70 protein-coding genes (2 of these 70 only partly in view) are annotated in these 53,354 nt (G+C 69.7%); 39 read left to right on the top strand and 31 right to left on the bottom strand.

What is annotated here, in order from left to right:
• From ACIPXC_RS07335 to ACIPXC_RS07285, 11 genes are all read left to right on the top strand, one after another.
• Window positions 1-850: the 3' portion of a CpaE family protein gene (locus tag ACIPXC_RS07335; RefSeq protein WP_401614423.1), read on the top strand. It extends 419 nt beyond the left edge of the window; only the last 850 of its 1,269 coding nucleotides appear in the window; its start codon lies off the left edge, out of view; it ends in the stop codon at window positions 848-850.
• Window positions 851-1,021: 171 nt separating this feature from the next.
• A complete protein-coding gene (locus ACIPXC_RS07330; RefSeq protein ID WP_401614421.1) occupies window positions 1,022-1,351 on the top strand; it encodes a TadE/TadG family type IV pilus assembly protein in 330 nt (109 codons plus the stop codon).
• Window position 1,352: 1 nt separating this feature from the next.
• Window positions 1,353-1,721 (top strand): TadE/TadG family type IV pilus assembly protein, encoded by a 369-nt coding sequence (locus ACIPXC_RS07325; protein ID WP_401614419.1) that lies wholly within the window; start codon window positions 1,353-1,355, stop codon window positions 1,719-1,721.
• Window positions 1,718-3,067, top strand: coding sequence for a CpaF family protein (locus ACIPXC_RS07320; RefSeq protein ID WP_401614417.1), 1,350 nt, complete (start codon window positions 1,718-1,720; stop codon window positions 3,065-3,067). The genes ACIPXC_RS07325 and ACIPXC_RS07320 overlap by 4 nt, the downstream gene beginning before the upstream one ends.
• Window positions 3,064-4,002 (top strand): type II secretion system F family protein, encoded by a 939-nt coding sequence (locus tag ACIPXC_RS07315; RefSeq protein ID WP_401614415.1) that lies wholly within the window; start codon window positions 3,064-3,066, stop codon window positions 4,000-4,002. The genes ACIPXC_RS07320 and ACIPXC_RS07315 overlap by 4 nt, the downstream gene beginning before the upstream one ends.
• A gap of 16 nt (window positions 4,003-4,018) precedes the next feature.
• Complete coding sequence (locus ACIPXC_RS07310; protein WP_386455854.1) at window positions 4,019-4,912, top strand: DUF5936 domain-containing protein; 894 nt, start codon at window positions 4,019-4,021, stop codon at window positions 4,910-4,912.
• 3 nt (window positions 4,913-4,915) lie between these two features.
• Window positions 4,916-5,602, top strand: a complete 687-nt coding sequence (locus ACIPXC_RS07305; protein WP_401614413.1) for a LuxR C-terminal-related transcriptional regulator — start codon at window positions 4,916-4,918, stop codon at window positions 5,600-5,602.
• 110 nt (window positions 5,603-5,712) lie between these two features.
• Complete coding sequence (locus tag ACIPXC_RS07300) at window positions 5,713-5,961, top strand: hypothetical protein (RefSeq protein ID WP_401614411.1); 249 nt, start codon at window positions 5,713-5,715, stop codon at window positions 5,959-5,961.
• On the top strand, window positions 5,958-6,587 hold the full coding sequence (locus tag ACIPXC_RS07295) for a pilus assembly protein TadG-related protein (RefSeq protein ID WP_401614409.1): 630 nt from the start codon (window positions 5,958-5,960) through the stop codon (window positions 6,585-6,587). Before ACIPXC_RS07300 ends, ACIPXC_RS07295 begins: the two co-directional genes overlap by 4 nt.
• A gap of 31 nt (window positions 6,588-6,618) precedes the next feature.
• Entirely contained in the window at window positions 6,619-7,209 is a 591-nt protein-coding gene (locus ACIPXC_RS07290; protein WP_401614407.1) for a hypothetical protein, read from the top strand.
• A gap of 4 nt (window positions 7,210-7,213) precedes the next feature.
• Window positions 7,214-7,849, top strand: coding sequence for an OmpA family protein (locus ACIPXC_RS07285; protein ID WP_401614405.1), 636 nt, complete (start codon window positions 7,214-7,216; stop codon window positions 7,847-7,849).
• Here the strand turns inward: ACIPXC_RS07285 and ACIPXC_RS07280 are convergent.
• Window positions 7,846-8,040, bottom strand: coding sequence for a hypothetical protein (locus tag ACIPXC_RS07280; protein WP_319820379.1), 195 nt, complete (start codon window positions 8,038-8,040; stop codon window positions 7,846-7,848). The genes ACIPXC_RS07285 and ACIPXC_RS07280 overlap by 4 nt on opposite strands.
• A gap of 10 nt (window positions 8,041-8,050) precedes the next feature.
• Window positions 8,051-8,902: a helix-turn-helix domain-containing protein gene (locus ACIPXC_RS07275; protein WP_401614403.1), complete on the bottom strand. Its 852-nt coding sequence runs from the start codon at window positions 8,900-8,902 to the stop codon at window positions 8,051-8,053.
• A gap of 371 nt (window positions 8,903-9,273) precedes the next feature.
• On the opposite strand from ACIPXC_RS07275, the gene ACIPXC_RS07270 reads away from it, so the two are divergent.
• Together ACIPXC_RS07270 and ACIPXC_RS07265 are read left to right on the top strand one after the other, a co-directional pair.
• On the top strand, window positions 9,274-9,669 hold the full coding sequence (locus tag ACIPXC_RS07270; protein ID WP_401614401.1) for an ATP-binding protein: 396 nt from the start codon (window positions 9,274-9,276) through the stop codon (window positions 9,667-9,669).
• A 52-nt stretch (window positions 9,670-9,721) separates the two neighbouring features.
• On the top strand, window positions 9,722-10,033 hold the full coding sequence (locus ACIPXC_RS07265; protein ID WP_401614399.1) for a hypothetical protein: 312 nt from the start codon (window positions 9,722-9,724) through the stop codon (window positions 10,031-10,033).
• A gap of 280 nt (window positions 10,034-10,313) precedes the next feature.
• On the opposite strand, the gene ACIPXC_RS07260 is transcribed toward ACIPXC_RS07265, so the two are convergent.
• The 3 genes from ACIPXC_RS07260 to ACIPXC_RS07250 all read right to left on the bottom strand — a co-directional run bounded on the left by ACIPXC_RS07260 (window position 10,314) and on the right by ACIPXC_RS07250 (window position 12,576).
• The gene (locus ACIPXC_RS07260) at window positions 10,314-10,847 is read right to left on the bottom strand and encodes a hypothetical protein (protein ID WP_401614397.1); all 534 of its coding nucleotides are present in this window, start codon (window positions 10,845-10,847) and stop codon (window positions 10,314-10,316) included.
• A 610-nt stretch (window positions 10,848-11,457) separates the two neighbouring features.
• Entirely contained in the window at window positions 11,458-11,931 is a 474-nt protein-coding gene (locus ACIPXC_RS07255; RefSeq protein WP_401614395.1) for a carboxymuconolactone decarboxylase family protein, read from the bottom strand.
• 117 nt (window positions 11,932-12,048) lie between these two features.
• Entirely contained in the window at window positions 12,049-12,576 is a 528-nt protein-coding gene (locus ACIPXC_RS07250; RefSeq protein WP_401614393.1) for a TetR/AcrR family transcriptional regulator, read from the bottom strand.
• Between the two features lie 145 nt (window positions 12,577-12,721).
• Here ACIPXC_RS07250 and ACIPXC_RS07245 point away from each other — a divergent pair, with 145 nt between their 5' ends.
• From ACIPXC_RS07245 to ACIPXC_RS07205, 9 genes are all read left to right on the top strand, one after another.
• Entirely contained in the window at window positions 12,722-13,132 is a 411-nt protein-coding gene (locus ACIPXC_RS07245) for a nuclear transport factor 2 family protein (protein WP_401614391.1), read from the top strand.
• A 200-nt stretch (window positions 13,133-13,332) separates the two neighbouring features.
• Complete coding sequence (locus ACIPXC_RS07240; RefSeq protein WP_401614389.1) at window positions 13,333-13,761, top strand: hypothetical protein; 429 nt, start codon at window positions 13,333-13,335, stop codon at window positions 13,759-13,761.
• A gap of 116 nt (window positions 13,762-13,877) precedes the next feature.
• The gene (locus ACIPXC_RS07235) at window positions 13,878-15,653 is read left to right on the top strand and encodes an alpha/beta hydrolase (RefSeq protein WP_401614387.1); all 1,776 of its coding nucleotides are present in this window, start codon (window positions 13,878-13,880) and stop codon (window positions 15,651-15,653) included.
• Window positions 15,653-16,270, top strand: coding sequence for a hypothetical protein (locus ACIPXC_RS07230; RefSeq protein ID WP_401614385.1), 618 nt, complete (start codon window positions 15,653-15,655; stop codon window positions 16,268-16,270). The genes ACIPXC_RS07235 and ACIPXC_RS07230 overlap by 1 nt, the downstream gene beginning before the upstream one ends.
• Before the next feature lie 73 nt (window positions 16,271-16,343).
• The gene (locus tag ACIPXC_RS07225; RefSeq protein ID WP_401614383.1) at window positions 16,344-17,171 is read left to right on the top strand and encodes an alpha/beta fold hydrolase; all 828 of its coding nucleotides are present in this window, start codon (window positions 16,344-16,346) and stop codon (window positions 17,169-17,171) included.
• Between the two features lie 173 nt (window positions 17,172-17,344).
• Window positions 17,345-17,677, top strand: coding sequence for a hypothetical protein (locus ACIPXC_RS07220; protein WP_401614381.1), 333 nt, complete (start codon window positions 17,345-17,347; stop codon window positions 17,675-17,677).
• Window positions 17,678-17,749: 72 nt separating this feature from the next.
• A complete protein-coding gene (locus ACIPXC_RS07215; RefSeq protein WP_401614379.1) occupies window positions 17,750-18,328 on the top strand; it encodes a hypothetical protein in 579 nt (192 codons plus the stop codon).
• 86 nt (window positions 18,329-18,414) lie between these two features.
• Window positions 18,415-19,200 (top strand): immunity 49 family protein, encoded by a 786-nt coding sequence (locus ACIPXC_RS07210; RefSeq protein ID WP_401614377.1) that lies wholly within the window; start codon window positions 18,415-18,417, stop codon window positions 19,198-19,200.
• Window positions 19,201-19,562: 362 nt separating this feature from the next.
• Window positions 19,563-20,477: a hypothetical protein gene (locus tag ACIPXC_RS07205; RefSeq protein WP_401614375.1), complete on the top strand. Its 915-nt coding sequence runs from the start codon at window positions 19,563-19,565 to the stop codon at window positions 20,475-20,477.
• A gap of 61 nt (window positions 20,478-20,538) precedes the next feature.
• On the opposite strand, the gene ACIPXC_RS07200 is transcribed toward ACIPXC_RS07205, so the two are convergent.
• Entirely contained in the window at window positions 20,539-21,120 is a 582-nt protein-coding gene (locus tag ACIPXC_RS07200) for a TetR/AcrR family transcriptional regulator (protein WP_401614373.1), read from the bottom strand.
• 125 nt (window positions 21,121-21,245) lie between these two features.
• On the opposite strand from ACIPXC_RS07200, the gene ACIPXC_RS07195 reads away from it, so the two are divergent.
• The 3 genes from ACIPXC_RS07195 to ACIPXC_RS07185 all read left to right on the top strand — a co-directional run bounded on the left by ACIPXC_RS07195 (window position 21,246) and on the right by ACIPXC_RS07185 (window position 24,437).
• Window positions 21,246-22,847, top strand: a complete 1,602-nt coding sequence (locus tag ACIPXC_RS07195) for an MDR family MFS transporter (RefSeq protein ID WP_401614371.1) — start codon at window positions 21,246-21,248, stop codon at window positions 22,845-22,847.
• 249 nt (window positions 22,848-23,096) lie between these two features.
• Window positions 23,097-23,945, top strand: a complete 849-nt coding sequence (locus tag ACIPXC_RS07190; RefSeq protein ID WP_401614369.1) for a polysaccharide deacetylase family protein — start codon at window positions 23,097-23,099, stop codon at window positions 23,943-23,945.
• A 162-nt stretch (window positions 23,946-24,107) separates the two neighbouring features.
• The gene (locus ACIPXC_RS07185) at window positions 24,108-24,437 is read left to right on the top strand and encodes a nuclear transport factor 2 family protein (protein ID WP_401614367.1); all 330 of its coding nucleotides are present in this window, start codon (window positions 24,108-24,110) and stop codon (window positions 24,435-24,437) included.
• Window positions 24,438-24,452: 15 nt separating this feature from the next.
• Here the strand turns inward: ACIPXC_RS07185 and ACIPXC_RS07180 are convergent, their stop codons facing one another.
• Window positions 24,453-25,670: a serine hydrolase domain-containing protein gene (locus ACIPXC_RS07180; protein WP_401614365.1), complete on the bottom strand. Its 1,218-nt coding sequence runs from the start codon at window positions 25,668-25,670 to the stop codon at window positions 24,453-24,455.
• A 144-nt stretch (window positions 25,671-25,814) separates the two neighbouring features.
• Between ACIPXC_RS07180 and ACIPXC_RS07175 the strand changes: the two genes are divergently transcribed.
• Window positions 25,815-26,438, top strand: coding sequence for a hypothetical protein (locus ACIPXC_RS07175; protein WP_401614363.1), 624 nt, complete (start codon window positions 25,815-25,817; stop codon window positions 26,436-26,438).
• Between the two features lie 187 nt (window positions 26,439-26,625).
• On the opposite strand, the gene ACIPXC_RS07170 is transcribed toward ACIPXC_RS07175, so the two are convergent.
• From ACIPXC_RS07170 to ACIPXC_RS07160, 3 genes are all read right to left on the bottom strand, one after another.
• Window positions 26,626-27,912 (bottom strand): extracellular solute-binding protein, encoded by a 1,287-nt coding sequence (locus ACIPXC_RS07170; RefSeq protein ID WP_401614361.1) that lies wholly within the window; start codon window positions 27,910-27,912, stop codon window positions 26,626-26,628.
• 277 nt (window positions 27,913-28,189) lie between these two features.
• Window positions 28,190-28,807 carry an SMI1/KNR4 family protein gene (locus tag ACIPXC_RS07165; RefSeq protein ID WP_030963228.1) on the bottom strand — a complete coding sequence of 206 codons (618 nt, stop codon included), beginning with the start codon at window positions 28,805-28,807 and terminating at the stop codon, window positions 28,190-28,192.
• Between the two features lie 59 nt (window positions 28,808-28,866).
• Window positions 28,867-29,223: a DUF192 domain-containing protein gene (locus ACIPXC_RS07160; RefSeq protein WP_401614359.1), complete on the bottom strand. Its 357-nt coding sequence runs from the start codon at window positions 29,221-29,223 to the stop codon at window positions 28,867-28,869.
• A gap of 114 nt (window positions 29,224-29,337) precedes the next feature.
• Here ACIPXC_RS07160 and ACIPXC_RS07155 point away from each other — a divergent pair, with 114 nt between their 5' ends.
• The gene (locus ACIPXC_RS07155; protein ID WP_401614357.1) at window positions 29,338-30,186 is read left to right on the top strand and encodes a prepilin peptidase; all 849 of its coding nucleotides are present in this window, start codon (window positions 29,338-29,340) and stop codon (window positions 30,184-30,186) included.
• Window positions 30,187-30,328: 142 nt separating this feature from the next.
• On the opposite strand, the gene mgrA is transcribed toward ACIPXC_RS07155, so the two are convergent.
• Window positions 30,329-31,366 (bottom strand): L-glyceraldehyde 3-phosphate reductase, encoded by a 1,038-nt coding sequence (gene mgrA, locus ACIPXC_RS07150; protein ID WP_401614355.1) that lies wholly within the window; start codon window positions 31,364-31,366, stop codon window positions 30,329-30,331.
• Between the two features lie 126 nt (window positions 31,367-31,492).
• Between mgrA and ACIPXC_RS07145 the strand changes: the two genes are divergently transcribed.
• The 6 genes from ACIPXC_RS07145 to ACIPXC_RS07120 all read left to right on the top strand — a co-directional run bounded on the left by ACIPXC_RS07145 (window position 31,493) and on the right by ACIPXC_RS07120 (window position 38,122).
• A complete protein-coding gene (locus ACIPXC_RS07145; RefSeq protein WP_030850457.1) occupies window positions 31,493-32,254 on the top strand; it encodes an isoprenyl transferase in 762 nt (253 codons plus the stop codon).
• A 386-nt stretch (window positions 32,255-32,640) separates the two neighbouring features.
• Window positions 32,641-33,957, top strand: coding sequence for a PhoH family protein (locus ACIPXC_RS07140; protein WP_401614353.1), 1,317 nt, complete (start codon window positions 32,641-32,643; stop codon window positions 33,955-33,957).
• Window positions 33,958-34,403: 446 nt separating this feature from the next.
• Window positions 34,404-35,096, top strand: coding sequence for a transglycosylase SLT domain-containing protein (locus ACIPXC_RS07135; RefSeq protein ID WP_401614351.1), 693 nt, complete (start codon window positions 34,404-34,406; stop codon window positions 35,094-35,096).
• Between the two features lie 130 nt (window positions 35,097-35,226).
• A complete protein-coding gene (locus ACIPXC_RS07130) occupies window positions 35,227-36,600 on the top strand; it encodes an AI-2E family transporter (RefSeq protein ID WP_401614349.1) in 1,374 nt (457 codons plus the stop codon).
• Window positions 36,601-36,701: 101 nt separating this feature from the next.
• The gene (locus ACIPXC_RS07125) at window positions 36,702-37,394 is read left to right on the top strand and encodes a hypothetical protein (protein WP_401614347.1); all 693 of its coding nucleotides are present in this window, start codon (window positions 36,702-36,704) and stop codon (window positions 37,392-37,394) included.
• A gap of 8 nt (window positions 37,395-37,402) precedes the next feature.
• Window positions 37,403-38,122 carry a hypothetical protein gene (locus ACIPXC_RS07120; protein WP_401614345.1) on the top strand — a complete coding sequence of 240 codons (720 nt, stop codon included), beginning with the start codon at window positions 37,403-37,405 and terminating at the stop codon, window positions 38,120-38,122.
• Between the two features lie 60 nt (window positions 38,123-38,182).
• Here ACIPXC_RS07120 and ACIPXC_RS07115 read toward each other — a convergent pair whose 3' ends face one another.
• Complete coding sequence (locus ACIPXC_RS07115) at window positions 38,183-38,719, bottom strand: alkyl hydroperoxide reductase (RefSeq protein ID WP_401614343.1); 537 nt, start codon at window positions 38,717-38,719, stop codon at window positions 38,183-38,185.
• A gap of 3 nt (window positions 38,720-38,722) precedes the next feature.
• Window positions 38,723-39,277: a peroxiredoxin gene (locus tag ACIPXC_RS07110; protein WP_401614341.1), complete on the bottom strand. Its 555-nt coding sequence runs from the start codon at window positions 39,275-39,277 to the stop codon at window positions 38,723-38,725.
• 240 nt (window positions 39,278-39,517) lie between these two features.
• Here ACIPXC_RS07110 and ACIPXC_RS07105 point away from each other — a divergent pair, with 240 nt between their 5' ends.
• The 6 genes from ACIPXC_RS07105 (at window position 39,518) to tgmC (ending at window position 44,048) form a co-directional block, all read left to right on the top strand.
• A complete protein-coding gene (locus tag ACIPXC_RS07105) occupies window positions 39,518-40,759 on the top strand; it encodes a helix-turn-helix domain-containing protein (protein ID WP_401614339.1) in 1,242 nt (413 codons plus the stop codon).
• A gap of 94 nt (window positions 40,760-40,853) precedes the next feature.
• Window positions 40,854-41,084 (top strand): hypothetical protein, encoded by a 231-nt coding sequence (locus ACIPXC_RS07100; protein ID WP_401614337.1) that lies wholly within the window; start codon window positions 40,854-40,856, stop codon window positions 41,082-41,084.
• A complete protein-coding gene (locus ACIPXC_RS07095; RefSeq protein WP_401614335.1) occupies window positions 41,081-41,326 on the top strand; it encodes a hypothetical protein in 246 nt (81 codons plus the stop codon). The genes ACIPXC_RS07100 and ACIPXC_RS07095 overlap by 4 nt, the downstream gene beginning before the upstream one ends.
• A 285-nt stretch (window positions 41,327-41,611) precedes the next feature.
• On the top strand, window positions 41,612-41,875 hold the full coding sequence (tgmA, locus tag ACIPXC_RS07090) for a putative ATP-grasp-modified RiPP (protein WP_401614333.1): 264 nt from the start codon (window positions 41,612-41,614) through the stop codon (window positions 41,873-41,875).
• Window positions 41,876-41,880: 5 nt separating this feature from the next.
• A complete protein-coding gene (gene tgmB / locus ACIPXC_RS07085) occupies window positions 41,881-42,837 on the top strand; it encodes an ATP-grasp ribosomal peptide maturase (protein ID WP_401614331.1) in 957 nt (318 codons plus the stop codon).
• On the top strand, window positions 42,834-44,048 hold the full coding sequence (gene tgmC, locus ACIPXC_RS07080; protein WP_401614329.1) for an ATP-grasp peptide maturase system methyltransferase: 1,215 nt from the start codon (window positions 42,834-42,836) through the stop codon (window positions 44,046-44,048). Before tgmB ends, tgmC begins: the two co-directional genes overlap by 4 nt.
• Before the next feature lie 66 nt (window positions 44,049-44,114).
• On the opposite strand, the gene ACIPXC_RS07075 is transcribed toward tgmC, so the two are convergent.
• From ACIPXC_RS07075 to ACIPXC_RS06990, 18 genes are all read right to left on the bottom strand, one after another.
• Window positions 44,115-44,387 carry a hypothetical protein gene (locus ACIPXC_RS07075; RefSeq protein ID WP_401614327.1) on the bottom strand — a complete coding sequence of 91 codons (273 nt, stop codon included), beginning with the start codon at window positions 44,385-44,387 and terminating at the stop codon, window positions 44,115-44,117.
• A gap of 76 nt (window positions 44,388-44,463) precedes the next feature.
• Entirely contained in the window at window positions 44,464-46,656 is a 2,193-nt protein-coding gene (gene nrdJ, locus ACIPXC_RS07070) for a ribonucleoside-triphosphate reductase, adenosylcobalamin-dependent (protein WP_401614325.1), read from the bottom strand.
• Between the two features lie 2 nt (window positions 46,657-46,658).
• The gene (locus tag ACIPXC_RS07065) at window positions 46,659-47,066 is read right to left on the bottom strand and encodes a hypothetical protein (RefSeq protein ID WP_401614323.1); all 408 of its coding nucleotides are present in this window, start codon (window positions 47,064-47,066) and stop codon (window positions 46,659-46,661) included.
• Window positions 47,063-47,446: a hypothetical protein gene (locus ACIPXC_RS07060; protein WP_401614321.1), complete on the bottom strand. Its 384-nt coding sequence runs from the start codon at window positions 47,444-47,446 to the stop codon at window positions 47,063-47,065. Before ACIPXC_RS07060 ends, ACIPXC_RS07065 begins: the two co-directional genes overlap by 4 nt.
• Window positions 47,443-47,766 carry a hypothetical protein gene (locus ACIPXC_RS07055; RefSeq protein WP_401614319.1) on the bottom strand — a complete coding sequence of 108 codons (324 nt, stop codon included), beginning with the start codon at window positions 47,764-47,766 and terminating at the stop codon, window positions 47,443-47,445. Before ACIPXC_RS07055 ends, ACIPXC_RS07060 begins: the two co-directional genes overlap by 4 nt.
• Window positions 47,763-48,938: a hypothetical protein gene (locus ACIPXC_RS07050; RefSeq protein ID WP_401614317.1), complete on the bottom strand. Its 1,176-nt coding sequence runs from the start codon at window positions 48,936-48,938 to the stop codon at window positions 47,763-47,765. Before ACIPXC_RS07050 ends, ACIPXC_RS07055 begins: the two co-directional genes overlap by 4 nt.
• A gap of 21 nt (window positions 48,939-48,959) precedes the next feature.
• Window positions 48,960-49,169: a hypothetical protein gene (locus ACIPXC_RS07045; RefSeq protein WP_401614315.1), complete on the bottom strand. Its 210-nt coding sequence runs from the start codon at window positions 49,167-49,169 to the stop codon at window positions 48,960-48,962.
• The gene (locus ACIPXC_RS07040) at window positions 49,166-49,417 is read right to left on the bottom strand and encodes a hypothetical protein (RefSeq protein ID WP_401614313.1); all 252 of its coding nucleotides are present in this window, start codon (window positions 49,415-49,417) and stop codon (window positions 49,166-49,168) included. Before ACIPXC_RS07040 ends, ACIPXC_RS07045 begins: the two co-directional genes overlap by 4 nt.
• Window positions 49,414-49,779 carry a hypothetical protein gene (locus tag ACIPXC_RS07035; RefSeq protein ID WP_401614311.1) on the bottom strand — a complete coding sequence of 122 codons (366 nt, stop codon included), beginning with the start codon at window positions 49,777-49,779 and terminating at the stop codon, window positions 49,414-49,416. Before ACIPXC_RS07035 ends, ACIPXC_RS07040 begins: the two co-directional genes overlap by 4 nt.
• Complete coding sequence (locus tag ACIPXC_RS07030) at window positions 49,779-50,240, bottom strand: hypothetical protein (protein ID WP_401614309.1); 462 nt, start codon at window positions 50,238-50,240, stop codon at window positions 49,779-49,781. The genes ACIPXC_RS07035 and ACIPXC_RS07030 overlap by 1 nt, the downstream gene beginning before the upstream one ends.
• Before the next feature lie 34 nt (window positions 50,241-50,274).
• A complete protein-coding gene (locus tag ACIPXC_RS07025; protein ID WP_401614307.1) occupies window positions 50,275-50,694 on the bottom strand; it encodes a CHC2 zinc finger domain-containing protein in 420 nt (139 codons plus the stop codon).
• Window positions 50,691-50,843, bottom strand: coding sequence for a hypothetical protein (locus ACIPXC_RS07020; RefSeq protein WP_401614305.1), 153 nt, complete (start codon window positions 50,841-50,843; stop codon window positions 50,691-50,693). The genes ACIPXC_RS07025 and ACIPXC_RS07020 overlap by 4 nt, the downstream gene beginning before the upstream one ends.
• Window positions 50,840-51,217 carry a hypothetical protein gene (locus ACIPXC_RS07015; protein ID WP_401614303.1) on the bottom strand — a complete coding sequence of 126 codons (378 nt, stop codon included), beginning with the start codon at window positions 51,215-51,217 and terminating at the stop codon, window positions 50,840-50,842. The genes ACIPXC_RS07020 and ACIPXC_RS07015 overlap by 4 nt, the downstream gene beginning before the upstream one ends.
• Before the next feature lie 16 nt (window positions 51,218-51,233).
• Window positions 51,234-52,097 (bottom strand): AAA family ATPase, encoded by an 864-nt coding sequence (locus tag ACIPXC_RS07010; protein WP_401614301.1) that lies wholly within the window; start codon window positions 52,095-52,097, stop codon window positions 51,234-51,236.
• The gene (locus ACIPXC_RS07005; RefSeq protein WP_401614299.1) at window positions 52,081-52,491 is read right to left on the bottom strand and encodes a deoxycytidylate deaminase; all 411 of its coding nucleotides are present in this window, start codon (window positions 52,489-52,491) and stop codon (window positions 52,081-52,083) included. The genes ACIPXC_RS07010 and ACIPXC_RS07005 overlap by 17 nt, the downstream gene beginning before the upstream one ends.
• 63 nt (window positions 52,492-52,554) lie before the next feature.
• Window positions 52,555-52,992: a hypothetical protein gene (locus tag ACIPXC_RS07000; RefSeq protein WP_401614297.1), complete on the bottom strand. Its 438-nt coding sequence runs from the start codon at window positions 52,990-52,992 to the stop codon at window positions 52,555-52,557.
• A complete protein-coding gene (locus ACIPXC_RS06995; protein ID WP_401614295.1) occupies window positions 52,989-53,114 on the bottom strand; it encodes a hypothetical protein in 126 nt (41 codons plus the stop codon). Before ACIPXC_RS06995 ends, ACIPXC_RS07000 begins: the two co-directional genes overlap by 4 nt.
• Window positions 53,115-53,118: 4 nt before the next feature.
• Window positions 53,119-53,354, bottom strand: the final stretch of a protein-coding gene (locus ACIPXC_RS06990) for a hypothetical protein (protein WP_401614293.1). It continues 250 nt past the right edge of the window; 236 of the gene's 486 nt are visible here — the last part of the coding sequence; its start codon lies beyond the right edge, outside the window; its stop codon occupies window positions 53,119-53,121.

Here is a 53,354-nt window from a genome sequence, read left to right as displayed (position 1 = left end):
CGCGGCCGAGACCTTCACCGGGCCGGGCGGACGCGTGGTGACGGTCACCGGGGCCAAGGGCGGCGTGGGCACGACCTTCACCGCCGTCCAGTTCGCCCTGGCCGCGGCCGCCTCGGGCCGGCGCACCGCACTGGTCGACATGGACCTCCAGGCCGGCGACGTGGGCTCGTACCTCGACGTGCAGTTCCGGCGGTCCATCGCCGACCTCGCCGGGATCCAGGACATCTCGCCGCGCGTCCTCCAGGACGCCGTCTACGAGGACCGCACCGGCCTCGCGCTGCTGCTGGCCCCGGCCGACGGCGAACGCGGCGAGGAGGTCGACGACCGGGCGGCCCGCCATATCGTCGGCGCCCTGCGCAGCCGCTACGAACTCGTCGTCGTCGACTGCGGCACCCAGGTGACCGGCGCCAACGCCGCCGTGGTCGAGATGGCGGACGTCGCCGTGCTGGTCACCACCCCGGACGTGATCGCCGTACGGGCCGCCAGACGCATGGTCCGCCTGTGGGAGCGGCTCCAGGTCCGCAAGGCCGAGGACACCGCGGTGGTCGTCAACCGCTGGAGCAAGCACACCGAGATCCAGCCCGCCCTGATCGAGAAGATCACCAAGACCCGCGCCACCCGCACCCCCGTCCCGGCCGCCTTCAAGGAACTCCAGGCCGTCCTGGACGCGGGCCGCGTCCAGGACCTCGACAACCGCTCGACGGTGAAGCAGGCCCTGTGGACCCTGGCCGGCGAACTCGGCCTGCTGGCCGCCCCGGACACTCCGGCCACCCCCGCGCCCCCGGGCGGCGCCCTGACCCTGCGCGCCGCGGGCACGGTCTCCCGCCTGCGCCGCGGCCGGGAGGGCTGACGGATGCGCGAGTCCGCCCGGAGAGGGGCCGGCGGGACCCGGGGCGACCGGAACCGGGGGTGGGGTCGGGACCGGGGCCAGGGGCGGTACCGGGGCCAGGGTCGGGTCCGGGGCCTGGTCCGGGGTCAGGGTCGGTGCCAGGGTCAGGGTCAGGGTCGGGACCGGGGCCAGGTGGCGATCGAGTTCGTCGGCACGGTACCGCTGATCCTGCTCCTGGTGGCGGCCGTGTGGGAGTGCGTCCTGATCGGCTACGCCTTCTCCCTGGCGGGCAACGCGGCGGACGAGGCGGCCCGGGCGGGGGCGGTGCACGGGCCCGAGTTCTGCGAGGCCGCGGCGAAGGAACACATCGGGGAGGCGTGGGCCCCCAAGGCGCACTGCGAGCGGTCCGGCGACATCATGCGGGCCAGGGTCACCCTCGGCATCCCGGTCTTCTTTCCCGGCCTCGACTTCGGCGAGATCGACGGCACCGGCGGCGCGGCACTGGAGAAGGAGGCGGACTGACATGAGGCGGCGCATCCGCTCCGACCGGGGCCAAGTGGCCCTGGAGTACATCGGCTTCATACCGATCCTGCTGTTCGTCGCCCTGTGCGCGATCCAGCTCGGCTGGGTGGCGTACGTCCACGAACAGGCGGACACGGCCGCCCGTACGGCGGCGCGCGTGGAGGCCCAGCACCGGGGCAGGGGCGTGGCGGCCGGACACGCGGCCATCCGCGAGGGGCTCGGTGCCGTCATCGACGTGAGGAGCACGGGCGACGCCGTCACCGCCGTCGCCGTCATCCGCATCAACTCGATCATCCCCGGGCTGAACCCCGAACCGGCCCGGGCCACAGCCGTCATGCCCAACGACCAACCCGAGGAGACCGGACCATGAGCCTGCGTTCCCGGGTCAGCACCCCCGACGACCGCCACAGCCCGCGCGAGGACGGCCGGCTGGTCTCCTCCTACCGCGCCAAGCTGCTGGAGGAGATCGACCTCGCCGAGATGTCCGCGCTCGCACCCGCCGAGCGCCGGGCGCGCCTGGAACGCGTCCTCGGGCACATCATCAGCCGCGAGGGACCCGTCCTGTCCACCGCCGAGCGCGCGCAGCTCATCCGCCGTGTCGTCGACGAGGCCCTCGGACTCGGCGTGCTCGAACCGCTCCTCGAAGACGCCTCCATCTCCGAGATCATGGTCAACGGCCCCGACCAGATCTTCGTCGAGCGGGCCGGCCGGGTCGAGCAGCTCCCCCTCCGCTTCGCCTCGCACGAGCAGCTCATGCAGACCATCGAGCGCATCGTCTCGACCGTCAACCGCCGCGTCGACGAGGCCAATCCGATGGTCGACGCGCGCCTGCCCAGCGGCGAGCGCGTCAACGTCATCATCCCGCCGCTCTCCCTGACCGGCGCCACCCTCACCATCCGCCGCTTCCCGCGCGCCTTCACCCTGCACGAGATGATCGCCCTCGGCTCCCTCGACGAGCAGATGCTCCTGCTGCTGTCGGGTCTGGTCCAGGCGAAGATGAACGTGATCGTCTCCGGCGCCACCGGCACGGGCAAGACCACCCTCCTCAACGCCCTCTCCGGCCTGATCCCGGAGGGCGAGCGCATCATCACCATCGAGGACTCCGCGGAGCTCCAGCTCCAGCAGGCCCACGTGATCCGTCTGGAGTCCCGCCCGGCGAACGTGGAGGGCAAGGGCCAGATCACCATCCGGGACCTCGTACGCAACTCCCTGCGCATGCGCCCCGACCGCATCATCGTCGGCGAGGTCCGCGGCGGTGAGACCCTCGACATGCTCCAGGCCATGTCCACCGGCCACGACGGCTCACTGGCCACTGTCCACGCCAACAGCTCCTCCGACGCCCTGACCCGCCTGCAGACCCTGGCCTCCATGTCGGAGGTCGAGATCCCCTTCGAGGCCCTCCAGGACCAGATCAACAGCGCCGTCAACGTCATCGTCCAGCTGACGCGCTTCGGCGACGGCTCCCGCCGCATCACGGAGATCTCCATCCTCGAATCACACGGCCGCGAACCCTTCCGGATCACCACGGTCTGCCGGTTCGTCGCCCAGCCCATGGGGCCCGACGGCCGCGTCCACGGCTTCTTCGAGTACTACCCGCTGCCGCGCCGCATCGCCGAACGCCTCTACATGAACAACCAGCCCGTCCCGCAGGCCTTCGGCGTCGCACTGCCCGACGACCCCCTCACCACCCCGCGCATCACCCGGACCGCCCTGTGAACCCACTGATCCTCCTCACCCTCGGCATCACGCTGCTGGCCTGCGTCCTCGCGGTCGTCGGCCTCCAGACGTACGCGGCCGGGCGCGCCCAGCACGCCGCCCTCGTCGAACGCCTCTCGGCGAGCGGCGTGCCCGCGCCGCTCGGCCGGGCGCGCCGCTTCCGCACGATCGACCGCCGGCTGCGCAAGACGCGGTTCGGCCGCCGGATCGAGCAGAAGCTTGCGACCACCGGCCTGGACCTGACACCCGGCGAGTTCTTCGTCTACATGCTCGCCGCGATCGCGGGCGTCTGGCTCATCGCCTCGTCCCTCCTCGCGCCGTTCTTCGGACCGGTGGCCGGCCTCATCGGCGTCTGGGCGGCGGACGCGTTCCTGGCCTGGCAGCGGGCGCGGCGTACGGAACGCTTCATCAACCAGCTCCCCGACCTGGCCCGCATCCTCGCCAACGCCACCCAGGCCGGGCTGGCCCTGCGTACCGCCATCGGTATCGCGGCGGAGGAGCTGGAGGCACCGGCGGGCGAGGAACTCGCGCGGGTCGCCGACCGGCTCGCGGTGGGCCACTCCATCGAGGAGTCCCTGGGGGAACTCACCGAACGCCTGCCGTCGCGCGAACTCGTCGTCCTCGTCTCCACCCTCGTCCTGTCGGCCCGGGCCGGCGGCGCGATCGTGGACAGCCTGCGCAACCTGACGGTGACGCTGGAGCAGCGCAAGGAGACGCGTCGCGAGATCCGCACCCAGCTGTCCCAGGTCACGGTGACGGCCTACCTGGTCCCGGCGATCGGGCTCGGCTCGCTGCTCCTCGTCGACATGATGATGCCGGGCGCGCTGGACCGGATGACGGGCGCGTTCTTCGGGCAGACGGCGGTCCTCGTCGCGCTCGGCCTCTTCGCGCTGGGCTTCGTCCTCATCCGCCGCCTGTCGAAGATCGACGTGTGAGGGGGCGGACGGGACGATGACGGCACTTCTCCTCGCTCTCGCCGTGGCCCTGTCGGTGTTCGGCGCCTTCCACGGCATCCGCCTCTACCGGGCGGACGTGAAGCTCCCCTCCGACCTGGCCCTGGCGCTGGAGGTCGGGGCGACCCGTACGACGGCGGTCGGCTCGCTGGTCGACCGCCTCGGCATCCGCTGGGCGCCGCTGGTCCTGCGCGCGATGGGCGCGAACCGGGTGGCGCGCAAGCGCCGGCAGATCGACATGGCGGGCAATCCGGCGGGTCTGACGATCGACCGGTACGCGGCCCGGCGCGCGGTGTACGGGGCCCTGGGAGCCGCCGGCGCCTTCTCCATGCTGGTCAACGGCCAGCTCGTGGCGGCCCTGCTGATGGTGGCCTTCGGCCTGTTCTGGATCGAGGTCGGCCTGTGGTCGGCCATCCGGGTCCGCCGCGACCACATCGAGCGGACGCTGCCGGACTTCCTGGACGTCCTCGCCGTGGTGGTGAGCGCGGGGCTGGGCTTCCGGCAGGCGCTGGACCGGGTGGCGGGCAAGTACGAGGGGCCGTGGGCGGACGAGATCCGCATCACGCTCCAGCAGATGGACATGGGGGTCAGCCGCCGGCAGGCCTTCGACGAACTGCGGCGGCGCAACGACAGCGAGCAGGTCGCGCAGTTCGTGACGGCCCTCCAGCAGGGCGAGGAGCTGGGCTCCCCGATCGTCGACACGCTGATCGCGATCGCCGAGGACATGCGCCGTACGGACGCCCAGAACGCCCGGCGGCGGGCGGCCCGGGCCGTGCCGAAGGCGACGTTCGCGGTGACGATGTTCATGCTGCCGGGCACGCTCATCCTCCTGGTGTGCGGATTCGTCTACGGCGCGAACGTCGACTTCGGTGCGCTGTTCGGGGGTGGCTGAGCGATGGCGCGGCTGAGCGTGCTCATCGCCGACGGGAACCCGGTCATCAGGGCGGGCCTCGCGGCCATCCTGGGCGCGGCCGTGGACATCGAGGTGACGGCCCAGGCCGCGGACGGCCGCGAGGCGCTGAGCCTGACCCGCCGGTACGCGCCGGACGTGGTCCTGCTGGACGTCCGGATGCCGGGGGTGGACGGCATCTCGGCCCTCCCTCACCTCGTACAGCTGGCTCCGGTACTGATGCTGACGTACAGCAGGGAAGCCGGAATCGTCCGCGAGGCACTGCTGCTGGGCGCCGGGGGCTACCTGGTGCACGGCGAGTTCACGACGGACGAGCTGCTCAGGGCCGTGCGCGACGCCCCCCTGGGCCGCCCCCACTTCACGCCGACGGCGGCGAGCGCCCTGCTGACGGAACTCCGGGCCTCTTCGCATCCGCAACGAGATGTGGCACAGTCGTCCGAGCGGATGCACAACTCTGTTGTTTTCGGGCTGAGTTCCCGGGAGGTAGAGATCATGGATCTGATCGCGTCCGGAATGAGCAATCAGCAGATCGCCGCCGCCTGCTTCATCAGCGAGAAGACCGTCAAGAACCACATCAACCGCATCTTCGCGAAGCTCCGCAGCGCCACGCGCAGCGAGGCGATAGCCCGCTGGCTGGGAACCGCCCGTCCAGGAGTGACCGGTCATGGGTAGACAGAGTGCGCAGTGGGTCCGTAATTGGGCCCCGGGACCCTTGGTCACGGCTGGTGACTCGCCGTACCGTCCGCAGATCGACACCGGTACCGGCCCGGGAGGGAACCCCCATGTCACAGAACACGCTGCTGAAGGCCGCCGTGGAGACGCGGATCAGGGTGAACGGATGGGCGGACACGGCCGTGACGAGGCTCCGCAGGCGCCACGCCCAACAGGACCGCGGCCAGACGGCTTTCGAGTACCTGGGCATCATCCTGGTGGTCGTGGTGATCATCGGGGCGATCGTGGGCACGGGCATTGGGCAGGAGATCACTACCAAGATCAAGACTGCGATCACCAACATCAAAGCCGGTACGTGATCGCACAGAAGCGATCGCGTGATCGAGGGCAGGCGTTCCCCATCTACGTCTTGGTGGTGGCGGGCCTGCTCTTTGTCGCTCTCGCCTTCTTTGCCGTCGGCCAGGCCTCGGTGACCCGGAGCAACGCGCAGGGGGCGGCTGACGCGGCCGCCCTGGCAGCAGCCCGCGAGGCCAGGGACAACCTCGTACCTGGTCTGGACCTGGCCGTGTTGAAACCCGAGGACTGGGAAGACGTTCTCGACGGCGGCCGTTTGTACCTGGCTAAGGGGTGCGGGGCGGCGCCCGGCTTCGCAGCGAAGAACGACGCAACGGCGCAGTGCACGCGGGAGGCTCTCAGCTTCACTGTTGAGGTCACAACCAAAGGGACGGTGGGCGATTCGGTAATCCCCGGGACCGATTCCATGCACGGCACGGCCAACGCGACCGCAGTGATCGAACCCCGCTGCCACCTGGGCTCCCTCACACCCCTCACCCGGCCGGCCGATCCCCCCGATACCGCTTCGGAAGAACCCGCCCCGATCAAGATCCGGTGCAAGGGCGGGAAAGACATCGACTTTGACCCACTGAAGCCCAACCCATGGCGCACGTTGGCGAGGGCCCTCTTCGACGTGAGACTGGCCGACTGACGGCGACCCGTGAGACAAGGAAGCAGCACACATGAGCATTCGGCACACGGTGAAGATCCGCGGGGGAGCAGCCGTTGCGGTTGCGGCGGCGTTGGCGCTCACGTCGGCCGGATGTGGGACAAGTGACGACGGGAAGGGGAAGCAGACTCAGCAGCCCGCCAGCCAGCAGTCCCAGGGCGCCGCCTCCCAGGCCCCGGTTCCCAATCAGAGCCAGGGATCGTCGCCCACCCAGGTCATCGCCACGATGGACGGTGCGAACGGCATGGTGTTGACCGTCAATTCGGCCGCGCGTGACGCAGGCGGCTTCCTTACCGTGAACGGGCAGCTCAAGAACAACGGCAAGGAAGCCTTCGTCGGTACCGCGGCCTGGCGTGGCAACGAACTGACCCAGAGCGGTGAGTCGGTGGCTGGCGCGACCCTCGTGGACAAAGCCGGTAAGAAGCGCTACTACGTGCTGAGGGACACCGACGGCAGGTGCCTGTGCACCACCGGCATCTCCAGCGTGGCGGCAGGCCAGACCGTCCCGATCTTCGTTCAGTTTCCTGCACCCCCGGCGAACACCACCGAGGTGGAGTTCAGCCTCCCGACATTTACTACGGCCGTCGTCAAGATTTCCGGGTGACCCCATGACAAAACGCCACCGCACCATCGCCACGTCCGCCGCCGTCGGCCTTGTCGTTGCTGGAGGGCACTTCATCGGGGCCGGCTCCGCACACGCCGACGACGTGAAGCCCTCCGTGCCCCCCGGCACGGAGCCGTCCGCCGCCGCGCCCGTGGCAATCGACTCCAACGCGCCCGGGCTGAAGATCCCGCAGGGCGGGACCCTGGCCCCGGTCAAGGTGCTGGACATCGCCGAGGTCGTCGAAGACCTCGGCGGCGAGCAGCGGCGGCAGGAGACCAACGAGACCGTCATGATGGCGCTGCAGTCCGAGGTGCTGTTCCCCGAGGACAGCGCCGCCTTCAACGCGCAGGCGGCAGCCCGGATCCAGGCCATCGGGAACGAGATCAACCAGTCCAAGGCGACCCGCATCCGGGTCTTCGGTTTCACCGACGACCAGGGCAGCTACGAGCACGGCAAGGAACTGTCCAAGCAGCGGGCCGACGCCGTGCACGCCGAACTGACCAAGACGGTCACGAACCCCGGCGTCACCTTCGACGTCCGCGGGTACAGCGAGGACTACCCGATCGCCGACAACAGCACCGAAGAGGGCCGCAAGAAGAACCGCCGCGTGGAGATCACCTTCCCGCGGGGTGCGAGTTAGTCGAGCAGGTGGTCGGCCCGACCTGCCTTGATGTCCCGGATCAGGGCCTGGAGGGCCGCTCTGCTGTCGGTCAGCGGTCGGTCCTCCTGGCCGGCCACCGCTATGTAGCTGTTGCCGTCCCCGTCCACCCCTATCCGGTAGCAGCTCGCGCCTTCGCCGCAGAAGGCGTCTTCCCAGTCGATGTCAGTCATCGGGGTCCTCTCAGAGCTGGCGGGCCAGGGTGTGGATGAAGTCCCGCGACGCGGTGGGTGACAGGCTGAGACGCTCCATCCAGTCCAGCTGCGCTCGATACTTGGACAGTTGAGCCTCGGTGTGCAAGAAGTCCGGACCGTGTGTGCTGTCTACCTGCACGGTGTCGAGCCGGGGGGTGGGGCCCTCCAGGTAGTTGACCGTCTGGCCCGCGCCGGGGAATCCTCCCGCCTCGAAGGTCAGCACGCGGAGATCGATGTTGCCCCGTTCCGCCATGTGCCCCAGGTACTCCAGCTGCGCCCGCGCCACCTTGCGCCCACCGAACTGCATGCGAAGCGCCGCTTCGTGCACGACCGCGACGTATTCGGGCGTCGAATCGCCCTCCAATACCTGTTGGCGCTCCAATCGGTGTGCAAGACGCAGAGCCACCTGGTCTTCCGGGAGTGAGGGTACGACGAACCGGAAGAGGGCCAAGGCGTGCTCGCTGGTCTGCAACAGGCCCGGGATGTGGACCGAGTGCGCACATCTCATGCGCGTTGCGTGCGCCTCCAGCTCGGCGATATCGAGTACCGAGGCGGACAGGGAGCCCCTGTAGCGCTCCCACCAACCGCGTTTGCGGGTGCGGGCCATGGCGACGAGGGCGTTGATGTACTCCTCGTCCGCACAGTCGCAGTGGCAGGCCAGCGAGCGGATGCGCTCCTCGCTGATGGCGCGAAAGCCCTGCTCGATCGCAGAGACCTTGGACCGGTCGAGGCCGAGCAACCCGGCGACGGATTCGGCGGATACGCCCGCCGCCAGTCTCATCTTGCGCAGCTCGGCGCCCAGTCGCTTCTGCCGTTCTGTCGGCGAGGTACGTGGCGGCATGGGAGCAGTCTGCCGTGTCGCCCCCCATCGGTTCCACGGGCTACCCAACCCCGGCAGCGGGGTGGCCAATAGTCCACCTTCGGCGCTACATTGGGTGACGCACCGCTTACGCAAGGCGAGTTGAAGTGCATCGCCCGGCCCTGCCCGGGGGACGAGCCACGCCCGCCGCCCATGCCGCCTGTGAACGGTCCTCGTGAGCCCCTGTGCGCGTCGAGCGTCCGAAGCCGAACCGTCTGTGCCCACCGACGACTTGGGAGCCGAAGTTGCTCACCCCGTACCCCCACTCGTACACCGCCGCATCCACCTGCCCGGTCGCACCGGATCCCGGGACAGCCGGTCAGGCAGCCCTCGCGGAGAGGCTGTCGTGCAGCATGACCCTGCCCGCATCGCCCCGTTCACCCGGGATCGCCCGCCAGGCCGTACGGGCAGCCCTGCACGCCTACGCCCTCGACCCCCTCGCACCGACAGCCGTACAGGCCGCCTCGGAACTCCTCGGCTCAGCCTGGCGGATGGACCCGTACGGGGAGCTGTACCTGTCCGTCCGCTACCGCGACGACGAGCTGCGCGTCATCGTCTACGACGCGCATTCCGCCCACACCCACCCCCGGCTCGCCGCGCTCTGTGAGGCCCGCCGCCGCTCGACCCTCCGGGTGTTCTCGGCACTGGTGCGTGACCACGGGGGCGACTGGGGCCTCGGGCCGTCCCGGGAGCCCGGCGGTGGGACCCGTACCTGGGCGACGCTGCCCAACCGGCCGCCGAACGGCTGAGGGAGGTCGTTTCTCCGGCCGGCTCGGCGCAGCCGTGGGCCACGCTGGTGTGATGCGCCTTCGCCACACCATCACCGCCTCCCTCGGGGCTCTCGCGCTCGTCGGTACGCTGCCGGCCTCCGCCGGGGCCGCTGTGGGCACGTTCAGCTACGTTTCGCCGGAGTACGGCGACTTCGACATCGCCGACCCCGTCGGCTCGGAGTGCTTCCTCCTGCTCCAAGGCGCGACCAGTGCGGTCAACGGCACGAACAGCACAGCCACCCTGTACGCGGACCGCGGCTGCGAGGAGCCCCTGAGCACCCTGGACCCCGGTGCGGCCCGTGGCTTCGCCGAGCCCGTCCCACACAGCGTGAGCTTCGCGTAGCCCGGTAGCCCGGTAGCACGTCACGGGCGGCCGCGCAGGGTTCCGACGAACACTTCGAGGACGAACGAACGGATCAGCGCGTCGGTGATCATGTCGCCGACGCGCATCCACTCGGACCGACCGCTTCCCGGGACCCCACGGGACTTCCCCGGACCAGTGCACGCACAGAAGCGCCGACAGCGCGCAGATGGCGTGCCGCACCCTTGTCGGCCCGGGGAGGAACCAGGCTCGGCGTCGCCACGCCGATGAGGCTCTTCCGGGCGTTCGGTACTCCTGACGATCAGGCGGGGTCGATGTCGCGGAAGCGCTTGAAGGACTCCGAGCCGCTGGCGCCTTTCTTCCACTTGACGGTCAGGGTGTCGCCGTTCTGGCTGAGATTGCCGACCCGGTCCTTGTCCGGGACCCGGACGCCGTCCTGGCTGCACAGCAGTGCGACCTCCAGGAAGTCGCCGCTCTCGTCCTTCTGCCAACGCCCCTTGCATTCGAACCCGGAGGAGCCGCCGCCGAGGATCGCGTTGATCCGGGCAGGCTCGTCGAGGTACGCGTCGCCGAGGGCCAGCATCGTAGAGCCGGAGGTCTTCCACACGGCCTGGAGGCCGGTCCCGGTGGGCTTGGGGGCGGGCGGGTTGGCGGGGGTCTCCGACCTCTCGGGCGGTGGCTGGATGGTCGGGGCCTTCTCGCTGGGGTTCGTGCTGGGCGCCGAGGCGCTCGGGCTCGCCTTGGCCTCGGTCGACCCGGTGTCGTCGCCGCCCCGGCCGACCGCGAACCACACCCCGCCGGCCACCACGACGAGAACCACCACAGCGGCCGTCACGATGAGCCCGGTCTGCCGCTTCCCCGGCCCCGGCCCCGGCGGCTGCCCAGGCGAACCGGGAAGGGGGTGCGGTGGCGGGTAACCGCCGTACGGCGAGCCCGGCTGGACATACGGGTTCCCGGCTCCGGGCGTACCGGGCTGCGGCGCCTGCGGGGGTCCGTAACTCGGCTGCGGCGCCTGCGGGGGTCCGTAACCGGGCTGCGGCGGTACGGCCGGAGGGAACGGTGGAGGCGGCGGCGCGCCGAACGGCTGCTGTGGCGACGACCAGGGGTGCTGCGGCTGCTCGCCGGACGGTTGGGTCACGTGGTTCCTTCCCAAGGCCGACCACTTGTCGGCACGTCACCTCTTTCTACCAGCCACCCACCCGGCCCCCGCATACGGCCCCTGCGGCGCACGAACCACGTACCGGGCCTGCGTACACGGCACATTGGACGTCCGGCCGTGCCCGGCGCGCCCGGCAGCGGAAGGGCTGCGCCGCGAGTCCCCGGACCTTGGCCGGAGGCCTGTCGGGAGTACGCGCACCCCGTCCGGGACCGGCTCGGCCCCACCCACCCGAGCGGCCGGGGCGGGACCGGGCCGGGGGTGGCCGGGCCGGATCGGGCGCTCGCGATCAGCCGAACTGGCCAGGCTGGTAGTCACCCGCCGGCTGCTGGATGATCACGTTCATCCGGTTGTAGGCGTTGATCAGTGCGATGAGCGACACCAGAGCGGCCAGCTGGTCCTCGTCGTGGTACTTGGCCGCGTTCGCCCACGCCTCGTCCGTGACCCCACCGGCCGCGTCCGCGATGCGCGTGCCCTGCTCGGTCAGCTCCAGGGCCGCCCGCTCGGCGTCGGTGAACACCGTGGCCTCACGCCAGGCCGCGATCAGGTTGAGGCGTCCCGGGGTCTCCCCGGCGTGGGTGGCGTCCTTGGTGTGCATGTCGGTGCAGTAGCCGCAGCCGTTGATCTGGCTGGCCCGGATCTTCACCAGCTCCTGGGTGGCCGCCGGAAGGGTCGAGTCCGAGACGGCCTTCCCCGCGGAGTTGATGTACTTCGCGAACTTGGCGGCGACGGCGTTCGCGTAGAAGTTCAGTCGTGCGTCCATGGCGGTCTCCTGGTCTCCCGGTCTCCGGGCTGCTTGCCGTATCGGTGGTTGCACAGCACTGACGGATCCCGTCGCGCGGATGTGACCGCCGAACGCGACAGCCGGGAGTGAGCTGCGTCACTGCCGCAGGAGGAGCTCCGCGACCTCGCGCGCCCTGCGGGCCGGTTCCGGGCCGGGGCTCAGGGAGGCCACCGTCGTCGCGCCCTCGACCAGGATCAGCAGCTGGTCGGCGAGCACGGGCGGGGCCCCGGCCGGGACCAGTTCGGCCAGGAGTGCGTGGAGTTCGGCCTTGTGGACGCGGACGACCTCCGGTGCGGCCGCGCCGAGCTCCCCGTACGCGTTGAGGAAGGCGCAACCCCGGAAGCCGGGCTCGCAGAACCATCGCGCCAGCCAGTCGAAGACGGCGGGGACCGGCTCCGCCGCGCCCGCCACCGATGCGCGAAGGCTCGCCGTCCAGCGCCGGTCACGGCGTTCCAGGTATGCCGTGACCAGGGATTCCTTTGCAGGATAGAGCCGGTAGAGGCGCTTGAGGGGCACCCCGGACGCGGTGCGGATGCGGTCCATGCCCACCGCCTGGATGCCGTGGCGGTAGAACAGCTCCTCCGCCGCGTCGAGCAGGCGGGTCCGTGCCTCTTCGTCGTCCATGAGGGCAGCGTAGCCCGATAGCGCTTGCGGTGAGAACGCCCGTTCTCCTAGGGTGGGGAGGTGCAGGAGAACGACCGTTCTCCTCTTCCGTTCCTCTTCGTCTTCCTTTTCCTCTTCCTTTTCCTCGACCTCGGAAGGCTGCACCGTGACCCGTCCGCCCCTGCCGCCCTTCACCGACGCATCCGCCCGCGCCAAGGTCCAGGCCGCCGAGGACGCCTGGAACAGCCGCGACCCCGAGCGCGTCGCCCTCGCCTACACCGAGGACTCCGTCTGGCGCAACCGCGACCGCTTCCTGACCGGCCGCGACGAGATCCGCGCGTTCCTCGCCGACAAGTGGGAGCGCGAGCTCGACTACCGGCTGCGCAAGGAGCTGTGGGCCCACACCGGCAACCGCATCTCCGTCCGCTTCGAGTACGAGTGGCGCGACGCCTCCGGCCAGTGGTGGCGCAGCCACGGCAACGAGCAGTGGGAGTTCGACGACGACGGCCTGATGCGCCGCCGCGAAGCCAGCATCAACGACGTCCCGATCACCGCCGAGGACCGCCGCATCCTCTGAACGGCCGTAGGTGCGCGCACTCACCCGCGAGCCGTTGTCTGAGTACGCCCACCCTTGGCGGCCACTGCGACGAGCTGGTATGGCGAACCCACCCTTCCTCCGAACGGATGCCTCGCGAACTTGTGTTTGCCGTTGGTTTGCTGTTGCGTACCGGAAGAGGGCGGCGCCGGGGGAGCGCCGCAGGAGGGGCAGCACACCGCATGACCACGCAAGGGGACCTCCCGGCGCACTGGCAGCAGCTGTTCGGCGGACCGCCGGCCATGAGGCTGGCATCGGCAACCGCTGCTGGGGGCGGCGGGGGCGGGGGTGAAGCGGACCTTGCGCACTCCGGTGGTCCTTGGACCAAGGCCTCGGTCGCGGCCGGCGAGCTGCGCGTGACCACAGCCGAGGGCCTCGGCAAGATGTCCGCCGCGCACGAGGGAATCGCAGCCGGTACGGCCGGACTTGGCGCCACCGCTGCGCTGGCCGCGGTCCGCGAGTCGTGGGAGAGGCGGGTGTCCGCCGTACGGGACGAGTGCGGCTCGGTGCAGGGCGCTCTGCTGAACGTCGCCCGGGAGATCGGCGAGGTGGACGTGAACAACAAGGTCGCGTTCTCGCAGCTCGTGATCAAGCAGGATGCCGACCGGTGACCCTGACCTGGCAGCAGCTCCGCGATCTGAAGACCCAGGAGTTCACGGAGGCCGCGACCGCGTGGGCCGATGTCAGCACCAGGGCGGACGCCGGACGTACGCGCATCAGCGTAGGAATGATCAAGGCGCTGGAGTCCCAGAAGGGCGCGTCCGCGACCGCGGCCTACGAACGGCTCAAGCGCGTCGACCGCAACTTCGACTTCATCCACACCGAGTGCGGCCTCGTCCGTACCACCCTCAACTCGCTGGCCCACGAACTCTCCGAGGAGCAGATACGGCTCAAGCGGGCACTCGACGACGCGGCGGCGCACGGCTACACCGTCCACGCGGACGGATCCGTCCAGTATCCGCAGGGCGGCGAGAACTTCCTCACCAAGGAGCCGGTGCCGGGCGGTTCCGTTCGGGGCGTCGACCGACCCTTGTACCTCCAAGACGCGCCCACGCACCCCCTGGGCAAGGCGCCCTTTCCCACCAGTGCCAATCCGCACCATGCCGTCGCCCAGGAGATAGCCACCCGCATCGCGGGCGCGCTGACAGCGGCCCAGGACGTCGACTCCCGCTTCACGCGGGCGCTGAACGGCCTCAAGGCGCCGGACGGTCTCGATGTCACGGAAGCAACCTGGGCCGACGCCGCCGGTGACGCGGCCGTGGTCCGCGCAGAAGCCAGGGACTACCTGCGGGACACCATTCCGGAGAACGTCTCCCCGGCTGACCGCAGCAGCTGGTGGAAGGGGCTGACGGACGACCAGCGGGCCGAGCTCATGACCACCTACCCCGATGTGATCGGAAACCTGGACGGCATCCCGGCCGAGGTCAGGCACGAGGCGAACCAGGACAACCTCCAGATGCTGATCGGCAAGCTGTCCGAACAGGACGACGAGAAATCCCAAACCCAGCTCGCGGGCATGCGCTCGATCGACGATCAGCTGCGTAATCCCAAGTTGGGAGATCCCCCGATGTACCTGCTGGGCATCGGAGACCAAGGCGGCGGCCGGGCCATTGTCGCCTTTGGCAACCCGGACACCTCGCGGAACGTCTCCGCGTACGTCCCGGGTCTGGGCACGGCCCTGGACGCGGAGTTCGCCCGCAATGATCTGCAGCGCGCCCGCGATACCGCCGCGGGCGCGCGGCGGCACGATGCGAGCTCCGCTTCGATTGTCTGGCTCGGCTACGATGCGCCGCAGCTTCCCGCCGCGGAGTGGCACGACAATGCGGATGTGATGTCCCAGGAACACGCCGAGAAGGGCGCGCCCGCGTACAACAGCTTCATGGCCGGCATCGCTGCCGCGAATCACAACCCCGACCCCCACATCACGGCCATCGGCCACTCGTACGGCTCGCTCACGGTGGGGCAGGCGGCGCTACAGAGCGGCGGGATTCCCGGGGCCGACGACATCGTGCTGTTGGGCAGCCCCGGTACGGGCGCCCAGCGCGCCGACCAGCTGGGTGTGGGCAAGGAGCACGTGTATGTCGGCGCCTCCGACCATGACCCCGTGTCCATGACCCCGAACAAAGTCGAGTCCGGCGCGATGCTCGCCGGAGGGGGTGCGGGGGCCCTCGCAGGGGGGATCGCCGGGTCAGCCCTCGGGCCCGTCGGTTCGCTGGGCGGTGCCATCATCGGAGGCGCGGCGGGAGCTGCCCACGGATTCATCGTGGCCGACGCGGTGACCGATGAGAGCCAGATCTACTTCGGCACGGATCCCGCACGCAAGGAGTTCGGCGCCAACCGCTTCAAGGTCGACGACGGCCCCCTTCCCGTCATCGAAGGCCAAGGGCCAATGGACGCGCATTCCAACTACTTCAACCCCAACAAGGATCCGGAGTCCGCCGGCAACATAGCGTTGATCGTCGCCGGCAAGCCGCACCTGATCACGACCGAGGAACACCGCTGATGGCGAACCGGCGACACCTCCAGGTGAAGCAGACCCTGCGAGCGGCGCTCTCCGTGCTCGCGTTCACCGCCCTCGCCGTAGGCTGCGGGCCCGGCGACGAAAAGGCCGACAGGAAAACCACCATGAACATGCAACAGGGCGCCGAGCGCGCCGACGCCATCCTCCAGGAGACCCTGGGGGCCGTGCGGCCGGAGCTCAAGTGGAACCACGGCCCCGGTGGCAGCGCCGGCTGTACGAAGGGTGTGGCGGGCGCGGCCACCGGCACCGGAGCCGCGAAGCGTTCCATCACCATTCTCACCGTCGTCTCCGAGCAGCGGCGCGGGGCGCTGATCGGCGTGATCGAACGTGACTGGAAGAGCCGCGGTTACAAGATCACAGGTGTTCGGCAGGCAGCGGAGGCGCCCGCCGTGTACGCCAGCACCCCAGACGGTTACAGCCTGTCGGTCGAGGTGGCCGGTGAGGGCCAGTTCTTCCTGGACGCGGCCACCCCGTGCCTCACCGACTCGTCCGTCATGGACCCCATGGCGCAGCCGAACACCCATGTGCGCACCACCGAGTTCCCCCAGCGCCCCGACGAGCAGGACGCGTTCTGGTCGGCCGCGACGCCGGTTCCGTAGGGGCCTGTCTGACAAGATGATCAAGGCTCTGCGGGGGCGGCCGGCAGGGCATCTCGGGCAAGGGGGACCAGGCATGGCACGGGCTCAGGTGAACGGCGTCGAGCTCTTCTACGAGATCCAGGGCGACGGGGAGCCGCTCGTCCTGGTCCATGGCTCCTGGACCGACCACCACAGCTGGCACGCAGTCCTGCCGCACCTCACCCGCGCCCACCGCGTGCTCGTCTACGACCGCCGCGGCCACAGCCGGAGCGAGCGCCCGCCGGGCCAGGGCACGCGGACCCAGGACGAGGACGACCTGGCCGCGCTCATCGAGATGCTCGGCGCGCCCGTCCACGTGGCCGCGAGTTCCTTCGGCGCCTCGGTCGCGCTCGGCCTCGCCGCCCGCCGCCCCGAACTGCTGCGCAGCCTCGCCGTGCACGAGCCGCCCCTGACCGCCGTCGTCGCAGGCGATCCGGAGCTCGACCGGCTGATGCGGGACGCGCAGGCGCCCATCGACGCCGTCATGGCGGACGTCCGCGCGGGCGACTCCGAGGGCGGCGCGCGCCGGTTCGTCGAGGAGGTCGTGTTCGGGCCGGGTGCGTGGGGCGGGATGCCGGACGCGGCCCGCCGGACGTTCGTCACCAACGCCCCCACGGCCGTCGACGAACAGTCGGACCCGGACTGGGACACCGTGGACCTCGCCCGGCTGGCCGGCTACACCGGCCCGGCCATGCTGAGCAAGGGCACCGACAGCCCGGCGTGGTTCGGCGCGATCGTCGACCGGCTCGCACACGTACTGCCCGGCGCGCAGGCGCGGACCCTGCACGGCGAGGGCCACGTCCCCCACCTCACGGCCCCGCAGCGCTACGCCGACAACCTCCTCGCCTTCCTCGCCTCGACGGCCTCCGCAGACCGCTCCTGACCGGCCGCCCGCCGGATGCGTGCCGCGGGGTTCCCGCGCGTGAACGCGTCTGACGGGTTGTCATGCGCGGTCAACAACTGTCGCGTTGCTCGTTGCAGGTGCGATGTATGTTGATAGAACTGGTCATGCTGAGGGTTGATTGATGACCGTTCGAGAGTGCGGGGGAGTGTGGGATGAAGTTCGACATGGGGACGCAGGTTCTGACGAACCTGATGTCGGGTTCGCGGACCTCGAACACCGATCTGGGTGCGCTGGTGAAGCAGTTGGTGGTGGCGGCGCAGCCGTTGGAGGGGAAGTTCCAGGGGCAGGGCAAGGTCGCGTTCGATTCGTTCAAGCTGCGTGCGGACGGGATCGCGAAGGAGCTGAACGCTTCGCTGGCGGCGATCCTGGGCGGTCAGTCGGGGATGGATCAGGCGTTCGGGTCGGGTGACCAGGAGCAGGGTGAGAACGCGCGTCAGACGCAGGGTTCGGCGAACTTCGACGCGGCCCGCTTCCGCGGCCGATAGGCCCGGGTCTTCCTTCCGGGGCTTCTTCGGGTCTTCTTCGGGGTCTTCTTCTTCACGGGGAGTGTGGTTGTGATGGGTACGGGTGGGGCGGACCGTCGTGCGTACGACGTGGGTGCCTCGACGGAGGTGCCGGTCTTCACGGGGGATCTGGCGGTCCTGGACCAGCAGGTGAAGCTGATCTCGGCGGGCGGGGCGACGGTCGCGACGAAGGCGTCCGACGTCCACAGCAGCTTCGGTGGCCTGCAGGCTTTCTATCAGGCGCCGGAGGCGGACCAGCTGTTCGCGACGACGAAGCCGGTCTCCGACCTGGGCCTCAAGCTCAGCTCCGACATGTGCACGATCGCCGGCGCGCTGGGCACGTACTCGCGTGATGCCGCACCCGTCATCAAGAAGCTGGAGAACCTGAAGGCGGAGGCGGAAGCGTTCCGTTCGAAGGTCGCTGACGACGACAAGTGGCGTGAGGACGGCGGCCTGATCGATGAGAACCTCGCGCGCCGCAACAAGGTCGCCGAGGTGTGGGAAGAGTTCCACGAGATGGAACGGGCGGCCCACGCGAAGATCGTCGCGCTGGTCGGCGGCAAGCCGCTGCGGGTCAACGACGGCTCCAACGCCAAGGACATGTACGGCTACGACGCCGAGGCGATGAAGTAGGCCAAGAGGAGCCTCCCGTGACCGTCACTGTGAGTCGGCATTTCACCCCAGGTGCCACAGAAGAGGAGTGGGCGGAGCGCCTCTGGGTGAGTCTGGCTCGGGACATCGACGAGCTGGAGGAGTACCCGAATTCACTCCCCATGGTGTTCAACGACGCGCTCCTGCACCTCGGGGCGCGCTGCACCGTGGATCCGAGCGCGGAGCGGCTGGAGACATGGGAGGCCCTGGTCAACACGCTGCAGCTCGGGTCGGCCGTATTCGCCACCGTGTGCGCGGACGAAGGCACCGTGGAGTGTCGGATCAACCGTGACATGCGCACCCTGCCGGCCGAAGGCCCGGCAGGCTTCGCCGACCTCGGCACGTGGCTGACCACCTTCTGGATCGCCATGGTGTGCCGCGATCGGGAACGGCTGAACGCACTTGCGGGGGTTCCACTCAGCCGCATCGCATCCAGCGGCTACGACATCTTCGTCTGGCATTGGGTGGACGCCCTCCAGACCTACTGGCTTCAGGGCCCCGACTTGGTGGAGAAACTCACCCTCGCTGTCGAGATGTCACAGCCCGACGCCGCCACCCTCACCCCGCACGGCCTGCTCCAGACTGTGCTGTCACCGCCCATCAACCTCTTCTACCTGCTGATTACCAACAACCTCGACGGCTTCCACGAGTTCCTCGTACAGTCACTCGAACTCCACAAGGCCTACTGGACCGTCGACGAAAAGCGAGCGGAGAAGCCCGACGGACATCTCGCTCTGGCCCCTCTGGCCCTCGCCTGCCACGCACACGACGGCGGAATTCCCATCAACGTGGAGTCGGGATACCTTCCCCATCATCTCCTCACCCGCGACTGGGTGGGCGAGTTCCCGACGTAACCAGAGCCAGGAAGCTCGGACGGACAACGGAGCGTCGTCCGCAGTGCTTCTACGGACGCCGATCCACCGGAAGACGGCCCGCCTCGACGTGCGGGAGCGGGCCTCGGGGGGCTGGACGAGGACCTCCGCTCCTGGGCGGAGGTCCCCCTCAGAGGTCCTGGGCCAGCAGGACGGTGGCAGCCCACACCTGCTGCGGGGTGGGCATCGTGAAACTCGACAGGAACGAGTACGCCGCCCATCAGTAGATAGCCCAAAGCCAAGGGAGATATCAGTGCAGCGCCCCAGCTCACGAGAGCGCCGCGCTTCACCAACAATCCAGGCCTCGTGGAGAAAGCCCTGGCCATCTACAACGGGACGTATTCGTGACATACAGCCTCCTTACCGTCGATCCCATCGGTCCTGAGGCCATGGCTCTCGCGCTCGCCGGATGCTTCGGCGTCGTGGTCGGTGATGTGGCCGCGGCCGATCCTGACGGCGACCCCGACGCACGCAACTGGGATGCACCCGTTTCGTGCGAGCACCGGCCAGTTTTCGGCGATATCTCCTGTTCGCTGGATACCTACGCCGATGAGAGCGTCACTGATCAGCCTCTGGAGTCGGATTTCGCCGTGAGGTTCGCGAGGGCCGTGGGGACGACGGTCCTGTTCCCCGCCTCGGAGGCGCCGCCCAGCGCCTACTGGGTGGCGACGCCGGAGGGTCTGCTCACCCGGGCCCGGCTTGAGCTCTCCGATGACGAACCTCCACGCTATGCAGTGACGGCCGTGGAAGCGCCGCTGGCGCAGCTTCCGCAGGCGACCGTGACGCGCTTCGCCGAGATCGTGCGGGAGCAGCGGCCGGCCACTCCTCTTGCCGATGCCTTCGGAGCCTCGGTGCGGCGGATGAGGGAGTCGGCACCGGAATCACAGAGGGCCGCCCTCGACGACAGCACCGGCAGCCCCGTGTGGTCGGCGGGGAACAGCCTGGTGGCGTGGGAGAGGGTCATCGTGCAGATGGAGTCCGGGTGGGCGCATTCGGGTTGGTACCCGGCCGGCCTCTATCGCGAGCGGCTCGAGGCGCGTGATGCCTTTGCGGACCTCGCTAGCCGCCTGCCCGGTGACGTGGCGGTGCTTCTCGGCGAGACACTGGAGCGGTTGGACGGGCGCTTTGCTGCGGCCACCGAGGAGGGTGCGACGGGAATCCTCTTCAAGGAGCTGTCGGGCGAGGCTGCTCCCGGCCAGGTGCCGGACAGTTGGTGGTGGCACCGCCGCCCGGAACCCGCACCGTGGGAGCAGGCCTGAAACCCGGGCGGGCCTCGCCCCCCGGTGGGACCGGCGGTGACTCACGGCTCCTCGCAGTGGCTCACGACTCCTCGTGGTGGGCCTGCGTGATGAGGTCCGTGGCGACCTCCAGGGCGGCCAGGCGGGTCTCCTCCGGGTCGCCCTCGACGTGCTGGAGGAACATCATCCCGGCGTGCAGCGTGAACAGGGCGCTGACGCAGCGCACCTGGTCCGTCAGCGGGCCGTCGTCCGTGCGCAGCAGCTCCACCAGGCGGTAGAGCCGCTTCTTCACCGTGTCGCCGATGCTCAGCTCGCGCGTCGTCGCCTGGTTCTCCTGCATGAAGCGGTACAGCGCGGCGCCCGCCGCCATCGCCTCGCTGTAGCGGCGCAGTACCTCGCGCTTGGTCTCCAGGGTGTGCGGCTGCTGCTCCGCCCACTTGATCAGCTCGTCGATGGGGCGTGTGACGTCCTCGAAGAGGCTGATGATGATGTCTTCCTTGGTCTTGAAGTGGTAGTAGAGCGCCGCCTTCGTGACCTCCAGCCGCTCCGCGATCTCGCGCAGCGACGTCTTCTCGTACCCCTGCTCGACGAAGAGCTCCAGTGCGACGTCCTGGATGCGCTGGCGCGTGTCGCCACGACGGCGCTGCGGACTGCTGCTGGACATGACTCTCCTCGACTACTTACTTGACGCCCGGCAAGTTACGGGTCTACCGTCCCCAGTGTAGTGAACTAGCCGGTCGGCAAGTAAGTGCTGTTCCGGCAGGTAGTGCCCAGGGGAGTGGACCGGAAATGGTGGAGACAAGCAAGCCCGCGGCGGAGACCTCGCAGGAGGTGAAGCCACGCAGCGTGCGGGTCGTCCTCATGGCCCTCATGATCGCGATGTTGCTGGCGATGCTCGACAACATGATCATCGGTACGGCGATGCCCACCATCGTCGGCGAGCTCGGCGGGCTGGAGCACCTGTCCTGGGTGGTGACCGCGTACACCCTGGCCACCGCCGCCTCCACCCCCATCTGGGGCAAGATCGGCGACATGTACGGCCGGAAGGGCTCCTTCCTCACCTCGATCGTCATCTTCCTCATCGGCTCCGCGCTCAGCGGCATGGCCCAGGACATGGGTCAGCTCATCGGCTTCCGCGCGATCCAGGGCCTCGGCGCCGGCGGTCTGATGGTCGGCGTCATGGCGATCATCGGCGACCTGATCCCGCCCCGCGAGCGCGGCAAGTACCAGGGCATGATGGCCGGCGTGATGGCCCTCGCCATGATCGGCGGCCCCCTCGTCGGCGGCACCATCACCGACCACATGGGCTGGCGCTGGTCCTTCTACATCAACCTTCCCCTCGGCGCCGTGGCCCTGGCCATGGTCACCGCCGTACTGCACCTGCCCAAGCAGGCCGAACGGCAGCGGCCGAAGATCGACTACCTCGGTGCGACACTGCTCACCGTCGCGATCACCTCCACCGTGCTCGTCACCACCTGGGGCGGCACCGAGTACGCCTGGGGCTCCGCCGAGATCATCGGCCTGATCGCGATCGGCGTGCTGTCCACCGCCGGGTTCCTCTACGTCGAGACCAGGGCGGCCGAGCCTGTCATGCCGCTGCACATCTTCCGCAGCCGCAACTTCACCCTCATGTCGGTGATCGGCTTCCTGGTCGGCTTCGCGATGTTCGGCGGCGTGCTCTACCTCCCGCTGTTCCAGCAGTCGGTCCAGGGCGCCTCCGCCACCAACTCGGGACTGCTGCTCCTGCCCATGCTGCTCTCGATGATGGCCGTCTCGCTCGTCGCCGGACGCGTCACCACCAGCAGCGGCAAGTACAAGGTCTTCCCGATCGTCGGCGGCGGCCTCATGGTCGTCGGCATGTTCCTGCTCGCCACCATGGACACCGGCACCACCCGCCTCGTGTCCGGCGTCTACATGGCCGTCCTCGGCGCCGGCCTCGGCTTCCTGATGCAGATCACCATGCTCGTCGCGCAGAACAGCGTGGAGATGAAGGACATGGGCGTCGCGTCCTCCTCGGCCACCCTCTTCCGCACGCTCGGCGGCTCCTTCGGCGTGGCCCTGATGGGCTCCCTCTTCACCTCCCGGGTCACGGACACCATGTCCGGGCGACTGGGCCCGGAGGCCGCCGGAGCCGCGGGCTCCGCACAGTTGGACGCGGCGAGCCTCGCCAAGCTGCCGGAGGCCGTGCGCGAGGCCTACCAGCACGCGGTGGCCGCCGGTACGCACTCCGCCTTCCTGCTCGGCGCGGCCGTCGCCGTACTGGGCTTCCTGGCGGCCTGGTTCGTCAAGGAGGTCCCGCTCCGGGGCGCCGGTCCGGCGCCTGTCGACGCCAAGTCCGCCCCTGCCGACGCCAAGTCCGCTCCCGCGGCGCAGGAATCCCTCGCGCACTGACCCCCCCCGGTGCACGATGCCGGCCCCGGTGGAGCACGTGCCCACCGGGGCCGGATCGTTTTCCGCCCTCCCCGTCCGGGAAGGAAAGGCCGGCGATCAAGGACCAAAGTCCCATCGGCCCCATCAGTCCTGTCAGTCCTGTCAGTCCCATTACGGGGAATTTATGGCCGATTTGCCTGGAACTCCTCCGTGGCGACGAACGTCCTGATCCACAGAACGCTCGCACAGCGGATGGGGAGGGGACGGTTCATGGGTCTCTCGACGTACACGAACAGGAAAGGCGTCCGGGCCGGCGCGGCCGTCGTCGCGTCCGCCGTCGCCGTGGCGGCGGCCGCCTGGGGAGTCGCGACCTTCGTGGAACCGGGAAGCGCCGGCGCGGCCTCCCGCCAGAGCGTGTCCGGGCCGGACGGGGCCGACGCCTCGGGCGGCGGCCGGGCGGGGCGGCCGGGCCCCGGCCAGGGCATATCCGAGGGCATACCCGAGGGCATAGCCCATTCCTCGGAGAGCGGCGGCAACACCGTCAACATCACCATCGACGACGGCCCCGACCCCCGCTGGACCCCCCAAGTGCTCGACGTGCTGCACACGTACGACGTCAAGGCGACCTTCTGCATGGTCGGACCGCAGGCCAAGGCCCATCCCGACCTCGTCAAGAAGGTGGTCGCGGCCGGCCACCGGCTGTGCGACCACACCATGGACCACGACACGACCATGGACCAGAAGCCCGTCGACTACCAGGAGCGACAGATCCTGGACGCGAAGGAGCTCATAGAGGAGGCCGCGGGCAACGGCGCGAAGGTCGAGTACTACCGGGCCCCCGGCGGCGCGTTCACCCCCGACAGCCGCCGCATCGCCGCCGCGCACGGGATGCGCCCGCTCGGCTGGAACGTCGACACCAAGGACTTCCAGAAGCCGGGCACGGCCGCCATCGTCGACACCGTCAAACGCGAGATCGGCAACGGCCCCACGGTCCTCTTCCACGACGGCGGCGGCAACCGCGCGCAGACCGTCGAAGCCCTCGACCGGGTGCTGGCCTGGCTCCGGGACCAGGGCCGGCCGACCGGCTTCCCGGTCCGCACCGCCCCCGACGCCCCGTGAGCCGCGCCCCGCGCCCCACGCCCCGCCCGCTCCGGCGACAGGCCGGTCACCGCCCCTGACACGCCGTCCGGCGCGCGAACGGGTGAGGGTCGCCGAAGCGGACCCGCCCGCGTTGTTACCTGGTCCGGCACGGACGAACGTACGCCCGACCAGGAGGCTCCTGTGGCCATCGCCCCCGGCAAACTGTCCGACCCCGTGGTCGGCGCCCTCGTCGCCGCCGTCAACGCGCACGACAAGGACGCCTTCCTGAAACTGCTGACCGCCGACGCGACCATGTCCGACGACGGCTCGGACCGCGACCTCCACGAGTGGATCGACCGGGAGATCTTCGACTCCAGCGGCCACATGGACGTCCAGTCCGAGTCCGACGAGGGCCGCGCCCTCGTCGTCAACTACCGCAACGACACCTGGGGCGAGATGCGCACCGCCTGGCGCTTCACCATCGCCCCCGGCGGCGGCCGCATCAGCCGCTTCGAGACCGGCCAGGCCTGACCCGCCCCGGCCGGTCTACAGGCTCCGGGCCACCTCCAGCACCGCCGCCGTCAGACGCCCGTTCTCGGGGGCGATCCCGCCCGGGAAGCCGAAGCGGCGGCGCGTGTACCCGTACGCGACACCCGTGACCGGGTCGGCGAAGCCCTGCGCGCCCGCCGCCCCGCAGTGCCCGAAGGCCAGCGGACCGACCGCGGGCTGTCGCTCGAAGCCCAGCCCGAAGTGGTCCGTCTCCCCGGTCAGCAGCTCCTGCCCCGGCGTGTGCAGCCGCGCGAACTCCGCCGCGGTCTCCGGCTTCAGCAGCGCCGGCCGGGACCCCACCTCGCTGATCGCCGCCGCGTACAGGCCCGCCACGCCGCGGGCCGAGCCGATGCCCCCCGCGGAAGCCGGGCCCAGCTCCCGCGTGCGCGGGTGGTTGGCGTGCGTGACCAGGTCCATCGGCGGCTCCCGGTGCCAGTTGAAGGCCACCGCCAGCAGCTCGGGCACCGGCCCGGCCGCCGCCTGCGCCGCGTCCTGCTCCGGCGTCCGCAGCATCTCCAGGACCGGCTTCCAGCGGCCCTCCTGCGAAGCCGGGAGCCCCATGTAGAGGTCCAGTCCGTACAGGGCGCGCACGCGCTCCTCGTACAGCTCCCGCAGCGATCTGCCCGTCGCGCGCCGCACCACCTCGCCGGTCAGCGCGCCGATCACGAAGGCGTGGTAGCCGTACGCGGTCCCCGGCTCCCAGTACGGCTTCTGCCGGGCCAGCCGGGCGGCGATCAGCGCGTCGTCGGCGAGCTCTTCGTAGTCGAAACCCCCGTCCACGTTGATCAGCCCCGACTGGTGGCTGATCAGTCGGCGTACCGTCAGCCGCTCCTTGCCGTCCCCGGTGAACTCCGGCCAGTACGCCGACACCGGTCGGTCCAGATCCAGCGTGCCGTCCTGCACGAGCAGCGCCACCACCAGGTACACGGCGCCCTTGGTGATCGAGAAGACCCCGCTGAGGGTGTCCCCGTCCGTGTCCTCGCCGGCCCACAGGTCGACGACGAGCCGGCCGTGGTGGTGGACGGCGAGCTGGGCCTCGGGCGAATACGGCTCCGCCGCCGCGAAGGCCGCGAACTCCTCCCGCACCCGCTCCCACCCGGCCGCCACCGTGCCGTTCACACCGACGCCCGCGCCCCCACCCGCGCCCGCGCGCCCGCCCGCAACCCCGTCCGCGTTCCCGTTCCCGCTCTCGTTCGGGCTCTCGTTCCCGCCCATCTCATCCCCCTCGGATCGGATCGTCGTTCCGCTGCTCCCGAACCGGAGTCGATCATCGGATATTCCGGTGATCGAGGACTCCCGTACGGGTGAAAGGCCGGGCGACGTCGTTCCGGCCCGCGCCGGGGCCCCGTTGGGCGGGGCATGAAGCGCACCCGCACCGCCGCTCTCGCCCTCGCCACCGCCGCCGCGGCGCTCGCCCCCGCCCTGCTGCCGCAGGCCATCGCCGCGGAGGGGGCGTATCTCCAGGACCCGGCGGGCGGCGAGAAGACCATGAAGTCGATGTGGACCAAGGACGAAATGCACAAGGTGGAGGGGCAGTTCCGCTTCCACCCCGGGGTCCGCTACAAGACGGTCGCCCGCCCCGGCCACTCGGCCGCGCCGGACTACGAGCGGAAGGTCGGCGACCCGAAGACGCTGGCGTGGGAACCCTCGTACGAGTTCGCCTGGTCGGTGTCGGACTCGACGGTGGTGAAGAAGGCGCTGACGGTCAAGGAGGGCGAGCACCCGATCGTCGTGCACGCCGTGCTGCGCCGCGCGGACCGGTCCGAGGTGGCGCAGGTGCGCAGGGAGCTGACCGGGAAGCCGGCGACGGGGCGGGAGAAGATCGCGGGGAACAAGCGGATCGCCTGCGACACCGGTGAGTACACGGTGGAGTGGTCGGTGACGCGCTCGGGCTACGGGACGCTCCACGGCTCCCTGCGCTGGAACTCCAGCTGCGAGCAGTACCGGACGGCGTTCTCCCAGGACCACGGGAAGCAGCGCTGAGGCTGCCCGTCGGCACTGAGACTGCCCGTCCGCGCTGAGGCTGCCCGTCGGGGGCCGGCCGCCCCGCGCACCTCGTGAGTGCTCGGCGGGCGACTGGGCCGCGGCCTTGGATCAAGTGCCGTAGTGGCCATGGTGCCGCACGGGGTGGTCTGCGGCCCGGGTCGAAGGTCCCGTGTCGTGCGGGACTTCAGTGTTTCTTGGAGGCCGCGGAGGCCTGCGCGGCGATGTCCTCCAGGACGCCCTTGGGACTGCCGGTCGGTTCCACGGCACGTCCGATGTTGCGCTTGATGGTGTCGCTGACCGTCACCCAGGACGGGTCGTTGACCGGGTAGAGCTGGGCGCTGCGCAGCGCGTTCAGGAACTGCTGGTCGTTCTTGTCGAGTCCGCCGCCCGCCGGGGTGCGCGAGGCGGTCACGGTGGACGGCAGCAGGTGGTAGCGGCCCGCGAAGTCCGACAGGTTCTTGTCCTGGTAGACGAAGTCCAGGAACTTGCCGATCTCCGCGCGCTTGCCGTTCTGCTTGAAGGCCATCATCCAGTCGGCCACGCCGACGGTCGGCGGGGTCTCCCCGGGGCCGAGGTCGTCCGAGACGGGCATGGTGGTGGTGACGACGTTGATGCCCTTGGCGCGCGCCTCGTGCGCGAGTGCGGGGTAGCCGTTGAGCATGCCGACCTCGCCGCGCGTGAAGGCGGCGAAGGCGTCGGCGCGGTTCAGCCGGGACGGGGCCGTGGCGCCCGTGTACCCGGTCGCGACCATGTTCTCCTTGACCCATTCCCAGGTCTTGACGTTCTGGTCGGAGGCCAGGCTGTAGTTGCCGCTGCTGTCGGCGTAGCCGCCGCCGTTGCTCAGCTCCCAGATCAGCGCCTCGGCGTGCGCCTCCTCGGGCCCGAGCGGCAGCGCGTACGGGTACTTCACGCCCTTGTCCTTGAGGGCCTTGGCGGCGGCCTTGAGGTCGGACCAGGTCCTGGGGGCCTCCTTGACGCCGGCCTTGGCGAACAGTGCCTCGTTGTAGAAGAGCAGGCGGCTGCTCGCCACGAAGGGCAGGCCGTAGAGGGTGTTGCCCACCGAGCCCGCGTCGGCCAGTGGCTGGAGGAAATTCGCCTCGGTGGTGACCGGCAGGAGTTCGTCCGCGGGATAGAGCTCGCCCCGGGCGGCGAAGTCCGAGTAGGAGCCCATGAGCGCGATGTCGGGCGCCTTGCCGGACTTGACCATGCGGGATACCTCGCGGTCGATGTCGGCCCACGGCAGGAGCTTTACCTCGACCTTGATTCCCGGGTTCTCCTCGGTGAAATCGGCCGTCACCCTGTCCCAGAACGGCTTGGAACTGGTGGCCTGGCTGTCGCCGTATTCGGCGGCGACCAGCTGCAGCGTACCGTCGCCACCTGCGCTGTCTCCGGAACCGCCACATCCGGCCAGTGGTATCAGCAGGCCGAGCACGGACGCGGTCGCGGTCGTGCCGAAAATTCTCCGTCGCACGGGTGTATTCCCCTGAATTTCTTTTGTGTCTCGTTTTTGCTTATGGGTTGCTCCGGGCAGGGTGATCCCTCGATGGCCCGTTGGCCGGAATTCTCTCCCGAGGGGTGGGCGGTTGATTGCGCGGGGGCCTTGCTTGTGGTCAATGCTCCAAGCGGTGCTTTTCGGAATTGTGTTTTCCGATATGTGATCCGTGCAGTGGACGCGCGTAGACATGTCGAAAAGCCCGTTTCCGGTCGGGAAGCGGGCTTTTCGGTGCCGTGGCGGGCGAACGGTGGGGTCAGTCGGCGAATTCGCCCGCGTACGGGTCGGGCTCACCCGTCTCCGGGTTGCGGCCCTCCTGCCAGCGCCGCTGCGCCTTGCGCCAGTGCACGAAGCTCAGGTGGCCGCCGTCCCAGAACGTGATGCCGACCGGGCTCACGTCGAACTCGTCGGAGCACAGCCGGTAGAGGAACTCGGCCATGCCGTACGGGTACACGGCGAAGGAGTCGGCGGTGTGCCGGCCGCACACCAGGACCGGCCAGCGGTCCGGATCGGGGTCGGAGGTCAGCCAGCACAGGATGTCCGAGCCGCCCGTGACCCCCCAGGCGATGATCGACTCCGGGTCCACGTCGAAGGCCGAACGGCCTCCCTCCGCCTCCCACACCTGCCGGGCGTTGTCCGTCTCCTCGGCCATCCCGGCCGGATCCCACTGGAGTCCGGGCTTGGGCAGCGGCAGCAGGATGCTGGCCTCGCCGTTGATCGAGCCGGCGCCGAACCGGCCCATGAACGCGATGAAGTCCGCCGGGAACCGGGTCCCCCAGACCGCCTCGGCCGCGCGCCAGTCGATGTCCTCGTCGGCGCCGTGCGTCGCCGGCATGATCTGCTCCAGCGCCTTGATCCGCGCGTTCTCCGTCATGCCGCTCCCCTGCTGCCCCAGCTCAACCGCCCCAACCTACTGCCGGCGCCGGGCTCCTCCTAGACGGTGTCCACCTCCAGCGTGGTCCCGGCCGTCAGACCCCAGCCGGCCATGGCTCCGGCCGCCGCCTCCAGGACGTGCCGGGCGCGCATCCGGGGCCGCCCGAGCCGGCCGGGGGCCATGGTGACCACGTCGAGCACCCGCAGGTTCCGGTCCAGGTACGCCACATCGATCGCGAACCGCATCCGGAAGGTGTGCACGCTCGCCGCGGGGGTCAGCAGCATCGCCCCGTCGATCCCGTCGCGGCCGAGCAGCCCGCGCGTCCTCGCCCCGTAGGAGGCGGCGACCTCCAGCGGGATCCGCGTCGGGTCCGTGCCGACCCGCAACGCGGTGGGCCCGTCGTGCCAGTGCGCCATGGCGGCCACCTTAGGGGGTGTCCTGCCGGACGGGCCGGGCTCGCGGGTTCCGATGCCCCCTGATCCGGCCCGACCCACAAGACATCCCGCTGGGGGACCGCCTACCTTCGCCGCATGGGTGTGGTCGTGATCGTTGTCGCCGCCGGGTACGGAGTGGCCGCCGGACTGCTGCTGCCGCGCGCGGCCTACCGGCTGTCCGTCGAGCCGGGGGAGCCGTGGCGGGAACACTGCCCGCGGGGGCACCGGCTGCGCGGCTGGCTCGGTCCCGCCCGCTGCCGCCCGACCGCGCCGGGGGACGCCGCGCCGGGGGACGCCGCGCCGGGGGACGCCGCGCTGGGGGACGCCGCGCTGGAAGGCTCCGGGCAGGGGGGTTCCGGGCAGGGGGGTTCCGCGCCGGAGGGCTCCGGGGCGGCGCACGCGTACGGGCCGCGCGCGGTGCTCCCGGCCGTCCTGACCGCGGCGGTCTGCGCCCTGGTCGCGGCGGCCGTCGGGGTACGGCCCGAGGTGGCGGCCTTCGCGGGGCTCGCCCCGCTCCTCGTCCTGCTCACCCTGGTCGACCGGGCCGTGCACCGGCTGCCGGACGTACTGACCCTGCCGCTCGCGGCCGGGGCGGCCGCCCTGCTCGGGATGGCCGCCCTGCTGCCCGGCTCGGCCGGGTCCTGGCGGCTCGCCCTGCTCGGCGGGGGCGCGCTCGGGGCGGCGTACCTGGTGCTCCATCTGATCAACCCCGCCGGCATGGGCCTCGGCGACGTCAAGCTGGCGCTCTCACTGGGGGTCGCTCTTGGGTGGTACGGGTGGGGGGTATGGGCCACCGGGGCCTTCCTGGGCCTCCTCTACGGCTCGCTCTACGGCCTGAGCCTGCTCCTGCGCGGCTCCGCCACCCGTGACCAGGGCTTCGCCTTCGGCCCCTTCATGGCGGCCGGAGCGCTCACCGGAGTGCTGCTGGGTGGTTTCGGAGCGTAATCATGTCGCGCCGATGCACGCAGCATGCTTTACGAAGGGTTATGGTGGAACCCCCCCCTCGGGCCGGTCCGTATCCCCCCCACGGACCGGCCCGTTTTTCGTTCACCCGTCCCCCGCGCGGGCGTTGGGGTGAAATCGCAGGTCAGCCGCGCTGGGCCCAGATGTTGGTGCCGGGGGTCGACACCGCGAAGGAGTCGATCTCCTTCAGCTCCTCCTCGGACAGCGGCGCACCGGCCAGGGCCGCCACGTTCTGCTCCAGCTGCCGCACGCTCGACGCGCCGATCAGGGCCGAGGTCATCCGCTCGTCGCGCAGCACCCACGTGAGCGCGAGCTGGGCGAGGGACTGGCCGCGGCGGGACGCGATCTCGTCCAGTCCGGCCAGCCGGCGCAGCACGTCGTCCGAGAGCAGGTCGGGGCTCAGCGACTTGCCCTGGGCGGCGCGTGAGTCGGCCGGGATCCCCTTGAGGTACTTGTCGGTCAGCAGTCCCTGCGCGAGGGGCGCGAAGGAGATGCACCCCATGCCGGCGTCCTCCAGGGCGTCCAGCAGGCCGTCCTCCTCCGTCCAGCGGTTGATCATGGAGTAGGAGGGCTGGTGGATGAGCGGACGCACGCCCATGCCGCGCAGGATCCGTACGGCCTCCGCCGTCTGCTCGGCCGTGTAGGAGGAGACGCCGACGTAGAGCGCCTTGCCCTGCTGGACCGCGGACGCGAGGGCGCCCATGGTCTCCTCCAGCGGGGTCTGGGGGTCGAAGCGGTGCGAGTAGAAGATGTCGACGTAGTCCACGCCCATCCGCTTCAGCGAGGCGTCGAGCGAGCTGAGCAGGTACTTGCGGCTGCCCCACTCGCCGTACGGCCCGGGGTGCATCAGGTAGCCGGCCTTGGTCGACAGGATCAGTTCGTCGCGGTGGGACGAGAAGTCCTGCGCAAAGATCTTGCCGAAGTTCAGCTCGGCCGATCCGGGCGGCGGCCCGTAGTTGTTCGCGAGGTCGAAGTGGGTGACGCCGAGGTCGAAGGCGCGGCGCAGGATCGCCCGCTGGGACTCCAGGGACCGGTCGTCACCGAAGTTGTGCCAGAGGCCGAGGGAGATGGCGGGGAGCTTGAGGCCGCTGTGGCCGGTGCGCCGGTACTCCATGGAGTCGTAGCGCGAGGGCTCCGCCCGATAGGGATTGGTATCAGTCACGTTGTCCTCCCTATCACGGAGTTGTGACAGACCGAGTTGGGTACCCCATCCCGCCGCGCAGTAATGTGGCGCACTCGGGGGGACCGCAATTCGCACGGGGGCATCGCACGGAGGGGCTGGAAGATCGTGAAGCTGCGCGACCTGGTGTACAGGCTTTACGCACGCCGGGTGGAAGGCCGCCTCGACCATGACGCGGCGCCCAAGCACATCGGCGTCATCCTGGACGGGAACCGTCGCTGGGCGAAGGCGTCCGGTGGTACCACGGAGCAGGGTCACCAGGCCGGAGCGGACAAGATCTCCGAGATGCTCGGCTGGTGCACCGAGACGGACGTCGAGGTCGTCACCCTGTGGATGCTCTCCACGGACAACCTGGACCGGCCCGAGGTCGAGCTCCGCCCGCTGCTCAACATCATCGAGAACACCGTGCGGGGCCTCGCCGCCGACGGCCGCTGGCGCGTCCACCACGTCGGCAACCTGGACATCCTGCCCGCCGGGACGCAGACGGTCCTCAAGGAGGCCGAGCAGGCCACCCACGACGTCGACGGGATACTCGTCAACGTCGCCGTCGGCTACGGCGGTCGCCAGGAGATCGCCGACGCGGTGCGTTCCCTGCTGCTGGAACACGCGCGCAAGGGCACCTCCTTCGAGGAGCTCGCCGAGATCCTCGACATCGACCACATCGCCGAGCACCTCTACACGCGCGGCCAGCCCGACCCCGACCTCGTGATCCGCACCAGCGGCGAGCAGCGGCTGTCCGGGTTCATGCTGTGGCAGAGCGCGCACTCCGAGTACTACTTCTGCGAGGTCTTCTGGCCGGCCTTCCGCAAGGTCGACTTCCTGCGGGCCCTGCGCGACTACGCCGCCCGCCACCGCCGCTACGGCACCTGACGCCGGGTAGGGGGTGTCCTGCCGGTCGGACCGCGAGCCCGGTCCGACCGGCCGGGCACCCCCTTCGGGTTCCGGCCATCCGGTGCCCCTCCCACCCCTTCCTCCCCTCCCCTTGAACCCTTCACCAGGGATTCACCGAGCGTCCGTCATATGCCATGGCATGGCCTGGCCTGATCGGGGAATATCCCTTTCAGGTCGATGCCCGATCCACGGGTGTCGAATCTCAGCGGACGGCATGGGGTCGTCCGCCCGGGAGGCCCTTTGCACCAGGACGCACGTGCGGTTCGCACGGACGCAGTGGAGGGCCGGAAATCGGCCCTGGCATGGGTGCCGATGACCGGTCCGGTCTTCATGGCCCGACCTCTTCCGAGGGGGTACGTCCTTCCGTGGTGACCAGCACAAAGCGCCGCCTGCCCGACAGGCGGACCTACGTCCTCGACACCAGCGTCCTGCTGGCAGACCCCAACGCGATCTCCCGCTTCGACGAGCACGAGGTCGTGCTCCCGATCGTGGTGATCACCGAGCTGGAGGCGAAGAGGCACCATCCCGAACTCGGCTACTTCGCCCGCCAGGCCCTGCGCCTGCTCGACGACTTCCGGGTTCGCAACGGTCGCCTGGACGCACCCATCCCGCTGGGCGATCTGGGCGGCACCCTGCGCGTCGAACTCAACCACTCAGACCCCGGCGTCCTGCCCGCGGGCTTCCGGCTGGGGGACAACGACTCCCGGATCCTCGCGGTCGCACGCAATCTCCAGGCCGAGGGCTACGACGTCACGGTCGTCTCTAAGGACCTCCCCCTGCGGATCAAGGCCTCCTCCGTGGGCCTGATCGCGGAGGAGTACCGCGCCGAGCTCGCGATCACCGACGGCGGCTGGACCGGCATGAGCGAGGTCGGCCTCTCCGGGGAGCAGGTCGACCTCCTCTACTCGCAGGAGCGTCTCTACGTACCGGAGGCGGCGGAACTGCCCGTGCACACCGGGCTGGTCCTGCAGTCCGAGCGGGGCAAGGCCCTGGGCCGGGTCACCCCGGACGGCAACGTCAGGCTCGTACGGGGCGACCGCGACGCCTTCGGGCTGCACGGGCGCAGCGCCGAGCAGCGCATCGCGCTGGACCTCCTCCTCGACCCCGAGATCGGGATCATCTCGATGGGCGGCCGGGCCGGCACGGGCAAGTCCGCGCTGGCGCTCTGCGCCGGCCTGGAGGCGGTGCTGGAACGCAGGCAGCACCAGAAGGTGATGGTCTTCCGGCCGCTGTACGCCGTCGGAGGCCAGGACCTCGGCTACCTGCCGGGCGACGCCTCCGAGAAGATGAGCCCCTGGGCGCAGGCGGTCTTCGACACGCTCTCGTCGGTCGCCGGCCGTGAGGTCATCGAGGAGGTGCTGAACCGCGGGATGCTGGAGGTCCTGCCGCTCACGCACATCCGGGGGCGCTCGCTCCACGACGCCTTCGTGATCGTGGACGAGGCGCAGTCGCTGGAGCGGAACGTCCTGCTGACCGTTCTGTCCCGGATCGGGGCCAATTCCCGGGTCGTTCTGACCCACGACGTGGCCCAGCGGGACAACCTGCGGGTCGGCCGGTACGACGGAGTGGTCGCCGTGGTCGAGAAGCTGAAGGGGCATCCGCTCTTCGCGCACATCACGCTGACGCGATCCGAGCGGTCCCCGATCGCCGCCCTGGTCACCGAGATGCTGGAGACCCTCTGATCCGGCCGGGTCCGGCGACCGGGCCCAGCCGACCGGAGAAACGGTCAAAAACCCCATAGCGGGAAGGCGAGTTGGCGCCGCCCGGCAAAGGTCCCAGAGCCTAGCCGGGCGGCGTCGTGCTGCACAGCCCTTTGTCGAAACAGACGGCGACATGCCAGGTGTGACCTTTCCCACGCATCGGATAATTGCCTTGCGGTGTAGAGGTCCGGCAGAGTCTGGTTTCCGTCAGGCCCCGCATACGGCGCACCTGTATCTCCCGTGAGGTACGCGCAGCACCACAACTCCACAGCCGATGGCCGTATGCCGCCCGGAGTTTCACGCGGCAGCCCCCGCAGGGGAGTTGCCCACGGGCCCGCGCCTCCAGTGACCGTCGCACCACGGAGGCCAGAGTCGAGGGCACTTTTGCGCCCGCGCGGTCACTGCGGTCGCTGCTGGAAGGACACCGTGTGAGCGGGATCTCGGTCCGGGGGTTCGCAGTGGCTTCGGCCACCGCGGTCACCACCGTCGGCGCAGTCGTGGGCGTTGCCGCCGGCGACCCCACGAACGATCTCGAGACGACCGCGTCCGGGGCGACCCTCCTCGCGGACATCCCGGTCGGCGACCAGGCGGAGGTCCAGAGCGCGTCCCTGACGCAGCAGGCCGACACCATCGCGCACGCCGCCGATGCCGAGGCCAAGCGCTCCGCCGAGGAGGCCGCCCGTCTCCAGGCCGCCGAGGACGCCAAGTCCAAGAAGGCCGAGGCGCAGAAGGCGGCCGACGAGAAGGCGAAGAAGGAGCGCGAGGCGAAGGAGATCGCCAGCCGTTCCGCCGCCCGCGACGCCGGTGACTTCGCCGTCCAGAGCTCCTACACGGTCGCTCAGGTCAAGGCCATCGCCCAGCAGATGGTCCCGGCCGGCCAGTTCCAGTGCTTCTCGAACATCATCAACCAGGAATCCACCTGGAACTACCTGGCCGTGAACAAGTCCTCCGGGGCGTACGGTCTGGTCCAGGCGCTCCCCGGTTCGAAGATGGCCTCGGCCGGCGCGGACTGGCGCACCAACCCCGCCACTCAGATCAAGTGGGGCCTGAACTACATGGAGGACCGCTACGGCAGCCCGTGCGGCGCATGGAGCTTCCACCAGGCCAACGGCTGGTACTGACGGCCCCCGCCGCACCGAAGGCGGCACAGCTCCACCCCGGGCAGCCCCGCACCGTCGTACGGTGCGGGGCTCCTCGCGTGTACGGTCATCGGGGTGTGCCCGTGGACGGGGGGCGGGGGAAGGAAGCGACATGGCGAAGAGGGAAGGCTGGCTCGGCCGGCTGGGCAACAGGCTGACCGCGATGGAAGCGCGGCTCGACGAGCGGCGCGCCGAGGTCGAGGCCGAGAGCGGAGGCGCTGTGCCCGAGCCGTCGTGGCCGGACGCGGCGGCTTCGAAGGCTCCCGGAGGGGCCGACGCCCCGGAGCGGGCGCCCGCGGTCCGGGAGCCCGCCCCCGAGCGCTACCGCCGCCCCGAGCGGCCCGACCCGGCGAGCGTGGTCCCGTGGGGCATGCGCGTCGCCGCCGAGGCCAGCTGGCGGCTGCTGCTGCTCGCCGGGATGCTCTGGGTGCTGATGAAGGTGATCAGCGAAGTCCGCCTGGTCGTCCTCGCGTTCGCGGCCGCCATGCTCGTCACCGCGATGCTCCAGCCCTTCGTCGTCCGGCTGCGCAGACTGGGCATGCCGCGCGGCCTTGCCACCGCCGTCACCGCGGTCCTCGGCTTCGTCGTCATCGGGCTCGTCGGCTGGTTCGTGGTCTGGCAGGTCATGGAGAACCTCGACGACCTCTCCGACCGGGTCCGCGACGGCATCAACGAGCTCAAACTCTGGGCGCTGGACAGTCCGTTCCACGTGACCGAGAAGCAGATCAACGACATCGCGAAGAACCTCAGCGAGACCATCGGCACCAACACCGAGCAGATCACCTCCGCCGGCCTCCAGGGCGTGACGGTCCTCGTCGAGATCCTCACCGGCATGCTGCTCGCGATGTTCTCGACGCTCTTCCTGCTCTACGACGGCAAGCGCATCTGGAACTGGGCGCTCGGCCTGGTCCCGGCCGCCGCCCGTGCGGGAGTCGCCGGCGCCGGTCCGCGCGCCTGGCGCACGCTGACCGCGTACGTCCGCGGCACGGTCATCGTCGCCCTCATCGACGCCGTCTTCATCGGCCTCGGGCTGTACTTCCTGGACGTGCCGATGGCGGTGCCGCTGGCCGTCTTCATCTTCCTGTTCGCCTTCATCCCGCTGGTCGGCGCGGTCATCTCGGGCGCCCTCGCCGTCGTGGTGGCGCTCGTGACCCAGGGGGTGTTCACCGCCCTGATGGCATTGCTGGTGGTCCTGGCGGTGCAGCAGATCGAGGGCCACGTGCTCCAGCCCTTCATCCTCGGCCGGGCGGTACGGGTCCACCCGCTCGCGGTGGTGCTCGCGGTGGCCGCGGGCGGGATGATCGCGGGTATCGGCGGGGCGGTGGTCGCCGTCCCGCTGGTGGCCGTCACCAACACCGTGGTGGGCTACCTGAAGGCGTACTCGCGCGACCAGCACCACCTCGGGGCCGGGATGGTCGGTCCGGCGCCCCACGGCTCGACGGCGCTGGGCGTGGTACCCGACGACGAGGAGCACACCCGGCGGTAGGCGGTGCCTGGCCGAATCGCGCACCACCGGAGTCGAACGTTTTGACGATCGGGCTGCCATGATCGAGGCGTTCGGGGGCGGCAACGACCGGGGGGACACGAATGATCGGCGAACCTGAGTTCGACGGAGCGGGGGAGACCCGCCCCGCGCAGTCGGCGGAGCAGGCGGAGGAGCCGCCATCGCGCGGACGGGAGGCCGCCGGGGCGGGGGCGCCACGGCCGTGGCCGTGGGCCCTGGGCGGGGCCGTGCTCGCCTCGGCGGTGTGGGCGGGCGGGCTGTACGCCTTAGGGGACCGGCTCGCGGCGCCGGAGGTCTCGTACCGGGCGACGCGGAACCTGTGCCTGGACTTTGAGGCGCGGGCGCTGAGCAGGATCGCGGGGGACCTGCACCGCTACCGGCCGGTGCACCGGGAGAACGAACACCCCGCCGTGCGGGGGGCCGGCTGTGCGCTGCAGAACGGTGAGAGCGTGTCCACGCTCACCGTGCGGGCGCAGGTCGACCTGCACAGGAAGACGGATCCCGGGCCCGAGTTCGACGCGCCGTCGGCGGCCTGGACCTTTACCGAGACCGGTGGTGGACGCGTGGAGGAGGTCCGGGGACTCGGTGAGCGCGCCCTGCTTCTCGTGGGCCCCGCGGACATGTGGGTCGAGCTCAAAGTGCTGCACGGCGGTGCGGTGTTCACGGTCGTGGCCACCGGCACCGGCAGCGAGCGGAACACCCCGGCCGACACGGCCGCGCTCCGGTCTGCGATGGTCGAGGACACCCGCGAGCTGATGGCGGTACTGAAGAAGTAGGGGGCGGGATGATCAGCGAGCCCGAGCTCGACGGGGCATGGGAGTCGGCGCGTCCGGCGGAGGTGGCTCAGCACGACGGTCGGGACGAGGCCGCGCCCGCGCGGCGGCCGGACCGGCCGTGGTGGTGGGTCGCGGTGGCCGTCGTGGTCACGTCCGCGCTGTGGGCGGGCGGGCTGTACGCCTTCGGGGACCGGCTGCGGCCGGCGGAGCCCGAGGTGCGGTACGCGGTTACGGACAACCTGTGCGAGCAGTTCAAGGCGCCGGCCCTCGGGCGGGTGATGGGCGGCTTCGCGGACTCCACCCCGCACAGGACCGGCCGGCATCCGGCCATGGACTGGGCGTCGTGCAGCTTCGGCAGTGACGGGCCGGGTGGTTCGGGCGGGTTCTCCGCCGTGGTCCTGGTCGAGCTGCACAAGAAGAGCGACCCGGCGCCCGAGTTCGCCCTGGGTTCGTACTACGAACGGATCTTCGGTGGCGACGTCCCCTGGGAGGAGATGCCCGGCCTGGGGGAGCAGGCACTGGTCCGCGGGTCCGAGACCTTTGACGGTCTCCAGCTGCGCGTCCGTGACGGCGGCGCGGTGTTCACCGTCGAGCTGATGTTCTTCGGCTCGCCGGACGAGGAGGACGACCCGAGGGCGACCCCGTCGGCACGGCCCGACCAGGACACGCTGACGGCGGCGGCCGTCGAGGACGTGCGGGCGCTGATGGCGGCGCTGCGCAAGGGCTGACGACGCCGGTGGCCCGCGACCGGAAACGGGCGCGGGCCACCGGCGTCGTGCGGGATGCCGTTACTCGCCGACGATGGCGGCCTCGGCGTCGAGGGTGACCGCGACGGCCTGGATCACCGAGGCGATCTTGAAGGCCTCCTGGATCGTCTCGCGGTCGACGCCCGCCTTGCGCAGGACCTGCTCGTGCGAGTCCAGGCACTGGCCGCAGCCGTTGATCGCGGAGACCGCCAGGGACCACAGCTCGAAGTCGACCTTCTCCACGCCCGGGTTGCCGATGATGTTCATCCGCAGGCCCGCGCGCAGGTTGCCGTACTCCGGGTCGGAGAGCAGGTGGCGCGTGCGGTAGAAGACGTTGTTCATCGCCATGACCGCGGCGGCGGACTTGGCGGCGGTGTACGCCTCCGGCGAGAGGTTCGCCTTCGCCTCCGGCTCCAGCTCACGCAGGACGCGCGGGGAGCGGGCGGCGATCGCGCAGGACAGGACCGTGCCCCACAGCTGCTGCTGCGGGAGGTCGCTGTTGCCTATGACCGAACCGAGGTTCAGCTTCAGGTCCTTGGCGAAGTCCGGGACGGACGCCTTCAGGGAGTCGAGGGACATCCGTCACTCACCGGCCAGCAGCGCGCCGGCGTCGATCGTGGCGTCGCCCTTGTTCCAGTTGCAGGGGCACAGCTCGTCGGTCTGCAGGGCGTCGAGGACCCGCAGGACCTCCTTGGGGTTACGGCCCACGGAACCGGCGGTCACCATCGAGAACTGGATTTCGTTGTTCGGGTCGACGATGAAGACGGCGCGCATCGGCAGGCCGTCCTCGCCGAGGATGCCCAGCTCGGCGGAGAGCTCGCGCTTGATGTCCGACATCATCGGGAAGGGCAGGTCACGCAGGTCGGCGTGGTCCTTGCGCCAGGCGTGGTGCACGTACTCGGAGTCGAGGGAGAAGCCGAGGACCTGCGCGTCACGGTCGGCGAACTCGTCGTTCAGCTTGCCGAAGGCGGCGATCTCGGTCGGGCACACGAAGGTGAAGTCGAGGGGCCAGAAGAACACCACTGACCAACCCTTGTAGTCCTCCGAAGAGTACTCCTTGATCTCCAGCTTGTCTTCGGCCGGGCCTTCCACGCCCATGAGCTTCCAGGCCGGGAACTGGTCACCAACGGTGAGCACGCGATACCTCCGTGTGGGGGTTGGGTTGGACGGAGCTCAACCCTGTCACAAGGGTGATCGAGAGGAAAAATCGCAGATCTTCCTTTAATTGATAGGCGTGTCCGATAAGCGGGCAGATTTTCGCGGCAGGGGCGTTACCCCACGCACGTCGCCTCGGCGTCCAAACCCCTCGGGGAACGCTGGGAGAAGCTTCAGTGCGCCCTCCAGGGGCATACCCTGGCCGAGAAGGGTGGTGCACATATGTCGGATCAACTTGCAGACAACCTAAGGCGATACCGGCGAGCGAAGGGGCTGAACCAAGAGCAGCTTGCGCACCGCGCCGGTCTCTCAGTCGGACCGGTTCGGAGGATTGAACAGGGTCACGACGGGGTTCGGATGGAAACCCTTCATGCCCTCGCCCGAGTCCTCGGAGTGAAGACCTCGGACCTGATGGCGGCCGGGCCCCCGGAGCCGGTCAAGCACGACGACCCGAACAGCCAGAACCTACGCGAGCTGCGCATCGCGCTCACTCCCGCGTTCAGCCTCGGCCCGATCAGCGCCCCGACAGGCGACGAGCCGGACCTGCGCCGTTTGGAGCGCATGGCGTACGACAACTCCGTCCTCTACTTCGGGGACACCTACCGGAGTATCGCCGCCGACCTCCCTACGCTCATCAGGGCAGCGAACGACGCCGTGGCCTACTACGACTCCGGAGAAGAGCGCAGGAGTGCCCTGGTGGTCCGCTCGCGGGCCTTGAGCCTGACCGGCAGGTACCTGACGCAGATCAGGCAGTTCGATCTTGCCCACGTGGCGACCAGAGGCGCCATCGAGGATGCCAAGGAGGCCAGGAATAACCTCGTAGCGGCATCCGGGGTCGGCACGATGTGCTGGCTCTTCATGCGGACCGAACGGTTCGACGAGGCCGAGGACATCGCCATCGCCACGATGGATGTCGTCGAACCGAAGATCATGGGCGCCACCCCGGACGAATACTCGACGTGGGGCGGCCTGGCGATGGAAGCGGCGGCTGCGGCGGCGCGGAACAACCGACCGAAAGAAGCCCAGGCCCTACGTAAGGCGGCCGGCACTGCCGCGAAGGCGGTCGGCAGGACGCACAAGAACCTGCTGCGGCACTGGTCGATGTTCGGTCCCGTCACGGCCACGATGAAGGAGCTTGAGGACTACATGATCGCGGGCGACGCGCGGTCCGTGATCCGCAAGGCCAAAGAGGAGCCGAACCTCCAGGAGAAGCACTGGAAGCGGCTCGGCGGGCCCAGCACCAATGACGGCAACCGCTACCGCCTCGACCTGGCGCGCGCCTACGTCCGCACGGGTGACCCTACGGCTGCCATGGAGGAGCTGTCCCACCTCGACGAGATCGCACCCGAGTGGTTCCGGCACCAGTCCTCGGCCGCCGTCACCTTCGAGGAGATCACGAAGAAGCGCCGGACCCTGACGACCGAGATGCGCGAGGTAGGCGCTCACCTGGGCGTATTCGCGTAACTACACATCACCGATGCACTTCTGACGGGCCGTCGTCCGAAGTGCATCGGTACGACTCTGGATTGCCGTAGTCACCGCCCGTAACTTCACTGTCATGACGAGCGACCAGGAGACCAGGCCGGGAATCGGCGAGGTGGCCAAGGACTTGGGCACCGGGAAGATCGGCTTCGTGATGGGCGAGGAGGGCGGCAAGGTACAGCTCCGCCCCCTGAGCGGCGGCATCGAGTGGGACGCAGAGCCGGGCCACGTGGTCACCCCGCCGGCAGGGGAGAAGCTGAGCGCCCAGGTCGCCGTCGAGAACGACCGGTCGAGGTGGGGAGTGTGAGCCAGCCGCGCGCAGTCTTCGCCCACAGGATGTGGAAGATCACGCCTGACCGGGAGGAGGGCTCCGAGCCCGTCACCCACGCCATGCAGTGCACGCTTCCGGAGTGCCTGGAGAAGTCCGGCGGCTCCGGCGACTGGGAGGCCCCGCAGTCGTGGGCCCTGGAGCACTCCGGGCGGCACCCCTCCCACACGTCCTACCGCGAGATCATCACGCGCCCGTACCGGACCGAGATGCTGCCGTGAGCCGCGTCTTAGGCATCATCGGCCGGTACGCAGGACCCCTGTTCATCATCGCGATCAGCGCCTCGTGCGGACTGGTCATCGGTGTCGCCCTGGCGACCACCCCCTAAAGCTGCCCCGTCCCGAGCTGACCACCCCGTCTGGAGTGCTCCCCCGCCTCCATATCCGCTCGGGACGGGGCATCCCACCACCGCCCCGCCTACGGGCCGGGGCGGTTGCTCCACCCCTTGCACCCGCCCGCGGATTGGTCTTTCCGGAGACCGGTCCGCCCGAACCTTGAGGAGCACTGTGAGCACCGCTGTGGAATTGGCCCCGGCCCCCCCGTGGGGCGTCGGCCGACTCGCGCCGTACCCCAACACCGTCCACCTGCCGCACGCGAGGGTCTACGTCGACCCCACGACGCAGCTCGGCGTCTTCCTCGACCGTGACGGCGCGGTCGTCGAGATGGGCAAGCACGGCACCAGCTCGGGCACCGAGACCTCGACGAGCACCAGCCCCGACGGTCAGTCCGGCAACGACCAGGGCAGCGACCAGGACAGCAACCCGGACTAGTGGCTATGACCGAGAAGAGGCCCGTGCTCGTGGCCACCGAGGCGGATGACATCACCGCCGACATGGTGATCACGGAACTCAACAGGCTCGATGTGCCGGTCGTTCGCTTCAACCCGGCCGACATCGGGACGGACCTGACGGTCTCGGCTCGGTTCGGTACGTGCCCGGCCCCCGTGGCCGGGCACGTGCGTACCCCGTCGAGAAACGCCAGCCTCACCGACGTGCGCGCGGTCTACTGGCGCCGCCCCGTCTGGCCCACCTTCCCCGCCCTCGGGGAGCACGATGCCGCCTTCGCGGCGGCGCAAGTGCGTTACGGCCTGGGTGGCTCCCTGTACGCCATGGAGGGCCCCGTATGGGTGAATCACCCCCTCCGCGTGGCGGCTGCTGACTACAAGCCCGCGCAACTGGCCCTCGCGCAGCGGCTCGGCCTCACAGTGCCGCCGACCCTGGTGACCAACGAGCCGGACGAAGCCAAGGAGTTCATCTCTTCGCACGACCAGGTGATCTATAAGTCGCTGCGCTGGACGCCCTACAAGCGGGACGGCGTTCCGATGGCGGCGTGGACTGACCTGGTTACCGCCAAGGAGATCGACGACAGCCTGAAGGTGGCGCCCCACCTGTTCCAGGTCGTAGTGGACAAGACGGCCGACCTCCGAGTCCTGGTCGTCGGCCGGCAGGCGTTCGCCGTTCGGATCACGTCCGGCCTTCTGGACTGGCGCAAGGACTACTCGGCCCTGTCCTACGACGTGGTAGACCTGCCCGCCACGGTTGAGAAGGCGCTCCTGGCCTACCTCGATCACTACGGGCTGGTCTCCGGCAGTTTCGACTTCGCCGAGGACCAGAAGGGTGACCTGTGGTGGCTGGAGCTGAACCCCAATGGTCAGTGGGGGTGGCTGGAGCCGCATACCGGTTTGCAGATGGCCGCCACGTTCGCGGCCCTACTGGCAGGAGAAATCGTATGACCGACACCGCGCACGAACGGCGAAAGCTCGCCGCCCTGCTTGTGCAGGAGGGTGCCCTCAAGACGCCGACATGGCGGGCGGCCGTCGAGGCGGTCCCCCGTGAGCTGTTCCTGAACCCGGGCGTCTTCCTGCCCGAGGGCGGTCGGTGGCGGCCGGTGACGGCCCTCGGCTCCGATCCGGCGAAGTGGATTCAGACCGCCTACTCCCCGGACACGCTGACCACCCAGCTCGACGGACACCTGACCGCCGACCAGGTGAACGAGCCCGTGGCGGGGCTGCCTACCTCGTCCTCGACGATGCCGGCGCTCGTGGTCAGCATGATCGAGAGCCTGGACGTGGAAGACGGTCATCAGGTCCTGGAGATCGGCACCGGCACCGGGTACTCGGCCGCCCTGATGTGCCATCGCCTCGGTGAGGACAACGTCACCACCGTCGAGGTGGACCCGGAGGTCGCCGAACGCGCGGATGCGGCGCTGGAGGCGGCCGGTTACTCCACGTGGACAGTGACCGGCGACGGGCTCCTCGGGCACCCCCGGCGAGCGCCGTACGACCGGGTCATCGCCACCTGTCTGGTCAGGCGCATCCCCCACGCGTGGGTGCGGCAGACCAAGCCGGGTGGAATCATCCTGGCTACGGTCGGCTCGTGGGCGAACGGCTGCGGCCTGGCGAAGGTGACCGTCAACGAGGACGGCACGGCCGAGGGGCGGATCATCGGGAAGGCCAGTTTCATGCAGGCCCGATCGCAGGCCACCGTGCCGGTGGATGGCGACCTCTCGGCACGCGCGGCCTACGCCGACAGCGAGCGACAGGTGAAGGTGTCTCCGCTCCTGATGGACGAGTGGATGCCGTCCTTCCTCACCCAGCTCACGGCGCCCGGCGCGCAGCTCGTTCGCGCCAGGACGAGCGAGGGGAAGCAGCTCCTCTACCTCTTCGACCCGGAGCGCGAGTCGTTCGCGGAGTTCATCGAGGACGGGGAGGGGTGGCGAGTCCGACAGGGTGGCCCTGTGGCGCTGTGGGACGACGTGGAGGAGTCCCTCACGGCCTGGCAGGGGGCGGGCAGCCCGGACATCACTTCCGTGCGGCTTCACGTCACCGACCGGTGTCACACGTACTGGATCGGGGGTCAGCAGATCACAACCCGCACGTCATCGCACTGGATCGGGGAGGGGTCCGCGCTCCGGTGGCAACACCGGCTGACCGACCGCCCGTAGTCGGCCGGACACAACGGCGACGCCCCCAACCTGATCATGGCTGGGGGCGCGCGTGTTCATGGATGGTCAGGCAGCGGGGGTAAGGACGACGAGGAGGGGCCCCGCGGCCTTGCTCCACTCACGACCGGCACCGACCGCTTCCCGACCTTCCATGGAGATGCCCTCGCGGACGGGGGAGAGGAAGGCGTCGCGGAAGTGGGCCTGCGCCTCGGGGTTCATCCCGCTTCCCGCGACGGCCGCGCCGACTTTCTCGTCCAGGACCATGGCCGCCTCCCCGAAATGCGCCCCGGTCCACTCGTCTGCGTGCTCGGCGACCAGCGCCCACGTCATCTTGAACATGGTCACATCTTAACTTCGCCGGCATGTGGAAGGGACTCCTTTTTGGGAGTCTCAACTTTACATTCGTGTGCGGGAGTTAGCGGACCGGACAGGCGCCGGTCGAGCACTCCTCGTCGGTCGAGTCCTCGATCCGGAAGGACTCGTACTTGTCGAACTCCGCGCGGGTGATCCGCGCGTACGGCGCCTGCGGCCGAGTCCCGTCGACCATGACCGTGGTCCCCTTCAGCAGAGGGAGCCACGCCTCGATCACGTCCGCCGTCTCGTCGAGGTCCAGGCCCTCGGGCACGTTCGCCGTGAAGCTCACGGCGTTGTCGGCGTACTCGGCCTGGTACATCGCCTGGAAGGCGAGCATTTGGTTCAGGGACAGCTCGTCGGCCGACTCCACCAGGTCCGCCCGATAGCCGCGCGCCTCGACCTCGGCAACGAGCTTGTCCAGCGTGGGGAACTCGACAACCATCGTGTTCCCGCTCGGGTCGTAGACGCAGGGCTCGACCTTGTACCCCTCGAACTCGAAGGCAGCGACCCTGGCAGCCTGGTCCGGGTCGGCCATCGAGAAGCGGACGCGCCGCAGGAACGTCCTGGCATAGACGGGGTGGATTCCTTCGGTGACGCCGGGCAGCTTCGCGATCGTGCCCGTGGGGGCGACCGTGGTCACCTTGACCGGCTCCGGGATGCGCAGCTCGAAGGCGTAGTCGCGGGCGGCCTGGCGGACGGCCCTCTTCAGTCGGCCGAGGAGAAGCCGGAAGCGCGTGTGTGCCGGCGCCTCGCTGTAGCGGATGCCCTGCTTGGCGAGGAAGCCCTGCACGCCCAGGTGACCGACGCCGATCCGGCGCTGTGCGGCCAGGCGCTCGGCCTGCTCGGCGTCGTTCACGTCACCGTACGTTGCCCGTACCAAGAAGCGCGCCATCAGCTCGTGCGCCCGCTTCAGGCCGGTCTCGTCGTACGCCTCGTGCCCGTCGATCACGAACGCGTCGAGGTTGACGTGCCCGAGGTTGCAGTTCTCCCAGGGCATCAGTGCGATCTCGCCGCACGGGTTCGTGGCCACGACCTCACCGGGCTCGCCCAGGTTCGAGGCGCCGGAGTTCCAATAGCCGGGCTCCCCGTTCTTGAGCATCCCCTCGACGACCCTGGTGTGCACCATGTAGGCCAGCTCGTTTCCGCCGGGCCCGAAGTCGTCGTGCCGCTCGCCGGACAGGTAGTCGATGAAGTCCTGGTCGATCTCGACGCTGATGTTCGTCGTCCAGTGCTGCGACGGGTCCTCCTTGCACGCGAGGAACTCGTCGATGTACGGGTCGTCCCAGCGGCAGATGGCCATGCGGGCGGACCGGCGGTTGCCGCCGGAGACCACGCACTCGGCGATGGCGTGGTCGATCTCCATCGCATCGACGGGGGTCAGTTGCTCGGGGCAGTTCTCGCAGGGGAAGGAGGACTCGCAGCAGTCACAGCCCCGGTAGTCCTCGACCACTCCCGTGTCGCCGCAGTCCTGGCAGCACGCGGCCTGCCTGAGCACGCGGGCGATCTCCTGCATCATGCGGCCGAATGGCGCCGGGCCCGAAGCGACACCACCGAAGGTCTTTAGGCGGGCGCCCTTCCCGCGCACGCGCGACACGTCGTATACGCGGTCGGCGTGCTTCACCTCGTCGTCGGTCATGAAGGTGTCGATCAGGTCGACGAGCGCGGCGGCCCAGCCGTCGCGGGAGTCCTCGACCTCGAAGGCCCCGGCCCAGTCGGAGTCGTAATCCGCGGAGAGGACGCCGGCAGACTTCATGTCCTCGTAGTCGGGGTGAGCGGGGTCGCACACGATGTGCACGGCCAGGGCCCGGCGGGGCAGGCCGTACGGCTTGAGGAAGCGTGTCGAGTAGTTGGCGCCGACGCCGCCTCCCTCCATGAGGCGCATGAAGGCGAACTCGTAGTGACGGCTGAGCTGTTCGCCCCAGCCCGCGACGTGGCAGTTGAAGAGGTACTGCCTGCCCTTCACGCCGGACGCCCACAGGTGGCGGCCAGCGGGCAGGACGGCGAAGCGGTCCATCAGCTCGACCAGCTCGTCATGCTCGGCCCGCACGTCGGCACTCCACTCCTCGGCCGGGCCGTAGACGAGTGCGAGGTTCCCGGCCGCGACGCGGCGGACCGTCTCGGGCCACGTCTCGCGGGAGCCGTCCGCCTTCGTGCGGCTGTAGGTGCGCTCGTAGACGGTCTGACCGGTGGGGCCGAACGGAACTGCGGTGGTGATGGGGTTCTCCTTCTGGTGGGTGGTGTGCGGCTTGGGCAAGGTCAGAACGGCTTGTTCAGCATCACGGCCAGCACCTTGATCAGCCGCTTGAGGGTGCCGGCACTGTACGCCGCGAGGTCGGCCAGCACCTTGATCTGTGCTGCCGTCTCCTCGCCGGTCGGGGCAGGGAGGGTGAGGTAGGCGAGGCACAGGTCGATCCGCTCGTCGAGGTACTCGATCGCGGACGCGGCCTCGGCGTGCAGGCTGTCGAGCGCCAACTCGTCCTGGTAGTCGGTGACTTCCCGCTCCGTGAAGGGGCGGGAGGTGACCGCGCCGTCCGCCTGGCGCTCGTAGTAGGTCAGGGTCGAGTTGTCCCAGAACTCGAACACCTCCGGGCCCATGTCGGCGGGCGGTTCCACGGAGGGCTGGGGCTGCTCGACCGGCGGCTCCTCGGGCAGGGGATCGCTCACGCGGTGGTCTCCAATTCGTCGTAACTGTCCACGTAGTCAGTGCCGTTGAGGTGGGCGGCGAGCTTGCCGACCCCGCGCTCAAGGCGGTAGCGGATGGCCCGGTCGGTGACGGCTTCACGGGCTGCGATCCGCCGGTCGTCCCAGTCGAGGGCGAAGCGCATGAACAGCGCCCGCTTCTCGACCAGGGAGAGGGGGGCCGTCTTCCAGCCGCGCCGGATGTCCGCGAGGTGTGCGAACAAGGTCCCTGCGGCCTTCTTGTCGACGGTCCCCTTCGGCATGTCGGCGTCGGGTGCCTGCGGGTTCCGGATGCCGTATGCGGCCTCGATGTCCCACACCGCCGGGAGGAGGTGCTCGACGAGGCGTCGCTCGTACCCGCTCACACACGCCCCTTCTCGGCCGCGTCGCAGGCCGCCTCGTAGGAGGTGTGCCGGACGCGGTACCGGGCCTCGGTCTTCACGCGGTCGACGAGATCGAGGACCAGGCGGTGATAGAGGACGCCGAGTCCGAGGTTCGGGTCGGACAGGCACTCGCTGACCATGGAGGGCTTCGTCGCGAGGATGATCAGGGCCTCTTGCCGGGCGTCCTCGTACTCCATGGTCAGCGTGTCCTCGTAGCCGTCAGCGATGCGGCGGGCAGCCCTGCCGGCGAGGGCGACGACCTCGGGGAGGCAGAGGAACCGCCAGTCGGGAGCGTCGGTCACCGGACCACTTCCTTGACCGGCACGGCCCCGTCCTTCGTGATCAGGACCATCAGGCCGGGCGCCCCGCGCGTGCCCTTCAGGTGCCGCCACCATGTCGACTCGGACTCCATGGCCGGGATCTGGATGAACGTCCTCGGCCCGTCCGTGTCCACGAACTCGTGGTGCAGGTGGGCGGCAAGGAGGAGATCGGCGGTGTGCATGGCGGAGGTCTTGTCGAACGCCTGGCCGCGCCACCAGTCGAAGTGGCGGCCGGGCTTCCACTGGTGGCCGTGCGCGTGGGCGACGACCGTGCCCGAGCACTCGACTACGACGGTCAGCTCGTCCGTGTCGGGGACGTACACCTCGACGTGCGCGAACTCCTCGCCCGCCAGGGTCAGGGCCTCGCTGACGGAGATCAGGGCGTCGGTGTCGTGCGAGTCGTCGTACCGGGTGACGCCGCGCCCGTTGGGGCGTACGGCCTCGCCGTGGTTTCCGGGGACGGCGACGACGGTCAGGCGGGACGCCTGGGGTGCGAACTTGATGATGGCGTAGGCCATCAGGCGCCGGGTGAGACGTATCTGCTCGGTGAGCGTGAGCTGCGTGCGCCACACGTTCGCGCCGCCCTGGGAGACGAAGCCCTCGATGTGATCACCGAGCCAGCAGAGGTGGACGTGCTCGATGTCGAACCGCTTCCTGTACTCGGTCAGGAGAGCGGCGGCCTTGTCGATACACTGGATCGCCCGCGTGAGCGTGCCTTCGTAGCCGTCACCGTCGATCTTGCCGAACTGCATGTCACCCAGGGCGACCACGAACGTGAACTCGCCCTCCTCGTCGTCCTGGACGAAGCCGGGGGCCTCGTCGAAGACCTTCAGCAGCTCGCCGATGCTCGGGCGTTCGACTTCCGCCGGCACCTTGCGGCGGCCGAAGGAGAAGCGGGCGGAGACGCCCGGCTCGCCGTTCGCCATAGTCCATTCGCTCGACCGGAAGCCTGTGATCTCCCACTCGGCGGGGTCGAGGTGGTGGGCGCGGAGCACGTCGGCGGCCGTGGACTCCGGGTCGATGCCCTCGGGGCCCCGGACGGTCACCTCGGCCGCGTCGCCCGATACCTCGATCTGGCGCGTGAAGTCCTTGTCGGGGTCGGCCTGACGGCCCGTGGTGGCCGGGGCGGTCGGCGTGCGGAGAAGGTCGGTCAACAGCTCAGAGCGGTCCAAATTTTACACCTCATCACGAAGAGAACGGCGGTACGTACGGATGGTGGAAGCGGACACGGTGTGTCCGTGCTTGCGGAGGACGAGGGCGAGGCGCTCGGCCGACGAGCCGGTGTCGAGGAGGCGGAGCACGACGGTCTCCCGTGCGTCCGGCTCCAGCTCCTCGTAGATGCGCTTCAGGGTCGGCCCGGGGTTGCCGGGCAGGGGCTCACTCACCGGCCCCTCCGCGCGAGGTGCTTGCGGCGGGCCTCCTCGACCTGACGGGCGAGGGTCTCCAGCGGGCGGGGCCGGACGTGGCCCACGCTGCGGCGGACCTCGGCCTCCTCCCAGACCACGCCACCGTGCAGACCGCGAAGGTGGTTGCGCAGGCGCTCGCGCGCGGCGCCCTCGTCACCGTTTACGGGCTCGTAGTGGCCGCAGCCTCGGCCGTCCCAGAACTGGGGGCAGGGAAGGCCGGTGGTCACTCAGCCTCCCGATCAATCTGCCCGATGGCCGCGATCGTGAGCGAAGCCAGGCGAACGAGCCCCTTGCGGATCTCCTCCGGCGTGCGCCCGCCGAAGGCGGCGAAGGCAACCTGGATGGCCAGGCCGTCAACGCCGAGGTGGCCCGTGTCCTGACGCGTTTCGTTGATCACCTCCCACTCGTCGGCCCGCCTGCGGTACACGTCCGATCCGCGCGCGGGGACGAGGCCGCCGACCAGAGTCGGGGGGAGGTCGCCGACCTGACTGGCCGCTGCGCCCAGCTCGGCGAGCACGGTCGCGAGGGGGTCGGCCTTGCGTGCCGGCGCCTTGCGGGGGGCGGTCTTCCGGGCGGGGGCGGTGGTCACTACTTCGTCTCCTTGATCAGTTCGAGAAGGGGCTGCGCGCCCCCCTGCATGTAGGTGTCAGACACGTCCGCGTCCCGCAGGCGCATCCCCTTGGCGGATCGAAGGGCCCGGCAGATACGGGCGGTGAACTCCGACCCCGCGTCGTCGGGGTCGCCCCAGACGCGGACGCGGTTGAAGCCCGCGAGCATTCGGCGGTGCCGGGGCTGCCAGAGAGCGGCGCCGGGGAGGCCGACCGCGTGGAGGCCGATCTTCTTGAGGACGATCCGGTCGAGTTCGCCCTCGGTCACGTCGATGGTGTCCCCGGCCTGGTGCACGTCGGCGACGCCGTACATCCTCGGCGGATCGTCCTTGATGGTGTTGTACTTCCCGTGGAAGGCGGCCCTGTGGTCGTGCTCTTCCAGGCAGCGGAAGCGGATGGTCAGCGGCTTACCGAGGCGGTCGAGGTAGGGGATCGCGAGCATCCCGCGGAATCGCTCGTGACCGGGGAAGGGGTGGTCACCGACGACGCCAAGCCGGTGTGTAACCGCCTCCTCGCGGCCGATTCCCCGGTCGAGGAGATACCGCGCGGCGTCCGGCGTAAGAGCTGCCTGATACGCGCTCGTCGCCTCCTCCAGCATCTCGCGTTGCGAAGGCGAGAGAGGCTGCAAGGGCTCGTGCTCCGACAAAGTCAGTGCCTTCCTTTTCCATGATCAGAGTGAATGCGTCGCCGCCCTTCCCGCAGGAGTGGCACTTCCAGAGCTGCCGGTCGGTGTTCCATGAGAAGGACGGGGTGTTGTCCTCGTGCAGAGGGCAGGCCGTCATGCCCGTTACGCGGTGCGAGTTGAACTCGATGTCGTAGTGCTCGAAGACGGCTTCGAGCGTGGGCTTCTCGTGCTCCTGGTCCTCGTGGTCGGTGTCGACGCGGCGGAACCTCACGGCACTCGCCTCCCGACGAACCAGCCCTTGTCGTCGTCGTAGCCGAGGGACTCGAACCCGGCGCTGCCGGCGGACGCGAGGTCGAAGCGGCCCAGCTCCTCGACCAGGCGCTCGTACTCGGCGGCCTCTTCGTAGGTGATGGCGTTCACTCGGCGTCGTCCAGACCGAAAAAGTCCTCGACCGTAGTCAGGACGAACGCCTTGCGCCAGCCCTTTCCCCGGCGCTTGACGACGACGACCGACTCCACCCGGCCGGGGTCGATGCCCCGGTGCTTGGCGAAGTTCAGGCGCTCGCGGTGGGCCTCGTCGAGGAAGGGGCCGGGCTCGAACTTCGCGTTCTTCGCCTCGATGACGGTGAAGAGGCCGCCGTCCTCGCGGATGGCGAGGTCGCCCTCATCCTCCGCTCCGGTCAGCCGCAGCCGCTCAACGTCCTCACCCACGGATCGCAGACCCGTCATGAGGTCGATCTCCCACTCGGCTCCTCGGCGCTTGTTGGCCTTGTTGCGCTTGGCGATCGGGTCCAAAGTTTACACCTACCTTCTACTTGAGCAGGGCGTCCGTGGGAGACCAGGGCTTCGCGGGGGTTGCCGCCGGCACCAGGCGTTCGAGCTTGGAGAAGCGCGTCACCTCGGGGTGACAGCGCATCGACGCGTACCGCCGGGCCGTGGGGTCGCAGGGGCCCATGCGCTGTTTGATCACGGCGACCCGGTACTCGTGGCTGTTCGGGTCGAGCGCCACGGAGAGGCTCAGCTCCGGCTTCTCGCTCAGCCCGCCCTTGACTTGATCGCGGGAGGGCGGGGCCCACGGGTCGGACTTCGCCTCCCAGCTCTTGTCGCTGGCGTGGTGCAGGACGATCACGGTCGCGCCGGTCGCGCGGGCCAGCTCGGTCAGCCCGCTCATCACGGACATCTGTTCCGTGTAGTCCGACTCGGCGCCGTCGAAGTCCATCAGGTTGTCGAACACCATCACGGCCGGATAGGCGTCCCACAGCTCGACGTAGGCTTCCAGCTCCTCGTCGACCGCCTTCCAGGTGATCGGGCTGCCGAAGCTGAAGGTGATGTTCAGGTGGGCCAGCGCGGCAAGGTACTCCTCGCGGTGACGGCCTCCGGCCGCCATGCCCGCTTCGACCATTTCCGTGGTGTCCCCGGTCTGCATGGACGCGAGCCGCGACGAGGCGGTGAAAGCGCTCATGTCCGCCGAGAAGTACAAGGTCGGAAGGTTCATGGACGCGACCCAGAACAGGGCGAGGCCGCTCTTCTGTGTGCCGCTTCGCCCCGCGATCATGATGACCTCGCCGTGACGCGGTCGGCACCCCATGCCGTACAGGGCGTCGAACGCCTCGATCCTCGGCAGCTCCTTGCCGGATTCGGCGTGCTTCGCGAGAGACCTAGCGGGGGTCAGCACTGGCGGGCTCCTCTCTGTGGACGACGCGGCGGACTCCCGCCGAGCGGATCAGGGTCATGCAAGCCGGGCACGGCTTGCGGGTGACGTAGAGGGTCGAGCCGCGAAGCTCGGCCGGGCTGGCGTGGTGGATGGCGTTGGCCTCGGCGTGGACCGCCGCGCAGTTCGAGTAGTCCGAGTCGCGGGCGCACTCCTCTGTGGTGAGCCGCCCGCGTGGGCAGTTCGCGGCCGTCGAGCAGCCGGGCAGTCCCGCCGGCAGGCCGTTGTATCCGACGCTCAGCACACGGTTCGTTCGGGACAGGAGCACGGCACCGACCTGTGCCCGCGTGCAGTCGGCACGGGTCGCGACGGTCTCGGCGATGCTCATTGCCCAGCAGTCCCAGTCGGGACGGGACACGGGTCCTCCAGACCCGCGAGGCGGGGGCCAGCCGGACGACCGGCCCCCAGCTCCTCGCGTACGTCAGTCGAAGTCGGGGGCGTCGGCGACGGCCGCGTTCACGGCGGCCTCACGCGCCTGCGCGTACTCGATGACGGCCTGGCGGACTGTGGCGTCGTTGACCGGGCGCCAGACCCAGGCGGGGTGGGCTCCCGGCCGCTTCGGCGGGACCTGGTCCAGCTTGACGATCGTGGCGTTGCCGACGACCTTCTCCAGGTCGCGGGCGAGGAGGGTCTGCTCGATCCGCATACCCTTGTTGACCTCGGGGGTGCGGGACGCCAGCGACTCCGGGGTCTTGAAGACCGTCACGTCGCAGAGCGCCGAGTCCTTCGGGCCGTTCGGGGTGGGCCGCTGGGGCTCGTAGGAGTTGACCTCGATCAGGAGCGCGACCGCATCCTTGATTTCGGCAGGCTTGAGCCAGCCGCCGCCAGCGGTCGGGATCTCGACGAAGTTCAGGGTCACTCGGTTTCTCCTTCGGTGGGGAATTCGTGGCTGTAGTAGGGGGTCGGCTCGGAGTAGCGCGGGGCGATGACGGAGCCCAGCGCAGAGACGACCAGGACGAGGGCGAGGCTCACGGCGGGCACGGGGTCACCCGTTCTTGAGGGCCGAGCCGCGGGCCTTGTAGGCGGCCATGACGGCGGGGTCGGCGAACATTGCCTGGTTCGCCGCCCAGAGCTTCTTCAGCTCGTCGATGCTGGGCGCCTTCTCGATCTCGCCGAGAATCCAGGCGGACTTGTTGTCCGTGGTCTCGGACTTCGCGGCCGAGGCAGCCGCCCAGGGGTCGTTTGCCGGGGCCTCGGAGGGGGGCTCGGGGATGATCCGGG

Source organism: Streptomyces sp. NPDC090021 (genome assembly GCF_044748225.1).
In the GTDB taxonomy this organism is placed as follows: domain Bacteria; phylum Actinomycetota; class Actinomycetes; order Streptomycetales; family Streptomycetaceae; genus Streptomyces.
The sequence above is the reverse complement of the archived record's forward strand: the minus strand, read 5'-3'. Positions and strand labels throughout refer to the sequence as shown.

Bases quoted from the DNA above. Each gene is read 5' to 3' on its own strand.
- ACIPXC_RS07230 (WP_401614385.1), top strand. From the start codon at position 15,653: ATGGCGAACCGGCGACACCTCCAGGTGAAGCAGACCCTGCGAGCGGCG.
- ACIPXC_RS07310 (WP_386455854.1), top strand. From the start codon at position 4,019: ATGACGGCACTTCTCCTCGCTCTCGCCGTGGCCCTGTCGGTGTTCGGC.
- tgmB (WP_401614331.1), top strand. From the start codon at position 41,881: ATGACCGAGAAGAGGCCCGTGCTCGTGGCCACCGAGGCGGATGACATC.
- ACIPXC_RS07125 (WP_401614347.1), top strand. From the start codon at position 36,702: ATGATCGGCGAACCTGAGTTCGACGGAGCGGGGGAGACCCGCCCCGCG.
- ACIPXC_RS07130 (WP_401614349.1), top strand. From the start codon at position 35,227: ATGGCGAAGAGGGAAGGCTGGCTCGGCCGGCTGGGCAACAGGCTGACC.
- ACIPXC_RS07220 (WP_401614381.1), top strand. From the start codon at position 17,345: ATGAAGTTCGACATGGGGACGCAGGTTCTGACGAACCTGATGTCGGGT.
- ACIPXC_RS07235 (WP_401614387.1), top strand. From the start codon at position 13,878: ATGATCAAGGCGCTGGAGTCCCAGAAGGGCGCGTCCGCGACCGCGGCC.
- ACIPXC_RS07285 (WP_401614405.1), top strand. From the start codon at position 7,214: ATGACAAAACGCCACCGCACCATCGCCACGTCCGCCGCCGTCGGCCTT.
- ACIPXC_RS07155 (WP_401614357.1), top strand. From the start codon at position 29,338: ATGGGTGTGGTCGTGATCGTTGTCGCCGCCGGGTACGGAGTGGCCGCC.
- ACIPXC_RS07160 (WP_401614359.1), bottom strand. From the start codon at position 29,223: ATGGCGCACTGGCACGACGGGCCCACCGCGTTGCGGGTCGGCACGGAC.
- ACIPXC_RS07165 (WP_030963228.1), bottom strand. From the start codon at position 28,807: ATGACGGAGAACGCGCGGATCAAGGCGCTGGAGCAGATCATGCCGGCG.
- ACIPXC_RS07195 (WP_401614371.1), top strand. From the start codon at position 21,246: ATGGTGGAGACAAGCAAGCCCGCGGCGGAGACCTCGCAGGAGGTGAAG.
- ACIPXC_RS07290 (WP_401614407.1), top strand. From the start codon at position 6,619: ATGAGCATTCGGCACACGGTGAAGATCCGCGGGGGAGCAGCCGTTGCG.
- ACIPXC_RS07300 (WP_401614411.1), top strand. From the start codon at position 5,713: ATGTCACAGAACACGCTGCTGAAGGCCGCCGTGGAGACGCGGATCAGG.
- ACIPXC_RS07105 (WP_401614339.1), top strand. From the start codon at position 39,518: ATGTCGGATCAACTTGCAGACAACCTAAGGCGATACCGGCGAGCGAAG.
- tgmC (WP_401614329.1), top strand. From the start codon at position 42,834: ATGACCGACACCGCGCACGAACGGCGAAAGCTCGCCGCCCTGCTTGTG.
- ACIPXC_RS07030 (WP_401614309.1), bottom strand. From the start codon at position 50,240: ATGCTCGCGATCCCCTACCTCGACCGCCTCGGTAAGCCGCTGACCATC.
- ACIPXC_RS07250 (WP_401614393.1), bottom strand. From the start codon at position 12,576: ATGGACGACGAAGAGGCACGGACCCGCCTGCTCGACGCGGCGGAGGAG.
- ACIPXC_RS07280 (WP_319820379.1), bottom strand. From the start codon at position 8,040: ATGACTGACATCGACTGGGAAGACGCCTTCTGCGGCGAAGGCGCGAGC.
- ACIPXC_RS07325 (WP_401614419.1), top strand. From the start codon at position 1,353: ATGAGGCGGCGCATCCGCTCCGACCGGGGCCAAGTGGCCCTGGAGTAC.
- ACIPXC_RS07200 (WP_401614373.1), bottom strand. From the start codon at position 21,120: ATGTCCAGCAGCAGTCCGCAGCGCCGTCGTGGCGACACGCGCCAGCGC.
- ACIPXC_RS07215 (WP_401614379.1), top strand. From the start codon at position 17,750: ATGGGTACGGGTGGGGCGGACCGTCGTGCGTACGACGTGGGTGCCTCG.
- ACIPXC_RS07270 (WP_401614401.1), top strand. From the start codon at position 9,274: ATGACCCTGCCCGCATCGCCCCGTTCACCCGGGATCGCCCGCCAGGCC.
- ACIPXC_RS07320 (WP_401614417.1), top strand. From the start codon at position 1,718: ATGAGCCTGCGTTCCCGGGTCAGCACCCCCGACGACCGCCACAGCCCG.
- ACIPXC_RS07265 (WP_401614399.1), top strand. From the start codon at position 9,722: ATGCGCCTTCGCCACACCATCACCGCCTCCCTCGGGGCTCTCGCGCTC.
- ACIPXC_RS07225 (WP_401614383.1), top strand. From the start codon at position 16,344: ATGGCACGGGCTCAGGTGAACGGCGTCGAGCTCTTCTACGAGATCCAG.
- ACIPXC_RS07275 (WP_401614403.1), bottom strand. From the start codon at position 8,902: ATGCCGCCACGTACCTCGCCGACAGAACGGCAGAAGCGACTGGGCGCC.
- ACIPXC_RS07100 (WP_401614337.1), top strand. From the start codon at position 40,854: ATGACGAGCGACCAGGAGACCAGGCCGGGAATCGGCGAGGTGGCCAAG.
- ACIPXC_RS07180 (WP_401614365.1), bottom strand. From the start codon at position 25,670: ATGGGCGGGAACGAGAGCCCGAACGAGAGCGGGAACGGGAACGCGGAC.
- ACIPXC_RS07075 (WP_401614327.1), bottom strand. From the start codon at position 44,387: ATGTTCAAGATGACGTGGGCGCTGGTCGCCGAGCACGCAGACGAGTGG.
- ACIPXC_RS07240 (WP_401614389.1), top strand. From the start codon at position 13,333: ATGACCACGCAAGGGGACCTCCCGGCGCACTGGCAGCAGCTGTTCGGC.
- ACIPXC_RS07120 (WP_401614345.1), top strand. From the start codon at position 37,403: ATGATCAGCGAGCCCGAGCTCGACGGGGCATGGGAGTCGGCGCGTCCG.
- ACIPXC_RS07255 (WP_401614395.1), bottom strand. From the start codon at position 11,931: ATGGACGCACGACTGAACTTCTACGCGAACGCCGTCGCCGCCAAGTTC.
- ACIPXC_RS07175 (WP_401614363.1), top strand. From the start codon at position 25,815: ATGAAGCGCACCCGCACCGCCGCTCTCGCCCTCGCCACCGCCGCCGCG.
- ACIPXC_RS07115 (WP_401614343.1), bottom strand. From the start codon at position 38,719: ATGTCCCTCGACTCCCTGAAGGCGTCCGTCCCGGACTTCGCCAAGGAC.
- ACIPXC_RS07190 (WP_401614369.1), top strand. From the start codon at position 23,097: ATGGGTCTCTCGACGTACACGAACAGGAAAGGCGTCCGGGCCGGCGCG.
- ACIPXC_RS07305 (WP_401614413.1), top strand. From the start codon at position 4,916: ATGGCGCGGCTGAGCGTGCTCATCGCCGACGGGAACCCGGTCATCAGG.